This window comes from Pseudomonas sp. B3G-3 (genome assembly GCF_028640915.1).
Lineage (GTDB): Bacteria > Pseudomonadota > Gammaproteobacteria > Pseudomonadales > Pseudomonadaceae > Aquipseudomonas > Aquipseudomonas chlororaphis_I.
The window spans coordinates 1-57671 of sequence record NZ_JAQZAB010000111.1 but is presented as its reverse complement, the minus strand read 5'-3'; the positions used below and the strand labels follow the sequence as shown (position 1 = coordinate 57671).

The following is a 57671-nucleotide window of genomic DNA, read 5'->3' as shown; positions in this document are numbered from 1 at the left end:
GGTAGAGCGCCCAGACAATGAAGATGCCTACCAGTAGCGCGGCAGCAGCAATGATGAACTGGATAACTTGCCTATGATCTCGCCATGTTTGGCCGCTCATCGCCGGGTTGGGGCGCCACCGGCTGGCAATGGCATTCATTTCCTCTGGCGGGATATCCAGGATGACCTTGGAAAGAATCGACTGCAGTTCGACGTCGGTGCGGCGCATCGCAAAGTGGCCGAGCGCTGTGTCGTCGTCAACAATCCCGCTTACCGCCAGCTTGTCTTCGTAGAGCTTCGATATGTAGTAGCGCCCCAGGATCAACCCGATCACGGCCGCATCGGCATTGCCGGCCGCCACTTCCTGCAGAGAGTCCAGTGATGTCGCAGTTTCAACGAGCTTGATCTCGGGGTAATTCTCCGCAATGTCCTTCATGCATGCATGGCCTTTGGCAATAGCCAGACGCCTGCCTTTCAGATCCTTGAGTTGGCCGTAGGCGCGCACGTTCTCGCGGCGGGTGAGCAGCGAATAGGTCGTGGTCACGATGGGGGGAGAGAATCGCAGGATCGCTTCACGCTCCGGCGTTCGGCTGATCACGCTCAAGTCGGCCTTGCCGTCCCTGACCGCATTGACGAGCGATGCGAAATCATCGACACGCTCGACCCTGAAGTGCAGCCCTGTCCTTTGGGTCACAAGATCAAGTATGTCGGCCGCCATCCCATTGAAGTTTCCGTCCTTGTCCACAAAGGACACTGGCGCCTGGTCATCATTGACGGCAAGCGACACGACAGGGTGGTTCGCCATCCAGGCCTGCTCGTCCGGTGTCAACCGCAGCTTCGCCTCGGGGAGGTCATAGCCCCCGCCGACCCACCTGCGGCTCAATGACTCGAGTTTCGCCTTGCCAAAGGCTGTCAGTGCGGTGTTGACGATGTGGATCAGCGTCCGATCCTCTTCTCTCAGAGCGAATGCAAAGCCTCGCGATTCGATCGGCATCAGGCGCTCGATCTTGATGTAGTTGAAGTAGCTGTGGTTGATCAGGTATCGGGCCGACAGCGAGTCGCCAAGGAACAGGTCGGTCCTGTTGAATGCGGTTGATGCCATCGCCTGTCCGCTCGACCGATACTTGACGAAGGTCGCTGCGGGATACTTGGCCGCCAGTGTGTTGTCGTCCAGATAGCCTTCCTTGAAGGCGATCCTCATGCCCGCCAAGTCGTCAGGAAATACCCTACTGTCCTTGGGCCTCCGGTAGATGGCCGGGATGTCCACCGCGTAAGGGGCCGAGAGAGCGATCTTGCTCCCAGCCGTCTTCATGCTCGAAACACCGGCGAGCAGATCGAGTTGGCCCTCCTTCAAGGCATCGACCGCCTGTTCACGACTCGCGTACCGCAGCACACGGACCTTGAGATGAAGTTGGCTGGCCAACAGTGAGGCCACGTCCGCGGTTATGCCCTTGAGGTCCGGGTCTCTCGAAATATCAAAAGGAGGCAAACCTGGCTCGACCACACCTAGGGTTAGGATGTTCTTGCGGCGCAGAAACGCCCATTCGTCCGGGGTCAGGGGGGGCTCGTGTTCTGCTGGGCTAACCGAGCTCAGCAGAGAGAGTTCAACGGGCCCCTGCGTCTCGCTGGACACGCCGGGGGTGGCCGTTGCACGCAGAGAGCACAGAATCAAGAGGGCAAACGAGAAGACGATGCGACGCATTTAGGAAACTCCGCTGTGGAGCCAGCCAGGGGCAAGGCCACGGCATAGTCGTCACCATCAGCAAAGAGTTGGCGATCGCGATGCCTTGTTCAGCACGTAGGTGTTCGCCAGCCGGGCGTCGAAGAACGGGGCTGCGCGTTCGCTCAATCCGACGTCGCTGGAGGTCCGCAGACACAGGGTTGAGGATGGCGATGAATCTTACTTGGAACAATCCGACATTTCGCCGGGAGGCAGCTGGGGGCTATGTGGTTTATTTATGCAAGTTAGCCAAATCTGATCGGAAATCAGATCAGATGCATCCCGAATTCTTGGGGTGCCTATGGATAGGTGGTGTCAGAGTGTTCTGATGTCGTGCGGTAGTGAGCGTCTTTTGCCCGCTCACCCAGCAAAGCGGCATCCTTCGGCAGGCATCACGAAGGAATCAGGCTATGGAGATTCCAAGCAATGCCGGCGAGACCTTCGAGCAATGAGCTTGGAGAACAAGGCAAATCCAGGCAGACCAAGAGTCTATCCTGTGGCCGCAACCCCAGCGATAGCTTGGAAGGCGCATCTATCGGCGATTGAAGATCGCCGTGCTACGCCCAGGAATGGGCGTAGTTGGCGTGAACCGAATTTCTGGAGAGTACGCCCTCAGTCGTAGCTGATGCGCACCACCGTGGACATCACTGCGCTACCCGGCGCGGCTGTGAGTAGAACCCGGCCGCCCTGCTCACCAAAGTGACATCCTCCGGCTGGCATGGTGAAGGGCGCTGATTGCGGTGATTCCACGCATTGTCCGCGCACTCCTGCGGCGAGGTGCGCGGTCGGCAAGGCAACGGCTACGCTGACCCGCGATCTGTCTTGCGGTCGCAGCTCCAGTTCCAGCTGAGAGACCCTCTGTGAAGGCGCTTGAACAATGGGTGAGGAAGTTGCGATGAGTCGCAGCGGTGGGGTAACGATCCTTCCCGTGAACTGAATGAAGCCGGAAGTCACTTGCGAGGCCCCAGCTGCAGAGCAGCAACCTAGCAGGGCGGCAAGTGTCAGGGTGCGACCTATTGATATGCGATGCACAGCCATGGCTACTCCTCGAATCTGAATCGTTCCGTTAGGTGCAGCGGCGAACTCGCCGTCTCCCATCTTGCTAACGGCAGATTCATCTGATTCTTAAGTAACGCTCTCGTCTTGATCTTTAAGAACTATCCACGCAAAGCCGGGATCATTCCGCATTCCCTCTGACTCGGGCCGGCACTAAGCTCAGATCGATGATGTCATCCATACATAAAACCTCCCCTAACAAGGCTCAACTCTTCTGCGCCCAAGCTCAGCAGGTGTTTGCAGCCGCTGCCTCTGCGAGGACTGAGTCCTCGGGGAATTTCAGGCCTCACTTTATGCACGACAGATCGCATGCTGGCGCCACTGGCGCAGGAGTGTCACCCATGTGCTATCGCATCCTCGTTGTCGAGGACCATCCATTAGTACGCGCGAGCACGATGTCCGTGCTGCAAGCCTCAGGCCATCACCAGGTGAAGGGCGCCAAGGACGGGGGAGAGGCGTTGCAACTGCTCGCTGAGCAACCCTATGACCTGGTAGTTAGTGATCTACGCATGCCGGGCATTGACGGTGTACAGTTGATTGAGCGGTTCCCCATTGAGGACCGGACCAGCCCAGCACTTGCCATCGTCAGCGGCGATGCGCAGCCGATTCTATCGGGGGCCTATCAGGCGGCGCGAGCGCGAGGCCTGAAAGTGTTAGGGGCCTACCCCAAGCCGTTCTCGAAAGACGCCGCAGAAGAGCTGCTTCTGGCGCTTGACAGGCGAGCGGCTGTTCCCGCGGCAAAAAAGAATGTTGTTTATGACAATCCGGCCGACATGCTCATCAATGCGCTGGAATGTCAGGACATCCAGGCTTGGTTTCAGCCCAAGTACTCGTTGTCCGAGCGGCGTATTGTGGGCGTAGAAGCCTTGGCGCGCTGGCTGCATCCTCAATTGGGCCTGTTGCTTCCCCACGCGTTCATGCCGGACATGCAGCGTGAAGGGCTTTACGAGAGGCTTCTTTGGGTGATCTTGCGACAGACGATTACAGCCCTGAAGTACTGGAAGTCACTGGGTCATGAAGTCATGGGATCAGTGAACCTTCATACCCGTCTGTTGGATGACGTTACCCTTCCGGAGCGTCTTCACGCATTCGTCACCGAGATGGGAGTGTCGCCCGGAAGCATCTGCTTCGAGTTGACAGAGAACACCACGACTACGGAAGCATGCAGCTATTACAGTGGAGCGTCCCGCCTGCGCATGATGCAGTTCGGCCTGTCGCAAGACGATTTCGGCACAGGTTACAGTTCCTTCTACCGCTTGGTGGCCACACCGTTTACGGAAATGAAGCTCGACCGAAGCCTGGTGCAGAGTTCCGTCAAGCATGAGGCCTTTCGCAAAGCGCTTACCAGTCTGATCCATCTCGGAAAAGAGCTTGGCTTGAACGTGGTCGCCGAAGGTGTGGAGACCCACGAGGAACTGGAGCTGCTGCGTTCGCTCGGCTGCGACATGATTCAAGGGTTCTTGGTTTCTCCTGCGGTCGATCGGGATGCCCTGGGAGAGTTGCTCGTTTCGAAAGACCCCTATCTTCTGTAACTCAGCCCGCGGTTGGAGAGCTTTCCTCAGCTCTCATCGCGGGCGAGGAGATCACGCAGGGCCACTTCCATTTTTTGTAGCAGCGCACAGTATTTCTCTCCCTTAACCCGTAGCTCGGCTGCAGTTCCGTGTCCTGCGCAAACTTCCAGATCGTGGCAGGCGTCCAGCACAATTGCCGCATTGATCATACGGGCCGTCCCCTTGGTGCGATGCGCTAGCGCCGCGATGCCGATCCGGTCCTGCTTGGCTAGCAGAGGCTCCAATGCTGCCAGGTCATCTTGATTGCTCTGAATGATCCCGGCTATCAATCGCTTGACCAATTCCAAATCCCCACCCCCCAACGCCACGATCGACTCTGGGTCGAACAGGGTAGCGTTGGCGTCGCCAATCAAAGGCGTCTGAACGGGCAAGTTGGACGAGGGAGGTGTATTCATGATTCCACGGGTTCCAGATAAGATTGGCCGAAGTTGACCTTCCATTGACCTGGACGGGCCGACTTGTTGTGCAGTTGCAAGAATAACGTGGTTCGAACTTTGGAGATATCCGGCAAATCGCTATAGTGACGATCGGGGCCAAGCCGTGCCCACGCTGCCATCCAAGGAACTGCGACTGATTATGAGGGAAGCCTTCTCTCCAACTGCCGGCCGGCACTTTCATCAATGGCCCACCGCAGGGAGGGCCGGTTTCGCGCTATCTAACGCTGTTTTTCGCCTATGCGCCTTTGCCGTGGTGCTCTGGCTGCTGCTTGCCGCGTGTTCCAGCGTAGCAGCCCCTGCCGACTCCCAATACGTAATGGTGGCCGGTACCAGCTCATCCACACAACCTTGGCTCACGCCCGCAGACCGCCAATGGCTTACCGAGCGCGGGCCGCTCGTCGTGGGGATGATGCCCCCTGGCTATCCGCCCTTGAGCGTCATGAGCGGCGACCGGATCCGCGGGGTAACCGTCGACTACCTGGCGCTCCTGCTGGAGGCGCCGCCTACCGTGCGGATGTTTCCTTCCTGGGAAGCTGCGCTGGATGCGCTGGAGCGGGGCGAGATTGATCTTTTGGGCGGCGGAACTGAACTTGCAGCCACCAATCACAAGCTCCTGTTGAGCCGAGCCTACCTACAGGACCAGCCGGCACTGATAACCCGCCGCGGAGCGCCCTTTGACCGGAAGGCTCCGGTTTCCCGCATCGCGATGGTGACGAGTTATCGCACCAGCGATCAAGTCCGGGCTGTCTACCCCAATAGCAAAATCCTGCGGTACGCCACGCCGAAGTTGGCGGCGGAAGCCGTCAGCCTGGGCGTCGCGGATGCCGCCATTATCGACGCCGTTGCCGCGCACTATGCCATCAACACCTACTACCTGCTGAATCTGCGCATCGAGAATTTTGCACCGCTGGAGGCTGAAGGATTCGGATTTCTGGTTCGCGGCACCGATACAAGACTTCATGCGCTGATCAATCGCACGCTCCCTCAAATCACCGCAACCTATGGTGATGACATCTTGCGCAGTTGGAGCGCAGGCAGACACCTGCGGCTCAGCGATAGCAAGATTGCGTTGACACCTGCGGAGAACCGCTGGCTGTCCTCGCACCCCGTGGTGCCGGTGGTGATAAACGATACGCTCGGTGCGCTTGGCCAGCGCGATACGCTGGGCGGTGCGGTGGGTATCGGGCCGGACTACCTGGACCTGATCGGTCAGCGCAGCGGCCTTCAGTTCAAGTATATCTACGCCAGTAACTATACCCAGGTTGGCAACCTGTTGCGTGAAGGTAAGGCGATGCTAACGCCGATCATGTCTACGGAGACCGAACCGGACGGAAGTGTTGAGCTCTTGCCTCCGTATTTGCCAAGTTCTGTTGTGTTGATGACCCGCGGCGTTCCGAACTTTGGTCATGGCGACACATTTGATGCTTATGACCTGAACGATCTACGTGGTAAGCGCCTTGCATCGCCATCGGGCTACTTCATCAACTCAATCATTGAGCAACAGTATCCGGACATCAAACTGCAGATCTACCCGGACTTCTTGGAGGCCATGCGCAGCGTCGACGAGGGCCGTAGCGACGCATTTGTCGGAAGCGAGTACACCGGCCGATTCATCTCGGCCCAAAGCTTCAACGACCGTATAACAGTTACCGGAGTTCTGTCTGAGTTCGAACGTCCAGTCAGCATCGGAGCTACGGTCAAGGAGCCCTTGCTGATAAGCATCCTTGAAAAAGCACAGTATGCGGTCGCTCCGGAAGAGCTCGCCGATATCATACAAAAGTGGGGGCCCCGTTACCCTGCATCCGGCCTTGATTTCTGGCGAGACCATCGCGCGAACATCCTGCAGCTGATCGCCGCATTCGGCGTGGTGCTGGTGCTCTCGCTGGTCTGGGGCTTCTACCTTTTTCGCCAGGTTCAGCGGGCTCGCCGAGCCGAGAAACAACTGCAAATCGCACGGGAAAAGGCGGAAGCGGCCAATCAGGCGAAGAGCGTCTTCCTGTCGACGATGAGCCACGAGATCCGCACGCCCCTGAACGCCATCATCGGCTTGCAGGAGTTGGTGCTTGAGCGCGCTCAACAAGGAAAAATTGAATCAGGCCTTCTAGGTACCGCCCAAGATGCCGCTCGCGGCCTGCTTCTGTTGCTGGGCAATGTCCTGGATCTTGCTCGAATTGAAAGCGGCCGCGTCGACTCTGCTCCCAAGCCCGTCATGGTTCGCGCAGAGATCGAGGGGATCGTTCCTCTTGTCGTGGGCATGGCCCGCCAGAAAGGCCTGGCGCTTAAGGCGACCCTGGAGGGTGATGTTGACCAGTGGGTTCTCATGGACCGCATGCACTTCCGGCAAGTGCTATTCAATTTGCTGAGCAATGCGATCAAGTTCACCGAGCAAGGCGGGGTGACGCTACGAGCCGTAGCAAATGTGAAAGCGCGGCCAGGCCACCTCCAATTGCGCGTAGAAGTCGTCGATACCGGGATCGGCATTTCCCCACAGGATCAAGTGACGCTCTTTGAGCCGTTCAGCCAGGTTGAATCAGCACAAGAGGCCCAGCCCTTCGGCACCGGGTTGGGCTTGAGCATCAGTCGGCGTCTGGTAGGACTGCTGGGCGGGACGCTGAGTGTGCAAAGTGAGGTCGGTAAAGGAACATGCTTTTGCGTGCTGCTCGAATTGCCACTTTGTGAGGCGCCCAGCCCCACGGACGATGTCGCAGCGCCCGTGCCACGCGTTGCCGCGCCCACGCAGCACCAAGTGGCGTTGTCCATCCTAGCGGTCGACGACAATCTGGCCAACCGGATTACCCTCGAGGCGCAACTCGAGCGGCTGGGCCACCAGGTCACCCTGGCGGTTGATGGTCAGAGCGCATGGGAGCTGTGGCAGGCGGGGACTTTTGACCTTGTCGTCACGGACGGCCAGATGCCGCGAATGAATGGTTATGAGCTCTCCGAGAAGATCCGCGCGGAAGAGGCGAACAGTGGTAGACGCCGTTGCTACATCCTCGGGTGCACGGCAAGCGCCGAGGAAGAGGAGGCTTATCGTGGCATCGATGCGGGAATGGATCGAATCTTGTTCAAGCCGATAACGCTCGAGATTCTGGAGCAGGCACTGCGCGAAATCATGCCATAGCTGATCTGCGGGCAGTCAGCCTGCGTCTGTCCGCAGAATCAGATATATCTCCGGATGACCAAGACACGTCCTCTTGGTCGCGATCTGCATCCGCCATTAGCATGGGCTGTCAAAACCATAAATCGGCCGACAGCGAACGACCTTACTTGAACTGCAATGCCGCCGCCATTCTCCCCAGTCTGCGATCCACCCGACAAGGGCCTTGTCGGTCAGGCACCGTGCGGACTGGCTTGTTACACAGGCCTCGAGCGGTTGGACATATTGGAAGCGCTACCGTTTCGCAAATCCGCGCAGGCTGGCGAGATAGCTCACAACCGACCGCTAAAGATCTCTTACCAGCACCGCTGCAGCTCATCCACGAGTGCTGCAGCCGGAGCCTATTGAAGGCTGGGGAAGTGCTGACGCGTCGGGGTGATAGCCCAGACAACCATTCAGGAGATGTTGGTGAACAGGGAGGGGGGAGAAGTTGGCCAAGGACTACCAGGACCTCAACGTCTATGACGCGGCCAAGAGGCGCATTCGACTCGTGTTCGAACACTTTGAGCGTGTCTGTGTGGCGCTATCTGGCGGCAAGGATAGCTCTATCACCCTCCACCTGGCCCTGGAAGTCGCCCGCGAACTGAAGCGCTTGCCCGTGCATGCCGTGTTCATTGATCTGGAAGGGCAGTATCAAGCGACGATCGACCATGTCACAGAGATGTTTGATCGAGACGACGTGCACCCATGGTGGATTTGCCTGCCCATCAATTTGCGCAATGCATCGAGCCTGCAGGAGCCCTTCTGGTGCTCTTGGGAACCCGGTCGTGAAGCTGACTGGATTCGCCCGCTGCCGAAGCATCCGGCGGTGATCAACGATCCCGACCGCTTCCCGTTCTTTCGCCATCGCATGGAGTTCGAGGAGTTCTTCCCGGCCTTCAATGCCTGGCTCTCGCAAGATAAGTCGACAGCGTTTCTGGTTGGAATCCGCTCGGACGAGTCATTGAACCGCTATCTTGCAGTCAAGAAGAGGGCCAAGCAGAAGAAAAGCGCGTGGACACCGCCAGACACATCCACTCCAATTCAATGGAGCTCTCGGGACGTGCTCCTGGATGATCGATGCGTCACGTTTTTCCCAATCTACGACTGGCGATTTGAAGATATCTGGAAGTACGTTGGCAGCGCCCGGCTGCCTTACAACCGAATCTACGATCTGATGTATCGCGCGGGGCTGCCCTTTTCCCAGATGCGCATCTGCCAGCCGTTTGGCGACGATCAGCGAAAAGGGCTGGACTTGTTCCAGAAGCTCGAGCCCCAGACTTGGGTCCGTGTCGTCCGGCGGGTAGCCGGTGCGAACTATGCCGCGCGCTACTGCCGGCAGCGGTTCCTGGGCTACAGAGGTGGACTCGGCCTGCCGCCATCATTCGACACCTGGCGCGCTTACGCCAAGTTCCTCCTAGAGAGCATGCCCTCACCTTTGCGGGGCATTTACCTTCGACGCATCCAACGGTTTATCAAGTGGTGGGGGGAACATGGCTACCCACTGGAGGTGTGGCCAGACGCCGGCACGCCCGCGCTTGAAAACCGCAAGGCGCAACCCTCCTGGCGCAGGGTAGCCATGGCACTGCTCAAGCAGGACATGGCCCGGTCGCTGTCTTTCAGCACGTCCCAGCGCGACATGAAGGCGCTTGGCATCTGCAACAAGGTGAAGGCATGAATGCTTCTACCCACTACGAGTTCACCGAGATCTGCTCTATGGAGGACGAAGCACGCTTCTTTTCGCTTCTCGGCCGCTTCTTTGCCAGCCCGCATGTGCGCCGTGAATGCGGCGGCTACCCTCTCAACGATAGTCCGTTTCATCGGTGGTTCGTCGCTGTCCATAAGGCCGATTCTCGCGTGGTCGGCTTTGCCAGCATCGAGCATCGGAGCGGCATCCTTATGTGGCGTGAAGCCTACGTACGCGCTGAAGCGCGTGGCCGCGGCGTGTTCAGAACGCTGCGTCAACAGGTGCTGACCTACGTGGATTGCCACCAGTTGACGTGTACGACACGGGTTCCCGACAATTCAGTTCCATTCCTCGAGCCTCACGGTTTTACTCTGCGTGCTACGCGAGGAAAGTGGGCAACGCTCGAAAGGAAGCAAAATGCCCGATAGCCTAGTACAGCGAGCGGCTCTGCTCTTTGAAGAACTCGATTCCCTCCCGCTGCACACGAAGATCGAGGCGATCAACAGAATCCGCCGCAGCCTCCATGGGCACAGCCCCTTTGCTGGCGAGCCGGTCGACTTCGTTGAATGGGTCGAAGGCGAGCAGGTCGAAGGCAACGACTACAACCCCAACTCCGTAGCGCCTCCGGAGTTGAAGCTGCTTGAGCACTCGATTGATGTCGATGGCTTCACTCAGCCTATCGTTTCGCATACCGAAGAGGGGCGCCGTGTGGTGGTGGATGGGTTTCACCGCCAGCGAGTGGGCAAGCGTTCCAAACCCCTCAAGGAGCGGCTTCACGGGTATCTGCCTGTCGTAACCGTCCGCAGCGAGCGAGCAGCGCGTGAGGACCGCATAGCCGCCACGATCAGGCATAACCGTGCCCGCGGCATTCACGGTGTCCAGCCGATGACAGAGGTCGTTGTCACGCTCTTGCGGGCGGGGTGGACTGAAGAAGTCGTCGCACAGCGACTTGGTATGGATGCCGAAGAAGTCCTGCGTTTCAAGCAGGTGGCCGGCCTGCCGGAACTGTTCAAGGATCACCCTTACTCCCGGTCCTGGGAGTGATTTGTACTAGCCATCGGACACGGCGAGAGCATGCGTGCGTTGAACGGCTGGTGTGTTCATATTCATCGTACAGCGCACCATCGACGTAGCCCCAGTCGGAGTTGAGTTCGGCCGCGGCAACCCCTAGGGTAGAAGCCTCCCCACCTTGACCGAGCAGGGGCTCGCCACTGCAACACGGTTTGGTGCGTGGCTAGTCAGGTAACCCCACGATGCCGCTGCGGATCTCAGACCGATCTGATGGATTTGAGGAACGATCCTGTCGAGCTCAGCGACCCTGCCAAATAGAATAGGTGATCACTACCCTTTGCCATATTTCCGGCCAATTGGCGCCAGGAGCCTTCCAAAAAGTGAAGCCCATGTTACGACTCATTATCCTTGCACTGGGGTTACTCGCAGCTCAAAGCAGCTACGCCCTCACGTGTCTTAAGAACGGCAACCAAGACATTGAGGCCGCACAAGTTCCTACCCTTGCGCTGGCATCTACGTTGCCAAAGAACACCATTATCTGGCGTTCGGAACCGCAGACCATCAACATCCAGTGTTGGCACCAAGGAGTAGCTGATGGTGAATACTTAACCCTGTACTTAGCGCCGAATGATCCTACCGGTACGCTGCTGGGGTCAGAGATCGAAGCGGGAATCCGCCTGAACGGCGTAGACTACCGATGGAGCGAGGCTAATAAGAAGATTGTTTTATACAATCTAATCCCACCATGTAAAAACCCGGCAGGATGTTATTCCACGGCCCTTCGGGTTCCTCTGAGTTTTAGCGTTTTCTTGTCCAAAAGGTCAGAGGCAGGCCCAGGCAAGGAGGGGCCAGTGACAGGTGTGCCGGGAGGGGCGTATATGGTGTTCCAAATGTCTGGACATATCACGCCGCCGCCCCCGCCTTATATTCCCGGCGTCAGTTTCGGATATGGCATTATTGGTATGAATGCAATGCGATTCGTCAGCTGCGCTTCGACCGTGGAGGTCTCGCCAAGGGTCATCGACTTTGGCCCGATCAGTTCTTTCGGGGCTCAAACCAACAAAGTTGTGAAAGAGGAGAGCTTCAGCATCACATCGACCAAGAACTGCGACAGTAGTTACGGGCTCACCGGTCGATTTCTCCCTATGAAGGCAAGCATTGGCGCGGACGGGACCACCTTGATTCCTTCCAACAATAATTCGTTGGGAATTCGATTGCTGAAGAAGGAAAATGCCTCAGCGATTCCGCTTGCCCGGGATTTCGAATTGGTCGCGAAAACCGCCAATAGAGTTTCCGTCAAGGACTACACGGCAGAGCTTCGCTGGCTGAGCAATACGGCCAAATTGGGAGATTTTGAAGCCGCTGTGCAATTGGAGGTGTATTACAAATGATCCTCCGGAATGCAATGTAGGAGCACCTTGCGCGGCCCCCTGCACACAAAGCCCGTCTACCGTCCAGCACTGGCCGGTAGATGGCGGCCGGGCCTCTGTGGACTCACAATTCAAGAGGTCAGTGCCCCACGTATAGCAAGGCTCTTGGCCACATGCGCGAGAGCTTTCCATGCCCCCCCGCCTGACCACTCCCGACCCTGAGGGCGGCCACTCCGTCCGTATCCAATCTGAGGCAAGGCGGCGCCCCTTCATCAGCCAGTCAGGTCATCTTGGCTCTCAAACGGTCCGGTAGGCTAGCTGCCTCTCTGCGGAATCGAACCTGCCAGGCTGGTGCCACCGTAGCCATCGAGTGATAGCGGCACTGTTGCCTGGCAGAACTCACGCGTTTCTATTCTGGATTGCTAAACAGCCTGCGCGACCACCGATGTCGATGTCTCCGCGCCTCTGCGAGCCTGCGGCGTAGTGTGCTGCAACGCGTAGCGCCCGGAAACCCGAAAATTGCGCCAGCTCGGGTTGCTGATATGCAGCATGGCTTCTAGGCAATCGGCGCTCAGTACGGGGGACAACAGGTTGCCATATTGCTGCACCTTGTCGAACTGGCGGATCCACCAGTAGTCGCTTGCAATGTCGGCCCCCCCCACCAGAACCTGTAGTCGACTGGTGCGGGCCAGTTCCAGCAGTTGGCAGAACCGAGATTGAAGCAGTGAGGAGTCGGAAACCCCATGCGGGATATTCAGGTGAAGCCCCACCGACCTCACAGCTGCTTGACCGCGCTCCCCAGACGCGTTGGTCAAAGGGAGTAGGGCAACTCGCAGGCGAGGACGGAACTCTTCGAATCGGGCAAATGCATAGGCCCTGTCACACAGTGACTCTGATAGGGGCACCGTGAAGGTGATGTGGCTTGCCGGGTAGTTCATCTGCGGGGCAAGCGCGGGCTCAAGCTCTGACGCGTCGATGTGCAGCCCCCCGTCAACAACGCGTAATCCAAGCTCCTTACACATGTCCTCTGCCGATAGCGGATCGAGACGGCCACCTGCAGGGGTGTAGGGCATTGAGAACGGGATGGAGTTGCCGTGGCGCAGAAAGAGCGCCATGGCACTTTTCAGGATTGATTTCGGAGAGCCAAAAGCATGATGGGCGACTGTGTGGTTTCCCGTGTTCTGGACAACGTACTCCACGACTTCACCATCTGAAGCAAAGGCTGGCTGTAACAGTAGCCCTCGCACCCTTTTGCAAGCAGGGGTCTTCGTTCTAATGTTCAATAACGCGCTAGTTGGATTTTTCATCGTGAGATAACACAAGGTGCATCCCAGACTTCCAATGCCGGTATCTCTCGTTGCCTTGTACGAATCCCGGCAAAGATTGTCGATTCTGAACAGGGAGCGCCGCGGTCTCTATCGGCTAGCCGGAGTGGTGGCGAGGTCACGGCCCCGATAAGTCTGCCGGAACAATTGGAGGAAGGTGGGATTTCGGTCTAAGGGCGGCGGCTTGTTAAAAAAGCACTCTGCCGATACCAAAATCTTCCTATATCAACTGCGTCGAGAATATGGGAACTATCTCTATTTCATTCTCTTTGATCCGATCCGATCAGTCAGAATGACATAACGGCGTACATATGTTTCTACGCCGCAACAGTGTTTCAAAACACGAAGTGGCACTCGAAAAAAAAGCTCAACCCCAGCCTGGGGTCGAGCCAAAACCCGCAGCCCGCCGGCACGGAGAACTGCGAGGATGATTGCGACTTTGGGTCCGGAATTCGTCGTGGCTGAAGTCGGCTATTGAACTAGATTGGGAGGATGCTCAGGCCGTATTTCGCATCTGGAACTGTTGCCAATATAGCCTGGCTATACGAAGTGCGGTCCGTATCGAGGCGGGAACTATTTTTTCTTCAGATTATTCGCAAATAAAGGCGGAATAATCCTAAGAATAAAGATTCGATCTGGACCAAATTGGTTTGGCTACACGTGCACATTAGCCTGTTCGGATTGTCGTCCATAGTAGGTTTTTCCTTGATATATAGGCTTTTCCAGGATCGTACGGCTTGGGAAGGTCATGCCTTGCAAGCGGGTTTGCGGCCAGGTGAATTCCTGCCAAGTTGAGCCGCTGTCTCCTATTGGAAACGCTGCGGCGGGCCGGCCATCTTGTTTGAGCGGTTGAATGCAGTAATGATCTGGCCGCGTTGCGTGCGAATGCACCGGATCTGGCGCGTGCATTGTTGTCATCATTTGCCAGGAAGTGCCTCATTTAAGGGGCCGCAAGAGGGAGAGTTGGTTATGGATAGTTTGAGATTAGTGACGATTGGAGCGCATGCGGAGCGGGCATTCGACCTGATTCAATCAGGCATTACGGAGTGCGGCACTGGAGAAGAACAACGATTGCTGCTGGAATCCATCCTTTGCCAGTGTGCAGCGTTCACTCGCCTGCTGAGCGGAGAGGAGGAGTTCCTGGCGTTGCTGGATCGGATCAGGAACGTCACCAACGACATCGCGTCCGAGCATTGGCCAAAGCAGCTTCACTAGCAAGTGAGGGCAGAAGGTGTGTCCCACCTTCTGCCCTCGTGTCAACGTCCCCTTGGGCTTAGCCGGGTAAGGCGAACACCGCTTCGATCTCGATGTTGACGTCCTCTGAGAACAACCCGGCCACCTTGACCAGGGAGCTGGCTGGATACGAGCCGTCATAGTGCCTGGACAAGACACTGCGCAGTGCCCCGACATCGTCCATGGAGGTTACGAAAATCGTCACCTTGATGAGCTCACGCATGCCAATGCCTTCGGCCTGCGTGACTCGTTGCATCTGCTCGAAGATCGCCTCTGCTTGCCTGGCGATATCCTTGCCCTGGGCCGGGGTGCCGAAGGCTGTCATGCCGGATAAGTACAAGGTGTTGTTGTGGCGCACTGCCACCGAGTACGGGCCTGCTGGCTCGGGCAAGGCGGGATAGTTCGTTCTGGTGATCATTGAGTTTTCTCCGCTGCTGGAGTTGGGGGAACCTGCCGCAAACACGGGCAATGAGCTGGCCGCGCTAGCTATCAAGCAGGCAACTACGAGTGCTTTCATGCGTTGAGATACTCCTTTGAGAAAATTGGGTTTCAGGCAGGTTGCCAGCCCCCACCGAGGGCTCGGTAAATGGCGACGATGCCGCGGTACAGATCCACTTCCGCTTCGGCTTGGGCATCCTCCGCGGCCAGCTGCTCACGCTCTGCATCCAGGAGGACGAGAAAATCCACAACACCTTCGCTGTACTGGATCGATGCCTGCTGTGCCGCACCGCGGCTGGCATCGCTGCGACGCGTCAGCGCCACCAGTCGCTCCTGGCGCCTGGCATAGTCGCTGAAAGCGTTGGCGGTCTCCTCCAGGGCCAACAGCACCTGCTGCTCGTACTGCGCCATGGCGACATCCGACCCGGCTTGCGCAGCGCGCAGGCGAGCCCGCACGCTGCCTAAGTCCAATGCACTCCAGGTGAGCGTTGGGGCGACGCTCCAGGCCTTGGCGGCCGCCGAGCCAAGTTGCGACCCGCGCCCGGCGGTGAATCCCAGAAAGCCACTCAGACTGACCCGTGGAAACAGGTCAGCTGTAGCAACGCCAACCTCGGCCGTACTGGCAGCCAAGCGCCGTTCGGCTGCGCGGATATCGGGCCGCCGGCGCAGCAGGTCCGCGGGATCGCCGATAGGCAGCGCTGTGGCGATTGCCGGCAAAACTTGGGGCGACAGGTCCTCGGTGAGCTCGTCTGGACGCATTCCCAGCAGCACGGCGATTCGATGCCTGGCGCGTGCCGCCTCGGCCTGAAGCCCAGGGATCTGCGACTGCGTGGCCTGGAGGCGGGCCTGCGCCCGCAGCACATCCAGGTCGGTGCCAATTCCGGCTTCCCGGCGCCGCTCGGTCAGATTGAGCGAGCCGCTTTGGTTGCCAAGGTTTGCCTGGGCAATGCGCTCTCTCGACTGCGCGCCGCGAAGCCCGCCGTATGCGTCGACCAGCTCTGCGATCAGACTCACCTGCAACTGTTGAAGATCAGCCTGGGCGGCTTCGCTTCGGGCCTCGCTGGACTCCAACTGATGCCGGATGCGGCCGAACAGGTCCAGTTCCCAATTTGTGTCCAGCCCCAGGTCGTAGCGTTCCTGGTTCACGCGCGCCTCGGTCAGGCCTGGCTGTTGCCCCTTGCCAAGATCGGCACTGGCACGGCTTGTGACGATCGGGAAGCGATCATTTGCGGCGTCGTCGCGTAAGGCGCGCGACACCCTCCACCGGGCAAAAGCTGCCTTGAGGTCTTGGTTCCCCTCCAGTGACCGTATGACAAGCCGGTCCAGCACTGGATCTTCGAACTGCCGCCACCAGAGCACCTCAAAACGCCCCTTGTCGTAGTTTTTCCCATCCTGGGAGGCCATCACGGCGGCTGAAGGCAACACCGGTTGTTTGTAGTGAGGTCCGACCGCGCAGCCTGCCAACATCACTGCGATAAGGGGGATACCTACATTTCGAATGTGGCAGCTCATACCTTCTCCTCCAGCAGGGGCTTGGCCACGGTGGCGCGACGTGTGACACGGTGCTCCACCATCTTGCGCAGCCACACGTAGAAGACCGGAGTCAGCAACAGTCCGAAGACGGTGACTCCGAGCATGCCCGAGAACACCGCTACCCCCATGGCACGGCGCATCTCGGCGCCGGCGCCGCTCGACAACACCAGAGGCACCACACCCATAATGAAAGCGATAGAGGTCATCAGGATCGGGCGCAGGCGCAGGCGGCAGGCCTCAAGCACCGCGCTGGCGCGGTCCAGGCCCTGTTCCTGTCTCTCCCGCGCAAACTCGACCAGCAGGACGGCGTTCTTGCATGCCAGCCCCACAAGCACGATCAAGCTGATCTGGGTGAAGATGTTGTTGTCCCCCCCGGTGAGCAGAACCCCTCCAATGGCCGACAACAAGGTCATCGGAACGATGAGCACAACTGCCAGTGGCAGACTCCAGCTTTCGTACTGCGCAGCCAGTACCAGGAAGGCCAGCAGCACGCACAAAGGGAAGATAAACAACGCTGTGTTGCCCGCGAGGATCTGCTGGTAGGTCAGCTCGGTCCATTCGTAGGCCAGGCCGTTAGGCAACTCCTCCTGCAGCAGCCGTTCGATGGCGGCCTGGGCCTGCCCGGAACTGAACCCGGGGGCAGGACTGCCATTGATCTCGGCAGTCAGGAAGCCGTTGTAGTGCATCACGCGGTCGGGGCCCGCTGACTCCTGAACGCGCACGAACGACGACAGCGGAACCAGCTCGCCGTTCCGATTGCGCACTTTCAACCTGCCGATCTGCTCCGGCGCCATGCGAAACGCCTGTTCGGCCTGGACGGTCACATGGTAGGTCCGCCCAAAACGGTTGAAGTCATTGGCATACATCGAGCCCAGGTACACCTGCAGGGTGTCGAAGATGTCATCGATCGCCACGCCCTGAACCTTCGCTTTGTCCCGATCGATCTGCGCATCGAGTTGCGGTACGTTCACCTGGTAGCCGGAGAACACGCCCGCCAGCTCCGGCAGTGCCCTTGCCTTGTCCACGACAGCTTGTACCTGACGAAACAGCGCTTCGTGTCCCAGGCTGCCTCGGTCCTCGATCTGCACTCTGAATCCGCCGATCGTGCCCAGGCTTTCCACCGGTGGTGGCGGCACCACCATCACAAAGGCCTCCTTGATCTGGCCGTACTTGGCGCCCAGGGCCTGAGCAATGGCCACATCGGACATCGATGCGTCCTTTCGCTCATCGAACGACTTGAGGGGAATGAACATCAGCCCTGCGCTGGCGCTGTTGACGAAGCCGTTGATCGACAGCCCGCTGAAGCTGACCGTATTGGCCACGCCCGGGTGCTCCAGGGCGAGTTCGGACATCCGCAGAATGACCGACTCGGTGCGGTCCAGACTGGCGCCCTCAGGCAGTTGGGCAAAAGCCACCAGGTACTGCTTATCCTGCTGCGGGATGAATCCCGTGGGGGTTCTTTCCAGGCCGAGATAGGCCAGCCCCACCAACCCGACATACAACACCAGAACGATCGAGCTGGCGCGCAGCAAACGGGTGGTCAGAGCAACATACCCGCCGCTGGCCTTCTGAAACAGGCGGTTGAAAGGGCGGAACAGCCATCCGCCGAACAACCGCTCGATCAACGTCGACAACCGGTCCTTGGGTGCACCATGCTCCTGGAGCAGCATCGCAGCCAGCGCCGGCGACAAGGTCAGCGAGTTGAACGCCGAGATCACCGTCGAGATGGCGATGGTGAGCGCAAACTGCCGATAGAACTGTCCCGTGAGGCCGGAGATGAAGGCGGTGGGAATGAAGACGGCGCACAGCACCAGCGCAGTAGCGACAACCGGGCCGGTGACTTCCTTCATGGCCTGGCGTGTCGCCTCGACGGGAGATTTGCCCAGGCCGATGTTGCGCTCGACGTTTTCCACCACCACGATGGCATCGTCCACCACGATTCCGATGGCCAGCACCAGGCCGAACAGCGAAAGCGCGTTAATGGAGAAGCCCAGCATCTGCATGACCGCGAATGTGCCAACCAGGGACACCGGTACTGCTGCAAGCGGGATGATCGACGCGCGCCAGGTCTGCAAGAAAAGGATGACGACGAGTACGACTAGCGCCACCGCCTCCAGCAAGGTGTACACCACAGCGGTAATCGAACTGCGAACGAAAATGGTCGGGTCATAGCCGATCGAGTGCTCGACACCCGGCGGGAAGTCGCGCGCCAGTTCGACCATTCGATGGCGAAGCCGGTCGGACAACTCGATTGCATTGGCGTCGGCGTTCTGGAAGATCTGCAACGCCGCAGAGGGATGTCCGTCCAGATGTGCGCGCAGCGCATATTGGCTTGAGCCCAGTTCAATGCGCGCGATATCGCGCAGTCGGACCACTTCGCCGTGCTTGCCGACATGCACGATAATGCGCTCGAAATCCTCCTCGTCGACCAGTCGCCCCTGGGCGTTGATCAGCAACTGGAACGCGCTGTCGCTCGCATTTGGCGGTGCGCCGAGTGAACCAACCGCGACCTCCCGGTTCTGCTCGCGAATGGCGCGAATCACGTCCGCCGCTACCAGGTTGTAGGACGCCACCTTGTCCGGATCCAGCCACACCCGCATGGCGTAGTCGCCCATACCCAGCAACCGAATGTCGCTGACCCCCTCGATCTTGTACAACTCGTCGATGACGTGAATCGCCATATAGTTGGCAAGATAGGTCGGATCGTACTGGCCACTCGGGGAATACAGGTGAACCACCTGGGCGAGGGCAGGCGAGGTCTTGTCCACCGTCACGCCAAGCCGCTGCACATCAGGTGGAAGCTGGGTGGTCGCCCGGGTCACCCGGCTCTGCACCTGCACCAGCGCTGCATTGAGATCGGTGCCGAGCGCGAAGGTCAGCGTCAGCGTCATCGAACCGTCCGCGGTCGACTGGGAGGCCATGTAGAGCATGTTCTCCACGCCGGTGATCGCTTGCTCCAGGGGCGAAGCGACGGTCTTGCCGAGCACGTCAGGGTTGGCGCCAGGAAACTGTGCCCGCACCACGATGGTGGGGGGAACAACTTCCGGGTACTCGCTGACAGGCAACTGAAACAACGAGACGGCGCCGGCGATCAGGATCAGCAGAGACAGGACAATGGCGAAGATCGGGCGCCGAACGAAGAATTGCGAGAAGTTCATGGCAAGGTTCCTCGTTCTCAGCTGTTCGGCGCAGCACGCGCCGACTCGCTGTCCTGGGCCGATTTGACGACAGGCAGAGGGTCGCTGGCGGTCTTCATCCGTGCCAGGCGCGCGAGCACCTCATCAGTCGCCATGGCCACCTGCTCAGGGACAACCGTGGCGCCAGGCCGGGTATGCTGAAGCCCATTGACCACGATCTGGTCCCCTTCCCTCAGACCATCGCGAATCACGCGCAAGCCCTCTACCTTGGGGCCGAGCTGGACCGCGCGATAGCTCACTACCGCGTCCTCGCCCAGCACCAGGACAAAACGGTTGCCCAGGTCGGTGCCGACAGCTTCGTCTCGAACCAGCGTAGCGGGGTAGGTGTCACTGGCTGGGAGCTGCAGCCGGACGAAGAGTCCAGGCGTGAGCTGGTACGTAGCGTTGTCGATGACGGCGCGCGCGCGCATGGTACCGGTGAGCGGACTGACCTGATTGTCGACGAAATCCAGATGTCCTTCGTACTGGGGCCTTTCATCTGAGCTCAATGCTAGTTGAACCGGAACGCGCGAGGAGTGTGCGGCATCGTCACCGCGCAGACGGCGAAGTTGCTTCACATAGGTGGCTTCATCGATATCAAAGTACGCATACAACTCTTTGGTCTCCACCAACGTCGTCAACAGCGTCGTCCCCTCGTTGACCAGGTTGCCGGCGGTGACCTCAGCGCGGCTGATGCGCCCATCAATGGGCGCGGTAATACGCGTGAAGCTCAGGTTCAGTCGTGCTGCCTTGAGCTGAGCACTGATCGCCGCAACGGCAGACGTGGCTTCCTGATGCGCCGTCTTGCGCGCATCGGCCAGCTCAACCGAGATGGCATTGCTCGCCCGCAGTCGTTCCCCCCGTCCGGCCTCGCTGGCTGCCCGCACCTGGATGGCACGGGCCTGTTGCAGCTGGGCCTCCAAGCGGTCGACCTCTGCCTGGAAGGGCCTGGGGTCGATCTGAAACAGGACGGTGCCTTTCTTCACAAGCGAACCATCCCGGAACAGGACCCGATCGATATGCCCGGATACCCGAGGACGAAGCTCCACTGACTCAGGGGCCTGGAGCCTGCCGGAGAACTCATCCCAGTCGCTGATGGGGTGAACGATCACCTGCGCGACGCTGACGGCGGGCGGTGGCTGTGCTGCTGTCGGGCCGGTATCAGTTGGGCCGCAGCCAACCAACATGCTGGTGGTAGCGATGGCCATAGCGAGTTGAATGCTGGCGGAAATCGAAATACGCATGTCTCACTCCATAAGAAGATGCAGGGTGTACGTCGCGGTTCTTGAAGCGGCTAGAGCGCTTGGGTACGTTTGCTGACATCTCCCAGCGGCAGTTCGGCGAGCCAGCTGTCATGCAGCCACTTCTCGGTCTTGCGCTTGCCTGGGAAGGTGATCCACACAATGTCTCGCTCGAACACCATCGGCTTGGCATCGCCGCCGACGATGACCCAGAACCAGCGGCCATCGGCCAGGTTGCGTGCTTTGATCTTCATGCCGGTGAGAGTGACGATCTCCTCACGCCCATTACGCATCACTTTTAGCGGTTCGTCGTGCGGCTCGATCCAGCTGATTCTCATCTGCTCCAACAGGTCCGGGGCATACTGCTGGAGAAAGTCCCGGGCGATCGCCTCGGAGCGCTCACGTGAGGGCAAAGTCTTGCCCACCAGATCCAACGACATGTTGGCGAAACCCTTCAAAATCCCTGCGTCGGATACCACTGTGCTGAAATGCTCACCGCCCAGGCCGGCGTTACGACCATCGGCTCGCTCATACCGGGAGAGCACTGCGAACTCGCCATCGACAGCCACGGCGCGTTGGAAGGTTTCTTGGTGAGAGGACGGAATAGCGACAACGTTGTTGACGGCCTGATTCATGGTTGAGATCTCCTGGGGCGATTCGATTTCGTTACTGGCGTTGGCTGCGCTCGCTACGAGCGCAACGGCGAGCGCCAGGCCTGCGGTGATACGGGGCGTGGTCATGGAAGACTCCTATGGAGTGATGGGTCACCGGGTTCGGTGGACACTGCAGTGGGCGTGGCCGGCTGCGACGGGGCCTCGCCTTGCACGAACAGCAGCGCAAGGAGCCCAATCAGAATCAGGGTCAAGTGCACGGACTGGATGGCGCCCTGCTTCAGCCAGTAGCCGAACCACAGTCCGCCACAGATGAAGCCAAACCAGAGCAGTAGAAAGCAGGTCAACGCGATGACGGCTCGGTTGCGCGCGAGGTTGAGCAGGGCCAAGCTCTTGCGCCTCCAGGCCCTGGCGTAGCTGAAGGCGGCGTACCAGAGCAGTAGCGAGACCAAGACCTGGATGCCTGCCACGGCGTACAAAACGGCCGCGGCCCATTGGGCTGGCCAGGCGCGCCAACGCAATGCCGATCCCAGGAGCTCTTCCTCTTCCAACAGCACCATGGAAAGGGTGTTGCCGATATGGAAGCGGTTCGTTTCGGGGTCGCACAGGTTGTTCAGCACGGCAATGCTCAACCAAAGTGCAAGGCCGGCCACCACCGCCAGGCGGCTAAAGGAGAACGCGTGAAAGGACATCATGGCGTTCCTCCTTGAGTGGAGGAGGCGGGCCATAGGATGGGCCAGCCCAGTTGCTCGGCGTGCCTGACCAAAGCCGGATCACGCGCAACGACGGTGGGGCTGCCGACGTTCATCAGCAGCGCGAGGTCTGACAGGTGATCCCCGTAGGCGTAACAATTGGCCGCCAACACCCCCAACTGATTCATCAAGCCCAACGCCGCTTCCCACTTGCCTGTTCCGATGGTCTGCGGGGGAATCAACTGGCCCGTGAAGCGTTCGTTGCGTGTTTCCAGCCGATTCGCCAGGACATGGGTGACGTCCAGCTCGGCTGCCAGCGGCGCCAGGAATTGAACTGCCGAGCCCGAAACGAAGGCCACGTCGGTGCCGTTGCGTTGATGCGCTCGAAGTGCTTCCAACGCAGGCTGGATGAAGAACCCGGGGCGCGCCCTTTCCTGCGCGTACCAGTCCTGGACTGCCTCGGCCAGCCGATCAGGCCGGTGATCGCGAAAGTCCTCATAGAACAGGGTGTTGATAGCAGAACGATCGCGGCCTTCAAGAACGTATTGATCGATGCGCTTGGCCGCGGCATTTTCGGCCTTGGCGCCAGACTCCTGGCCCCACAGCTGACGAAAATAGAAGCTCCTGAAACTAAACATGCTCTTGAGGTCGATGAGCGTTTCATCGACGTCAAAGAATGCGATTCTTCGTATTGTCATGTCGATTACTCGAGAGGGCCGCTTGCACGAGGGTGCAATGCGGCCGCGTGGATCAAAGGGGCGAGATTGGCTCAGTCATCACGTGCACATCTGCTCGAGGTGGCATGCGCAGACGCTGACGCAACGAGCTGACGTGTGACGAAATGGCCCGCTCGGCAAGCGTGGCCTCGCGCTTGCCGAGCCGTTCGGCATCCATCACGGAGAACGCCACGTCCACCTCGGTAACGAGTTTCCCGTCCTGCCAGACTTCCATCTGCGCCTGAACCTCGACGCGATCGGCACGCGGTTGTTTTCTATGGAGAAGGCGATAGCGGATCTGTGCCGGTAGCGGAAACGCGAAGGCGGTGTACCGGACGCTCATTTCGTTCAGGACGAAGTAGCGCTTCTGCGGCGCATAGTCGTCCAGATGGAAGCGCTCCGTGACCGCCAGAAACATCTGGCGGCATGCCTCAAGCAGGACCATGCCTTGCACGTGCTGCCCTGTGAGATGGTCGAGCATCAACTCGTTTTCGGCATGGAGTAGCAGGCTGGCGGTATAGACGCCCTCGTCGGTCCGGTCGGGAATCGAGATCAGCACGTTCTTGCGGTGGCGCTTGTGAGAGAGGTCCTCGCTCGCCAGTTCTGCCTCAGACCACATGTGCCAGTGTTCGAATTCACTTCCATAGCCACTGTCTACCGCCAGGCGATACGCATGCTGAATTTCCTTGCGGCCGAGTCCTTGGCCAGCAATGATCCTGCTGCCTTTCAGTTCAATTGCTCCCGGCGTCTTCAGCGCCTGCAAAAGCGTGCTGTAGGAGAGCACGTGTCCATGTCGAGCAAAATCCTCGAACTGATTTGCAACAACTACATAGATTCCCATTACTGGTGTTCCTTTCATTCCACTTCGTCCGGGCCATCGGCAGGTCGCACGGGCTGTTACCGGTTTACTTGGATACAGACCCGCTTCCCCACCCTTGTCCTGCCGTGGAAATTCAGGTCGCTTGATTAGCGTGCACGAAGGTGTGTATCCCCTCGCGCTGCGCTAAAGATCGCGGCGAGAGCGAGCCCCGCCGCGAGAACCAGAAACAGCGACTCCACCGCCCATGCGCGGCTGCTATTGGCGAGCCACGGGCCCAAACTCGCGCCGATGAAAAGCACGAAGGTGTAGAACGACACCGCCAATCCGCGGACTTCAGGCAAAGTGGTTGCCGCGATGCGTGCGATCAGTCCAGGAACGCTGATCGCCACGCCGGCGACGTAGATCACGCTTGCTGCCAGCAGCAGTGCAATGCGACCTTCGCCAGCGCCCGCGCATAGTGCGAGGCCAATCGCGGCGATGCTCAACCCCGCAGTCGCGACCCGATGAGCGCCCCAGCGGCCGATCAACTTGGGGGCCAGCAACGGAGCGAGAAATGCCGGCAAGGCCACGCCCCGGGCCTGCATGCCGCTGAGCCCCTGCGCTTCAAGAGCGGCGCCCAGGTGCATATCCATTCCGATGTAGAACGCGACGAAGGACATGAGCAGTAGCAGCGCAGGCAGGTACACGCGGCGCAGCGCCGGATTTCCCAACAACGTGAAGATCTGCCGATACCCTGCCCACAGCGAGGGTTGTGGGCGTCGAACTTCATTGCTCTCCGGGGCTGCCGACATCCGCAGCGCGGTCAAGGCATAGATGACCACCAACGGGACCAGGGCCCAACTAAAGCCCCAGCGAGCGGCAACGACGCTGCCGTAGATTTGCCCCAGAAGGCCCGCCGAGAGGAATGCCGTACTCATCCAGGCCACGCCCCAGACGCGTTGTTTGGGCGTCCCGCGTTCGGACAGATAGGCCAGAGCCACCGGTGGGAAGGACGCTGCTGCAAAGCCCTGCAATGCCCGGCCTGCAATGAACAATCCCGGCGTGGTCACCCATACCAGCCCCAGAGTGATGATTGCCAGCAACACCAGGCCGCCGACCATCACCGTTCTGCGTCCCAGGCGGTCTGACAGCGGGCCGAACACCATGAATCCGGTCGCATAGGCCATGCCGAAGGCGCCTAGGGCGAGACCGGCGTGCTCCTGCGGCAGCTGATAGGCAGTCGCCAGCATCGGCAGGATGGGGACCGGGATATAAAGAAGTGAAACAACCGCCAGTGCGCAGAAGACCATTTGCATCAGCAAAGTGATCGTGTGCTGCTGAGTCATGTCAGGGGTAGATTTGTGCATTGCTACATATCTCGTTAAACGAATGGGCCAGGTCATCAAGCGCGCCGCAGTCTCCGTGCCGGCGGACTCGATACGACGGAACCTCAGGTGTAATTATTTGTAGGTTGCTGTGTAGCGTGCTACATATGTATCAAAAAACCCGGCTTGTCAGCCGAGTTCGCCTTCAAGACGGATTCGGTGGAGCGCCGGGGCCACCTTCAACATCAGCTTCACCAGGACGTCCCGCTCGTCCTCACTGAAATGGCTCATGAATTTGGCCACCCAGGCATAGTGCTTCGGTAGCACGCGGCTCAGGGTGCTGTCTCCCTCGGGCGTGAGTCGAACAATCCAGTGCCTTCCGTCATGCGGATCTGGATGCTTGGTACACAGACCGGAGGCCTCCATCTGCTTCACCGCACGCGTCATGGTCTGCGAAGCCACGGCCACACCATCGGCCAATGCACCAATGGTGAGTCCGTCCGGATTGCGCTTGAGCAACAGCAGGACGAAGAACGGCGTTTGCGCGAGCCCCTCGCGTGCTAGATTGGTGTTGAAAGCGGACAGCATTTCATCGGTCCCCGATGCCCACACCAGCCAGGTGTAGAGCCCTTCGACGTCAGGGTTGTCGTAGAGCTTGCCGAAACGCGCGAGTGTCTCTCGAGAGGGGAGATCTTTGAGTTCGAACATTATTTATGTACCTATCTTCGTAGCATGCTACACATGTTCGATCCCACTTAGCTAAATGTCAAATTCGGCCCGGAAGCGCGCGCCCTCCATGATCAATCTCGTGCAGGCCCGACGCCAACCCGTGCCGCGCCCGTTGACGGCGTTCAGCGATTTCCTACTGGAACGCTGGCGTGATGCGGCTTGGGATGTCGCCTGACACTTGGGTGCGGTCAACCAGCGCCCCTACCGCACGCGCCGAGCTTTGCAATTTCACCCCATCGGATCGACCGGCCGGAACTCCATGTCGTACGGCGGCAGAATGTCCGAGAGTTCCAGAAGTAGATCCAGACTCGGTGCCTCTACAAGGAAAAAACCACCCAGTCCTTCGTAGGCGGCGGCATACGGTCCTTCAGAGATCACCCTCGCACCACCCGATCTACGCACGGTGGTGGCAGATTCGCCGTTCTCGAGAGCTTCCCCCGCCAGAATTTCGACGCCCCGGGCAGTGCACTCACTATGGAACTGTTCGAACCGTTTCATGAGTGCAGCCTGCTCAGACTCATTCAGCCCGTCCCATGCGGGAACATCGCCGTCTCCGGTCAACAACAACATGTACTTCATGCTTCCTCTCCTCCCTGATCACAGTGGATATGTATGGAGTACACATTCGATTTTCCATCCATAATCTCTACCTGGATATGAGATGGATCTGAAAAACTAGTAGAAAGCGTCCTGCGCACAGAGCGTCTGACAAGCAGATTTGAAAGATGGCGTGGTTCAACGCATTCTCCACAATGTCGTAACCCCAACCCTTTTCGTGCAGCAGGCTAGACGCCGTACGCCGCAAGTCGTGGAGGGTGAAGGCTGGAATCTCCTGCCCTTGCAATGCGACCTTGAGTGCATTGTCCAGAGCGTTGTGTGCGAACGGCTTGATCAGAGAGCCGCATACAGGCAAAACCCATTCGCTGTCGCCCGCCAGTACAAGCAACTCCTTGAAGAGCATTGCGGCCTGCTTCGACAGATAGACGATGTGCGGCCTACCTGCTTTCGAGGGGAAAGACCTTTCCCGAAGAGGCAGCCCCCTCACCGGTAGAACCGCGGAGGGGCCGGGCCCAACACCGACTCAGCCGCTGGGTTCCTTTTGAGGCAGGCCTATTCCTTACACTAGGTGTCAGAGGCTGAACCGTGCGACCAGTGCGTTGAGATCTACAGCCAGTCGTGAAAGCTCGTTGCTAGCCGCACTGGTTTGGTTGGCGCCGGTTGCCGACTGCACGGACAAATCTCGGATGTTTACCAGGTTACGGTCAACTTCGCGCGCCACCTGAGCCTGTTCTTCAGCCGCACTGGCTATCACCAGATTGCGCTCGTTGATTTCACTGATGGCGCTGTTAATGGTGTCCAGGGACGAGCCGGCGCCGCGCGCCATGTGCAGCGTCGATTCTGCATGTTCGGTGCTGTTGCGCATGGACTCCACAGCATGCTCGGTGCCGCTCTGGATGCTGCCGACCATGCGTTCGATTTCGCCAGTTGACTCTTGAGTACGGTAAGCCAGGGCACGAACTTCCTCCGCGACGACAGCGAAACCACGACCGGCGTCACCGGCCCGGGCTGCCTCAATGGCTGCGTTCAGGGCCAGCAGGTTGGTTTGATCGGCTAGGCCGCGGATCACGTCGAGTACCTTGCCGATATCCCGCGACTCATTGGCCAACTCACCGATCAGACCAGCAGCGCCTTGCACGTCACCGGTCAATCGCTCAATGGCTGAGACCGTTTCCTGGACCATGTCCCGGCCATCCCCTGCGGATCGGGTCGCGCTCTGGGAGGCTTGCGAAGTGCTTACGGCATTTCGCGCTACCTCTTCCACCGCACTGGTCATTTCATTTACTGCGGTCGCCGCCTGTTCGATTTCGTAGTTTTGTTGGGTCAGGCCGCGAGCGCTTTCGTCAGTAACGCTATTGAGCTCCTCTGCCGCAGACGCTAGTTGTTGGGCGGAGCCGGTAATACGCTGCAAAGTGTCGCGCAGCTTTTCCTGCATGGTGACCATCGCCCTCAATAGGCGTCCAGCCTCGTCGCTTCCATCCACGATGATCGGCTGAGTCAAATCGCCTTCGGCGATCCCTTCAGCCGCTTGCAACGCGTACCCAATCGGCCGGGTGATACTGCGGGTCAGCAGCCACGCAAATAGCACTGTCAACGTAGTGGACAGCGCCAGCAGTGCTACCACCAGGTTGATCGCCGTACCATACTGCTTGGCGGCGTCATTGTCGGCAGTTGTTGAGTACTGCGTATTGATCTTCACCAACTGGCCCAGCGTGTCGTTGAGCTTTTCGGTACTCTCCATCATCTGTGTGTTCAACAGCGCCTGCATACCCTCGAGCTGATTCTTTCGCGATAGTTCGATCAATTGGTCTTCCAGCTTTCGATGCTGCGTCAGCAGTACCGTGTATTCATTGTAGGTGGCGCGTTCCTCAGGGCTACTGATGAGTGTCTGGTAGACAGTTTGTGTCTCGTCAATCTTCCGATTGCGCTCGCTGATCAAGTCCAGGATCTGCTGTTGTGCCTGAGGGGAGCGATTAAGCAGCAGCCGGTACGCCTGAACGCGTTGCCGCAACGTCAACTGGGTGAAGTCATCGACGTTCTTGATGCTCGGGATAGTGTCCTGGATGATTCTCTCTGTGGCCGATCGGATCTTGCTCATTTGATTCAGGGCAAACACGCCGAGAAGCAACATCAGGCAGCCTATCAAAGCGAATCCAAGGAAAGCTCTTGGGGCGATGTTCATCGTGCGCAAGGACATGGTACCTACCTCGAATGTGCGCTGTTCGCGCTTTGTGGGTGGGGGGTACCTGTCCTATCGCACTAAAAATGAGCTTCTTGATGTTCTGACGGAATATTCAGAAATATCTGATGGTGGTTTGTAGGATTCGCAGATCGAGTGTCTATTGCGCTCTACGATAGATGCATTCCATTGGCGCTTGACCACTACGTGGCGGTTGGGGGAGTGGACGAACGCAGGCGTGTCGCCGCTTCTTCCCTCCAGGTGGAGAGTTCTGCCGCACTCAAAGGAGGCGAGAAGAGATAGCCTTGCCCCCAGGGTACGTTGTGCCGTTGTAGATAGGCCAGTTGCTCCCGAGTCTCGATGCCCTCTGCGGTCAAGGCCATCCCCAGGCGATGCGCAAGAGAAATGAGTGTTTCAAGTATCACGGCGTTCACCGACTCTGTTCCTATTCCTGATACAAAGCTGCGATCGACTTTAAGGAAGTCGGCATCTAATTGCTCCAGATAGGAGAGTGAACTATGTCCGGTACCGAAATCATCCAAAGCCCACAGCGCCCCCAGCGTACGCGACTGAGCAATACGGTGCTGAACTTGCTCACTGTCGGGAAGCATTTCCCGTTCCGTCAACTCCAGAACCAGTTTCGGCGCCGCCGGTCCCATTCTGGTAGTCAGTCGTTCAATGTCCTCCAAGAACTCCGGCATAGCCAAATGGGAGCCACTGATGTTGAGCCCCAGATGGTCCTGGGGTCCGAGCCCCAACTGCGGTAAGTCTGCCACCACGAGATCAAAGATATGACGAGTCAATTCCGCGATCTGCTGTTGGTCCTCCGCCAGAGGGATGAAAATGTCCGGGCGTATCGGGCTTTGGCCAGCCCGAGTCCAGCGCACCAGCGCTTCCAGGCCGCCAAATTCACCAGTATCCAGGCGAACCACAGGTTGGTACACCATATGGAACTCGCCCTGCTGAATGGCGCGACGCATATCTCGTACCAGAGATCCTCGATGCAGTACAAACCAGTACGCCAAATACCCCATGAGCAAGCAGACGAAGGGAATGAACGGGGCGTACAGCCGCCAGAGGTAGCTGCGGTATGCCTCAAGCAGAGAACTGGCGACTGAAACTCGGACTTCGACGGGGAAGCTTGTGGATTTCACAACGGCATCCACGTCGCGATATTCGGGATCTTGAGCCCTAATCGCAGCGGTGCCGTCAGGCAAGGTTCGTTGCGACTCACTGAGCAGAATCTGGACCAGAAACTGACCGTCGTAGGAGGCCGCATTTTTAATGTCCTGCACATATAGGCCATCGATCACGGCCAGTACGCCCTCATCACTCCCAAGGCTTTGTGACACGACGACCGCCGGTCTATTGCGCACCAGATAGGTTCCCGCAACAGGAGTAATACCTAAGCCGGTAGGGAGCGCGGATGGCCCATCAAACGTTTGAGCAAGGGGCCCCGGGCTGAATCCCTCCACTGATGAACAGTAGACAATTCCGTGCTGCATCAGGAACAGAGCGCGAAAGTAGGGACTCAGATTTCTAAGTCGTGCCAGATCGCTAGATACCTGATCGCAGGGCTTGCCGACCATCGAGATAGCTTCCCCCACGTTGGAGAACACGATATGCAGGGTGTTTTCCATCTGCTGGGAGATGGTTGCCGCAGTGACCAACGCTTCCCTGTCCGCACGATCTTGCGCTTGCCACCATATCATCGGAGTCATTAGCGCAAGAGGTGTCAGCATAGCGACCAGCACAATGACCAAGCGCCCAGGTGAAATGCGCCGCTTTTTATTTTTTTTCATGCAATGAACTCTGTGCCTTTAGCCAATAAATCAGGATATTTGCCCGGTTCATGGCAAAAAAATCCCACCGGTATCGAGCAGCTCGGGTCCGTTGAGCAGTTTGCAAAATCCGAGAATGACAAGAAGGCAATCTAGAAATCCAGTTTTTTGACCGCAACTTGATGACCCAGCGAGAGCGCAAGGTCGCAAGAAGATTATTAATGCGGAAGGCCAATTTTTGCAATATCTCCGACACTCAATATGAATAGCGAAATTGCCACAGCTCACCGCAGAAACTTGGACGAGAAGCATGGGCTCAGAAAGTCTATTTTGACCAGTCTGTTTTGTTCTTGCGTCCCTTGGAGTCCATCTAAAATAGCGGCGTGAAGGCGTCAAATTCTGCTATTTCTGTGGGATTCAGGTCCGAATTTTTAGATGAAAGGGCAAGCTCACTATTTTTCGATATTACCCTCAAAGGCATATTTTCAACACCTTAGTGCAACTGGTACCGTGTTATTAGATTGTTCATCTTGGAGCAGATGCAAGGGGCTGCGTGGATGGGGGAGAAGCGCTACAGGAGGGGTCTATATCAAGATTTCAGTAGGGCTACAGCTAGGCCAGCAATCTTAAGCCGTAGCGCCTTTGGCGCGGATTGAATACTTGTTTTTTGAGACAGGGGGATCTCATGAGCGAGCTATCTATAAATGGGCGCAGGGCTCAGCCTAGGCATGGACGGAACGCCGCCAACAATTACTTGGCGAGGGGGTAAAGTTCAAAATATTGGATTCGCGACTGACGGCAATATTGATCTCCCTGATGGCGCTGCAAGAAGAGTATTCTCCGGTGGGGGATCTCATCGGGTGAAAACTCGCTTGTTCGTTCAATGAGCTGACTGATGATTGGAAGAGTCCAAAGAGGACTTGTCCGTGCTCGAAACTCGCGACTCTTAATTACAGAGTTTTTTTCAATGTAGTGACTTGGTTTCGGTATTGCGCCGTGCTGGCGCGTGATTTCAAAAAGTTAATTAATGACTCGAATCTGCATTTCAAATGCGCGTTTCGAATAATGCTGTGCCCGCCAAACCATTCTCACTGATGGCGGCTGTTATCGACTGGAAGTTAGATTAGAGATGAATAAGAGCATTGCGGTAGTTCTGTTGTTCTGCGCCGGCCTGCACGGCACCGCCCAAGCCACCGGCACTCTGGCCGGTCAGGTCGGCGTGCAGATGGTCATCGGTGCCGGCTGCACCATCAGCAGCGGCAGCGTCAGTGGTGGCATCAACCAGTGGGGGACCCTCGACTTCGGCACCCACTCCGACCTCAGTAACTTGGTCGACGCGCAGACCGTCGGCGCCAACGGCAATATCCAGATCAAGTGCAGCACCGGTCTGACCCCGAGCCTGACGGTGAACGCAGGCCTGCATGCTAGCGGTGGCCAGCGCTACATGAAGAACACCGCCACCAGCACTATCGCCTACAACATCTACTCGGACGCCGCGCGTAGCGCGCTGATCCAGGCGAACACACCGGTCGACATCTCTCCAGCCTCCACCGGCAACGCGGTGAGCATCCCCCTGTACGGCCGCGTGGTTCCCACCGGACAAAACACGCCAACGGAGGCGGGGACCTACACCGACACACTGCTAGTCACTATCGCCTGGTGAGGTGCGCTATCAGGTTTCGAAAGCCCCGGAGGGGACTGATGGGCTTGAATCGATGCCTCATCGGAGGATCGCTCTGGCTGCTGAGCTACAACCCGGCAACTGCGCAGACCGCCACGCTCACTTTAAGCGTCACGCTGCTACCCGCCTGTGAGGCGGGCACCGTGGTTGGCGGCAGTGCGATGACCTTCGGCACCCTCGACTTCGGCCAGTACGTCTCCCTGAACAACGCCGTCAGTACCAACAGCCGGCAGGGAGCCGGCTCCATCCGGGTCAAGTGCGTCAATGGTCAGACCTATAACATCAAGCTCGATGGCGGCCTCTACGGTAACGTCGACACGCGGCGGATGGCCAATGTCGCCAACACCGCCATTACCCTGATCTACAACCTGTACAGCGACCGCCCGGGCGGAATCGTCTGGGACAACACCATCGGCGTCGCCGCGACCGGAAACGGCAGCGACCAGTGGTATCCCGTCTACGGCTTGGCGCCAGCGCAAACCACCCCTGTCGCCGGGACCTACCGTGACACCGTCAACGTGACCGTCAGTTGGTGACGCCAATGCCCAACTGGCTCTGCTTCCTGCTCCTGGTTCTGTCACCAGGCGTCACCGCCGGCGCCGACCAGTCGCTGATCAGCCGCGTCTTCCAGGTTCAGGCGGTGGTCGCTAAGGGCTGCTCCTTCGGCACCACCAGCAGCACCTACGACCTTGGCACTCTCAGCTTCGGCACTCTCGGCAACCTGGCGGACCCGGTGAACGTCGCCAGCAGTGCCGGCGCGGGCTCCATCATCCTCACTTGCACCCCAGGGTTGACCGTCTCCATTGCCCTCGATTACGGGATCAACGGCGGCGGCAGCCAGCGCTACCTGAGGCTGGTCAACGGCAGGGAGACCCTGGCCTACCAGTTGTACCAGGACATCACCTATTCCCAGATCTGGGGCAATGGGGCGCTGGCCCGGACCATCGCTAGCTTCCCCGACACCACCCAGATCTACACGGTGTACGCCCGTCTTTTCGCGGTCGCCACACTGCCGTCCGCCGGCGTCTACCGCGACACCGTGACAGTCACTCTTTCGTTTTGATCCGCCATGGAGGAGCACATGCACAGCCCCCTGATCTACCTACACCTCGCGCGTTGGTTCCCGGCGTTCCTGCTCCTGTTCCTTTGCGGCTCTGTGCAGGCCGCCAGCACGGTGCTGATCTGGCCAATCAACCCAATCATCGAGGCCGACCAGCCCGCCACCGCGCTGTGGCTGGAGAATCGTGGCAAGCAGCCGGTGACCCTTCAGGTGCGGGTGCTCGGCTGGTCCCAGGCGGATTTTCGGGACGTCTACCGCAGCCAGCAGGCAGTCGTCCCCAGCCCCCCCTTCGTCAAGGTCGAGGCAGGGAGCCGGCAACTGGTCCGGTTGATCCGACAGGGCGGCCAGCCCGCTGCACCAGAGGACGCCTATCGGGTGCTGATCGACGAGGTCCCGGACGCGGCGGGTCAGGCGACGGAGGCTTCCGGCCTCGCCCTGCAGTTCCGGATGCGCTATTCCGTACCGCTGTTTGTCAGCGCAAAGGGCGTCTGGACTCAGCCACGTTCCGACCTGGATCGCGACCCGGCTGAGGCGAGCCAGCCGAAGCTAACCTGGCGGGTGCAAGAGGAGAGGGGCGTGCACTACCTGCTAGTGCGCAACGACAGCACCGTGCACGCGCGCCTCAGCCACGTACGCTGGGAGGGGAAAGGTCGCCGTCTGGCGCTGCTCGACGGCCTGCTCGGCTACGTGCTCGCCGGACAGCAGATGCGTTGGCCGCTGCCGCCTGGAGTCGCACCCGGCGTGGGTATGACCCTGATACTGCAGTTGGCAGACAACGACACGCCCATCAGCATTCCCGAGTACTGAGGCGGGGCGCCGTCTCTGTGTCCCGCTTTGACTCCCGGCGCCGCCACCGGTGCTCCGCGCTGCTCCTCAGCCTGGCGCTGCTTACCCCTGTCCGGGCGGCGGATTACCTGGCCGGGCTGCCGCCACCGGAGGCCGCTCCGGCCGGCAGCAGCACCCTCTACTACCTGGAGCTGGTGATCAACGGCCGCAATAGCGGCAAGGTGGTGCCTGTCAGCGCCGGCGACGGGCACTACCGACTCGATGCTGCGGCCCTGAGCGAAGCTAGCGTGCGCCTGCCGGGAAATCCCACCGGACAGGTAGCAGTGGACTGTCTGCCCGGGGCGCAGGCTGACTACGACGGCGCCAGCCAGCAACTGCGCCTATGGGTGCCGCCGCAGTGGCTACCGGAACAGCGCTTCGACGATCCCGGACTGGTCTCCCGGACCCCGGCACGCAGCAGTCTGGGCGCACTGTTCAACTACGATTTGTACTACTCGGACCCTGCCGACGACGCTACACCGTGGCTCTCCGCACTGCTTGAGCAACGGTTGTTCGACGGATTCGGCGTGATCTCCAACACCGGTGTCTATACCCACTACTTCGACGATGCCGACAACCTCGACAGCCGCTACCTGCGCTACGACACCTATTGGCAGTACAACGACGAACGCAGCATGCGCAGTTACCAGTTGGGTGACTACGTCAACGGCGCAATGAACTGGACCAACCCGGTACGTATGGGCGGCTTCCGCTACGCTCGTAAATTCGGCGTGCGTCCGGATCTGGTCACTTACCCGCTGCTGCGCTTCGAGGGCCAGGCCGCGGTACCGAGCACGGTCGACCTCTTCATCAACGGCTACAAGGCCAGCAGCAGAGACCTGCAACCCGGTCCCTTCGCCATCAGCAACGTGCCCTACATCAACGGCGCCGGCGAGGCAACGGTGGTGACCACCGACGCCCAAGGTCGGCAGGTGATGACCAGCCTGCCGTTCTACGTTTCCAATACCTTGTTGGCGCAGGGCCTGAGCGACTTCGACCTGTCCATCGGGCGCCTGCGCGACGACTACGGTCTACGCAACTTCTCCTATGCCGATAACGCCGCCAGCGGCCTCTACCGCTACGGCATCAGCGATCGCCTGACCCTTTCCACTCACGCTGAGACCGCCAGCGACCTGCGTCTGTTCGGCGTCGGCGGCGACATTGCCGTGGCCACCTTCGGCACCCTCAGCCTGGCAGCTAGCGGCAGCGAGGGGCAGGGTGACAGCGGTCAACAATACCTGCTCGGCTACTCCTATTACTCACGCCGGTTCGGCCTAAGCCTGCAGCACATCCAGCGCAGCGAAGGTTATGGCGACCTGAGCACCCTGGACGGCGACTACCGGCTGAGCCAGCGCACCGACCAGGCCACCGCCAGCCTAACCTTTGACGAGCAGGGCACCCTTGGGGTCGGTTACTTCGATATCCGTGCCCGCGACGGCAGCCGCGCGCGCCTGGCCAACCTTTCCTATAGCCGTCCGATCGGCAGCCGTAGCAGCTTCTACCTGGCGCTGAACAAGGACCTCGACGGCAGCGGCTACAGCGCGCTGATGCAGTTGGTGCTTCCCTTCGACGTCAACGGCCTGCTCAACGTAGGCGTCACTCGCGATAGCGACGAGCGCTACAGTGAACGGGTAGTCTGGAGCCGCTCAACGCCGAGCCAGGGCGGCGTCGGCTGGAACCTCGGCTACGGCGGCGCCAGCCGCTACCATCAGGCCGACTTGACTTGGCGCATGCAAAGTGTGCAGTTGCAGGGCGGCCTCTACGGCGAGACTGGCAACTACACTCGTTGGGCCGACATCAGCGGTTCATTGGTGTGGATGGACAGCGCGCTGTTCGCCAGTGACCGCATCAACGACGCTTTCATACTGGTCAGCACCAAGGGCTATCCGCAGGTGCCGATCCGCTACGAGAACCAGTTGATGGGCAGCACCGACGATAAGGGTCACCTGCTGGTGCCCTGGGTCGCCGCCTATTACCCGGCAAAGGTCCAGATCGATCCGCTCGATCTGCCGGCCAACGTCAGCACACCGGAAGTCGAACAGCGCGTGGCAGTGCGCCAGGGCAGCGGCGTGCTGCTGGACTTCCCGATCCGCACCGTGGTCGCAGCCAGCATCAGCTTGGTGGACGAACGCGGCGAGCCGCTGCCGCTAGGCAGCCAAGCCGAGGAAACCGGTAGTGGCCTGCGCGCCAGCGTCGGTTGGGACGGCCAAGTCTATTTCGAAGGATTGCAAGCCAACAACCAACTGCACGTGATCCGCCCCGACAGCCGGGCCTGCCGGGCGAATTTCCGCCTGGATACGCGCAAACCCACCGTCACTCAGGTCGGCCCGCTGACCTGCTCGACCTCCACCGGAGATACGCCATGAGCCATCCCCGTCTTTTCGCCGGCGTGCTCGGCCTCGCCATGTTGAACGCCAGCCCATTGCTGTTCGCGGCCTGCACTACCAGTTCCGGCACCGGCAATTTCGGCAGCCTGAGTTCCTTCGCCGTGGTCAGCACCGCGCAGACCATCACCGCTGCCACAGGCTTCAAGTGCGGTGGCAGCCTGCTATCGATCCTCAGCACCAACACTATCGACACGACCATCACCAGCACCGCGAACCCGTTGGGCACCACGCCGAGGCTATACAACGCCGCCAGCGGCACTTACCTGCCCTATAGCATCTGTAAGGACAGCGGCTGCAGCATTGTCTACAACGTCGGCTCAACAGAGCGCTGGAGCAGCACCACCTTCCTGGGCATTCTCGGTCAGTTCAACGGCACTGACGGCAGCCTGCCGCTGTACCTGCGCACCGCCACCGGAGTGTCCCTGCCGGCCGGTACCTATACTGACACCATCGGCTTGAGCTGGGCCTGGCACCTCTGCGCGGCGGGTATCGGCAACATCTGCCTCTATGACGACGGCACCGCCAGCAGCAGCATCAACCTCACTCTCACGGTGCTCAAGGACTGCTATCTCGACAGTGCCCCGGACCTCAGCTTCGGCAGCGCCGCGCTGGTCTCGGCATTCACCGTAGTGAACCAGAGCATCGGCGTGCGTTGCACGCCGAACGCCACCTACACCATAGGCTTCGACAACGGCAACAACTTCAACGGCGGCTGGCGGCACATGCTCAGCGGCGCCAACGCGATCCAATACAACCTCTATAAACCCGGCGACTCGACGGTCTGGACCACCGCCAACACACAGGCGGGCACCGGCAACGGTGCCGCGCAGAACGTGCCGTACCAGGCCATCATCAACCCGGCCCAGGGCAATGTGCCCGCCGGTACCTATAGCGATACCGTACGGGTCATCCTCACCTACTGACTCAAATTGAAGGGGTGTGGCCGATCATCTCGCTACGGTGGACTCGCAGGGTACGTCTGCCGAGTACAGCAGGTACTCGGTCAAGCACAATCTGCACCGTTGTACGTCCGTATCAATGCGTAGCAGTTCCGCCGTGATTATATTGGGATGGCTCAATAGACAACGCGCGTTTGAGCTCCTCAAGTGTGGTCGGCTTGAATATGATGTCGTCCATACCCGCTGCCAGACATTGCTCCACGGTTCCCTCCTCAGCGCTGGCCGTCAAGCCTATGATTCGGCATCTCTGGCGATTGCTTCGAGTCTCCTCATCACGTATTTGCTGGGCTAGTTCAACACCCCCCATTCGCGGCATCTGCCGGTCCGTGATAACAATATCGAAGTGAGTGCCGAGCCATTTTTCAAAAGCCTGCTGACCGTCTTCAGTGATAGTTGCCACATGACCCAACATTTCAAGTTGGGTGCTGATCGTCAGACGATTGAACGAGTTGTCCTCCGCTACAAGTATGGAGAGCTCGCGAGCTTCGCCGGACGTGATCGACAGGTCTGGTAGGAGTTCAACCTTTGCGGTCGGGGGCTGGCAGATAGGTAAATCCAGTTCCACTCTAAAGCGAGACCCTTTGCCTATCTCGCTAAAGAGCTCAATCGTTCCTCCCATTTTTTGTACCAGACGTCGACTGATACTCAGGCCAAGCCCGCTTCCCATCATTTGCCCGGAGGCATGTTGGCCTACCCGCGAAAAGGGCTGGAACAATTTTTCCCTGTCATCGGCAGAAATGCCGATTCCTGTGTCAATGACCTCCAGCTGCAGATGTACTTGCTCCTGCACCCTATGGGCCAACGCACGCACCGTCACACCCCCTGCTTCAGTGAACTTGATCGCGTTGCTCAGCAGATTGAACAGAACTTGCTTGAAATGAAGTGGATCTATCAGTACCCACTCCTCCACATCGCCTTCAATGTCTTGAGTCAGCGAGAGGCCCTTCTGATGAGACATGCCGGCAACGACCTGAATGCTCCTTTCAATCTGATCTCTGATCTGAACTGGCTGGGGAGAGGAATCGATCTTGCCTGATTCAATGCGAGAAAGGTCGAGCACGTTCCCCAGTAGCGAGAGCATTCCTTGGGCAGCTTCTTGAGCGACAGACAAAGACTGAACATCAAGCTTGCCCAGCTTTGCATTCATAAGTACAAGCTCTTGCAGGCCAATAATTGCATTGAGTGGTGTACGAATCTCATGGCTAACTGTTGACAGGAAAATGCTCTTGGCGCGATTCGCAGATTCGGCCCGCTCTTCAGCGGCCTGGGTTCTACGAACTTGACGTCTCAGATAGAAAGACCAGATAAGCGCAATCAGGACAAGGAGAACGAAGGCGCCACCGATCTGGAGGACCTTGGCCTGGTGGTCGCGCCAAAAGTCACTACCGCCCCTGGCGAAGCGTGGTCTCCAAGCGTGTACGATCTCCGCGACCTCTTCGGGTGAGATGGCCAGCTGAGCCTTCTCCAAAATGCTCCGCAGCTCCGGCTGATCCTTCGCGATGCCGATACCGATGGGCGTGGCGACATTCTGCAGAATCCCGGTGACATGCATGCGATTGCCGAAGTACTGAGCAGCTAAGTATCGTCCGGTGTAGTCGCTGCTTAGAAATGCCTCGTTCTGTCCTGAATCAACCGATCGCATGGCATCCAGGAACGTTGGGTATACCTTTAACAGAATCTCCGGATAGTCGCGGTGTATCGTATCAATCAAGAAGTCGCCCTCACCTGTGGCGACCGTCATCCCTTTTAGGTCGGATAGCTTGGTGTAGCGCCTGCCGGCAACGTTGCCGCTGCGGTTTGCTGTCATCACGACGGATGTGCTGCGTAGATACGGCGGCAATATATCCAGCTGTGTCTCGAACGGATTAGCCTGAGACATGACCGGGGTCAAAAGTGCCTTTCCCTGGGCAATCAGTTTTTTCGAGTCCCCGGCACTTCCCGCTCCCAGATACGAGAACTTCAGTCCGCTACGTTGACTGATCAGTTCAAGGTAGTCGCGACCGATTCCGGTCACGCTGCGATCCGCGCCCAGTTCTCCCAACGCGCCAAGAGAGTAGTTGACCGCTACAGGCACTTCCGGGTTGGCTGCTAGCCAGCGCTGCTCAGCGGGCGTCAGCTTTACACGCTCGTCTTCAATCCTCAAATGACGTCCCGCGCTCCAGCTGCGAAGGATGTCCTCTCCGTAGCGCCCAGTGACCGTTGGAAGAGCACGATTGATGATATCTCTCAGCGATTTGTCCCCGGGCCGCAACAGAAAGCGAAATCCATGGCTCTCGATAGGCGTAAAGTTCTCGATATGGAGACTCAACAAATAGTTGGTCTGTATCAGGTAGTGCGACGTCACGGCGTCATTAATCACCGCGTCAACCTCGCCGACTGTCAGCGCCTCCAGTGCTCGTTGTGGGCTGCTGAAAAACTGCACCTTGCTAAAGGGGTAGGCCTCGAGCACATCGGATTCGCTTAGATATCCGTCGCTCATGCCCAGCACGTTGCCTCGCCGCTGGATCTCGATTGGGTGGGTGTCGGACGTCACCAGAACAGGTCTGTCCGGAAGATAGGACTCGCTCAGGATGAAGCCATTCTCCCGGCCCTCTAGCTCACTTCCCTCACCCAGCACATCTATTGCTCCAGATCGCAAGGCGGCCACCGCCTCCGATCGAGATGCGAACGTGTGTATTTCAGGCGGAGTTTCGAAGATGAGGGTCAGATAGTCCGCACTGATACCCTGGTAGCGGTTCGCATACAAAATGGACAGCGGGGGGAAATCCAGGGTCGGAACCCCCATCCTGATCGGCTTTCGCTCTGCCAGCAACTTCCGCTCTGGTTCCCCCAGCCAAGGGCGTTCACCCACCGCCATCCGGCCAGACAGTGTGATGTCGTGAGCTTGGGATGGTGCAATTGAGTTGATGAACAAGAACAGCGTGAAGACGAGGGGAGCAATCGGTCTAACGATGAAGCTGAGTAGTCTCTTGAGGCGCATATCTAATGCCAGAGATAGGATGAGTTAGCATGACCATTTTCCCGTCTCTGATGAGCATGAAGATGGTCGATATCGCGCATTCTATGCGCTCTTTGACGAGAATCAATCGAGGATTGTCGAATGCCTTGCACACACCCTATCCATAATTCTGCATTGATTGAGTGTGTCTGCTGGAGCTTAGACGGCTAAGGAAGCCTCTGCTCAGGGCGCATCCACGGCATCGCTCACACCGGCCTGTGTGCGGATGGTGGCACGTGCGAGTGGTCCAGTGCTGGGGAAGCGTCGACCCTCGGCGCGAAAGCGGCGGACGACCACCGAACGTGAGCATTCGGAGCAGCGCTCCTTTGATGCTCTCGTGGCGACTCCTCACTGGCAGTGGGCTCCTGAGGAGGGGATCTAAGTAGCGGCGTATCGTGAACTTGTCCGCATATCCGCACACATGAGGTTGCTCCCAGGCAGCTCGCAACAAGACAGGAGGGTTCCGCCCCGATGTTCAGATGCCTCCTATGTTGGGTGCAATTGCTTCTCTGCCACACTTGTGAGTACTTGAGGTCACTAGTACTCGATTTGACCACTGGAGCCGGTGACCTCGAAGTGTCGATTTGAAATTCATATGACTATCGAAGGTAGAACCATGCGTACTCTTAATGATTCCGAAATCTCAGCCGTGAGCGGCGCTGGGCTCATCATCAAAGGTGGAATCAACGGCAATAGCGGTCTAGAAGGCATTAATATCGGCCTGCCAGGTAGCGGTGGTAAGAAGGGAGGCGACGGGGTCGGTATTGTAATCAATGGCATCTCGAAAGACGGCAACCCCAACTGGCCGATCAAGAAGACCCCGAACTGGCCGTTCTAAAGATCTGACGGCTTTCCGCAAATCGCCGGCCGGTACTTCTATAAGTACCGGCCTTTTGGCTTCTGTATCGGCAGTACATTCCTGGGGCGTCGGAAGGAGAAATTCGCCTATCGTAACGCCCAGAACTCCAGCCGCCCGAGACTGGCTGCCAGGCGAAGACGTGAGGTCTGCCAACTGCTGAGCGCCATGATGTGCTGGTCCTCGGCGCTGGCGTACACGGTCAATGCGTTCAGCATCTCGACCATGCTGCCCACCCCTGATCGGTAGCGCCCTTGGACTACTTCCAGGCTCTGCCTCGACTGCTCGACCAGTTCGCGGGTGCGGGCCAGGCTTCTTGTCTCTACGCTGAGGGCCTGATAGTTATTCCATACTTCGAGCGAAACCCGCTGCTCGGTATCTGCCAACTCTGCTTCGCTGGCCTCGCGCCGTGCCACCGCATCCCGAATCAAGTAGTTGTGTGCGAATCCCTCGAAGAGTGGGATGCGCAGCTCCAGTCCAATACTGCGACCTTGATCGCGGGTGTTGCCACCAAACGCCTGTGACTGGTCTGCACGGCTACGCGCCATGTTGGCGATGAGCGCAAGGCTCGGCCGACCGCTGGCACGAGCCTCCTCCAGAGACGCATCGGCTGCCTGCAGCCGTGCCTTGGCGCCTAGCATTGCCGGATGGTCACGTCGCGCGATGGCGAGCATCTCGTCGATGGCCTTGACGAAACCTGTGTCGGGCAGCACGTCCAGTTCGCTGTAGAGATGTAGCGGAGTATCCGGCGGCAGCCCCATCCTCAGGGCGATGACACCCAGGGCATTGGTCAGGGCTCCTTCGTCGCGGATCTGGGTCAGGCTCGCCTGGGATAGCGCGGTCTGCGCCTGAAGGCGATCGGCCAGTGCCGCGGCTCCGGCCTTGTATTTGGCGTCGGCGGCTTCGAGGTTCTGCGTGGCCAGGTCCACCACCTGCCGCGAGGCGGTCAGGCGGCGCTGGGCGGCGAGACCATCGAAGTAAGCCTGGGCGGCGAGGGCAAAGGTGTTCTGCAGGGTCGCGTCCTGGCTGGCGTTGGCCGCCAGCAGCAATTGCTGGGCGCCGCGCAGAGCGGCGTTGCGACGGCCGAAGTCGTAGAGCACCCAACTCAGCTCAAGGCTGGCACTGCGCCGTCGGCGCGTGCCGTCGCCCGACATATCGCTCGCGTCCTGGTAGTTCGTGGCGCTGTAGTCTCGGCTGGCATCGAGGCGCCCATCCAGGCGTGGCAGGTAGGCCGCCTGCCTAATTCCTACCTCAGCCGCTTGTGCCTTGGCGTTGGCCCAGGCGAGGCGGGTCTGGGGGTCGTGGCAGAGGATGCGCTCGATGGCTTCCTCCAATCCCAGCTTTGCCGGTAGCGAGCCCCCTCGACAATGCAGGTTGTTCCCGGCCGCCGGCCGCACGGCACGATCGGCGACCAGACGGCCGGTACTGAAGACGTCGGGCTCATACGCCCATGCGTGCGGCGCGACGCAGAACAGGGTGAGCAATAGCACGGGAGGCAGGCGGGACATCAGACTTGTACTCCAGTCGCCCAGCGCTCTGTGCATTCGTCGCGCGCCACCCTTCCCTGATCCAGAACGATCACGCGATCCGCCGAAGTGATGGTCTCCGGACGGTGGGCGATCATGATGCGGGTGATGCGCAGTGCGCGGATGGCAGCATTGACCCGCTGCTCGCAGTGCACGTCGAGATGGCTGGTGGCTTCGTCGAGGAACAGGATCCGTGGCTTCTTGTACAACGCCCGGGCCAGCATCACCCGTTGCTTCTGGCCGCCGGAGAGCACCGTGCCCATGTCGCCGACCAGGGTGTTGTAGCCCATCGGCATGTCCTGGATGTCCTCGTGAATATCGGCCATCTGCGCGCATTGGACCAGCCAAGGCATGTCCGGCTGCGGATCGAAGAAGCTGATGTTCTCGCTGAGCGAACCGGCGAACAGGACATCGTCCTGCAGCACCGTGCCGACCAGCTCGCGCAATCCGTCCAGACCCAACTGCGGGAGTTCCAGGCCGGCCACGCGGATCTGTCCCGCCGTCGGTGGCAGGATGCCGAGCAGGACGTTGAACAGAGTGCTCTTGCCGCAGCCCGAGGGACCGACGATGGCCACCGACTCGCCGGCGCTGATACGAAGGTCGATTCCGTCGAGGACCCAGGGTTCCTGCTCTGAGTAGCGGTAACACAGGCCCTGGATCTCGATGCTCGCCTCGCGCTCGCGAAGGTTCTCCGCAAGCAGGTCGCCATTGCTCACCTCGGTGGCGTGGAGCACGATGTCGGCCAGACGCTCGCCCTGCAACTGCAGCATGCGCAGTTCGAAGAACTTGTCGATCAGGCTGCCGACGCAGCTGTCAAACTGCGACTTATAGGCGTTGAACGCCATCAGGATGCCGACGCTGAGCTGGCCGTCCATCACCATGATCGCGCCGAGCCAGATCACCAGCAGGTTTTCCACGCCGAACAGCAGGCCGTTGAGCTGCTGGTAGAACAGCTGCAGCTTCTGTGTGCGCAGGTCGGCGTTGATCTGTTCCACGAGGAGCCCGAGCCATACCGAGCGGCGCTCATCCTGGCGCTGGAACAGCTTCAGCGAACGGATGCCGCGCACCGTCTCGAGGAAGTGGCTTTGTTGGCGCGCAGCGTGGACGATCTGCTCTTCCGTGGCGTTACGTAGCGGTCGGTACCAGATCCAGCGGCCGAGGGCGTAGAGGCCCATGGCGGCGACGGCGATGGCCGCCAGTGGTGGGCTGTAGACCAGCATCATGGCAAGGGTCGCGATCGTCATTAGGCCGTCCAGCACGGCCGACAGGAAGGCCGCAGTCAGCGTCTGCAGGATGCTGTTCACTGCGCCAAAGCGCGACATAACATCGCCCAGGTGACGTTTCTCGAAGTACTGGGTGGGCAGGCGCAGTAGGTGGCTGAAGACGTTGGCCTGCCACTGCACGCCGAGCAGTGTGCTCATGTGCATCATCACCCAGGCGCGCACCCCACTGACCGCCTGCTGCATCACCAGCAGCAGGCCGAAGCCGATGGCCAGGGTGCTGAGCAGGTCGCGGTCCTCGTTGACGATGACGTTGTCGATGCTCCATTGCAGGAAGAACGGGCTGATCAGCGAGAAGACCTCCAATGCGCCGGCCAGCAGCAGAACCTGGGCCAGCGAGCGGTACAGCCCGGTGACCTTGCCAAGCATGCCCAGCAACCTGATCCGCGGTGGCGCCTGCTGCTTCTCGAAGCCGTTCTCCGGCCACAGCTCCAGGGCCACCCCGGTGAAACTCCGTGACACCTCATCCAGGCCCAGCCGGCGCAAGCCGTGGGCGGGGTCGTGGAGCACGACACCGCGGCCGTCGACCGCCTTCAGCACGACGAAGTGATTGAAGTTCCAGTGCAGCACGCAGGGCAGCTTGAGCTTGCCCAGGTCGGCGAGATCGAGCTTCACCGCGCGGCTACCCAGGCCGAGGCGGTGGGCGGCCTGGATCAACTGCTTGAGAGAGCTGCCCTTGAGCGAGATAGAGAAACGCCGGCGCAGCTCCATCAGTCCGGTGTGATAGCCGTGGTAGCCGGCGATCATCGCCAGGCAGGCCAGGCCGCATTCGGTGGCTTCAGTCTGTAGCACCAGCGGCAGGCGGCGGCCCAGGCGTAGGGCGAGAGCATCGAGAAAGGCCATGGGTCGTTCCTAGAGTTTGCCGGTCAGGCTGTAGAGCGGCTCCAGCACCCACTCGTAGAGGCGCCGGGTGTCCTGGAGGATGTCGGCCTCGAGCAGCATGCCGCTCTGCAGTGCTCGCGGCTGGCCGTAGGCGGTCACCGCCTGGTCGTCCAGCGCCACCCGCAGGCGGTACAGTTGCTCGCCATCCTGGCCCAGCCCCGGCACCCCGCCGACCATGCTCGACAGCTCGGCATAGGAGACGCTGGTGCGGGAGATCGACTGCACCTTGCCGTGGTACTGGCCGAACTTCTGGTACGGGTAGGCCTGGTAGCGGATCAGCACCGCATCTCCCGGACGGATGAACCCGATGGATTTGCTTGGCGCGTAGAGCTCGGCCTGCAGCGGGGTGTTGGCGGGGACGATGCTCAGCAGCGGACGCGAGCTGTCGACGGTCTGCCCGGCCTCGGCGAGCACGGCGGTGGCGATGCCGCTTTCCGGCGCGGTGACCAGCAGTGTGCGCTTGGCCTCGCTTTCCGCCAGGTCCTGCTCCACCGCGCTGAGCTGGCGACGAGTTTGCGCAAGCTGGTTGGCCTGCCGCGCAGAAAGGCCGGCGAGTTCGTTGCGGTGTTCGATCAACTGTTGCTGCAGGGACGTGCGCTCGCGTTCCAGGCCTTGCAGGGTCTGGCGCTGACCAAGGAGTTCGGCCTGGCGCTGCTGGAGCTGGTCCATGGAGATGTAGCCCTTGTCCATCAACCCCTGGTAGCGAGTGGCGGCGTCGCTGGCCAGGGCCAGCAGGCGCTGCTGGCTATCGGTCTGCGCGGCGAGGGTGGCCAACTCGCGCTGCAGGCTGGCGACCTTGCTGGTCAGGCTGTCGCGCTCGTCCTCCTGCAGTTGACGGAGCTTATCCAACTCGTCGCGCAGGGAATCGCGGCGCTGCTCCAACTGGCGGCTGATGCCGGCCTGCACCGGTCCCGTGTCGCCACCGTAGCGCTCGCTGGAGAGGAGTATGAGGCGTTCGCCGAGCGTCACCGTCTGGCCTTCCTCGACAAACTTCTGCAGCACAATGCCTGCCTGCGGCGCGTGCACCTTGACCTGGCCGCTGGCCGGAACCAGCTGGCCGCTGACGGTGCTGCGCTTGGTGTAGCTGCCGAACAGGAAGAAACTCACCACCAGCAGCGCCATCGCCGTGGCCAGTAAGGTGAGGAAGGTGAAGGAGGCCGGGCGGATCAGCACGATCTGGCCCAGGTCTGTGGCGTGCTGGGCGTCGAGGGCTTCCTGGCGGAACAATGGGGTCCCGGTCATCGTCGGTATGTTCCTGTTGCGCATTCGAGACTACATGCGCAATTGCACATATCCGTAACGAGCGATTCGTTGGTTGAGCTCTAACCGCTGAGGTTCTCCAGCTTGGCCCAGTCCCACGCGAGTGACTTGGATGCGGTGGGGCTGGTGCCGAGGCAGGGGCAAGGTCAGGCATTACGCGCGGGACAGCCCCGGCACGTCGTCAACCAGAATTTTTACAGGCATGGCGTTGGCCGTACAGCTACTGGCTGTAGGATGAATTTGAGAATTCGCCGGAATGATCTGGATTCCGGTGCGGAAGTATCTCTATGGGTATCGGCGATCCCCAATGCTCAAGCGGGAGTGCCTACGCTTGCGTACCGGTGAACTCCTGATGTGGGGTGTTGCAGCGCCTTTGCGTCGCTGATCGCCAGCATGCAACTCTGCCCTTCATGGTGCGGCCAGGCGAGGAAGTGCTTGCCCGAGGCCAGATCCGCCAGAGAGATTCCTTGCCGCAATTAGTAAGGCTCTCCCATATCGGATCAGGATCATTCCGCGCAAAAGCAGGATGTTTCCGAATATCCAGGCCGTTGCCTACTGTAATCCAATCCTACTGATCAATTAGAGGCGCCCTTCCTCAAACTCGATGCGGTCAACATGGCAGATGTGCAGTGCTGCGATTTGCCATCCACATCCGGCGGGCGTTTTTTGTATTCATCCTGTGGATTACGAACCTATGAAATTTCTTCCTGTGGGCGCTGCGATTCTAGCCGCTGCGATGGCCCTTTCAGGCTGCAGTACCCGTCCCGCCGCCCTCGCCACCGAAGATGCCGATACCGCGGATAAAAACCAACAGTGCTATCAGGAATTTGCAGCGCTCAAGAGCTTGAATCCAGGCGCCTATGAAACCTATAAGGCGCAGTTGAATGCGATCAACGAAAACAACAATCTCTACAAAGCGAATGCTTCTGCAATTGACGGCAAGGCGGCAGAGGTCATGCAGACCGAAATCGACAGGCTGCTTTCGCTGGTTTGCTTTCGAATCAACAATGCCATTTACATCAACATGATGCAGCGTGCACAAACATTGCAGGACCGGCTATGAGCAAGCCCCTCGGTGCTGTACTGTGCGGTGCGCTCTTGCTATCTGGCGCAAGTGCGTCTTTGGCCGAAACCAGCCTTTTGGACAGGCTGGCGGAGGAATCCATCATAGGTGATGGCTCACCCAGCCCTTCGACTCCAGCCCTCGCTCCGCCACCCGTATCGCCTTCAGCTAAACAACTCGACCAGTTGAAGCGGGAACTGAATGAAGCGCTGGCAAAGAAGCAGGAGGTCGAGGCGGAACTCGCGCTGTTGAACGCGAAACAGCAATCTTCCGGTAGCGGATCTACTGTCAAGGACGCTGGGGCATCAGACAAAGAAAACGCGGGCTTGCGCCAACAGATTGCCGAACTGCAGGCACAGAACAAGCACCTGACTGAGCAAGGACAAGGACAGAGCAAGGCGTTAGCTGATCTCCAGGTGGCCAACCAGCAATTGATGGAGAAGCAGAATCTGCCGCCAGCAGCTCGTGAAAAAAGTGATGCGTCAAGCGCCAAGCGCATCACAATCGACGCCAAGGCATCCAAGGATGTGCTGATCAGCTACGCCCTTGGCGCTTGGTATGGCGACAGCGCACCTCACGAAAGTCGAAAACTCCGCTCCATCGACAGAATGCTTGATGTGCCAGCTTTCGCGCAGGGATTCAACGACAAGCTAACCAACGCGATGCAAGTGCCCCAGGATAAGCTCGCAGCCGAGCTTGCCGGTGTTGAGAAGCAGTTGAACGCCGCAATGCTCTCGAAGAACGAGAAGATAAGCAAAACACTGCTGGCTGAGGCCTTGAAGGAAAAAGGCGCGGTCAAGATGCCGGACGGCACCATATATCGAGTCGTGGATAAGGGAAAGACACCGCTCGTCACAGCGCAGAGCGACATCCTGCTTGAGGTCGAGGAAAAGCTGGGAACTGGGGAAGTGCTTTCGCCCGCAGCGGCAAACGGCAACAAGGTTTCGGAGCTGCCGCCCGCGTTCCAGACCGTGGTTACCCAAATGGGGTTGGGTGGCACTGCCAAATTCCTTGTCCCAGCCAACCTCATTGAGGACTCCGATGGGGTGCCGCCAGGGATGATCGTAGTCATGACGCTTAAGATTGTCGGCATCAAGTAGGAGTGAATGCCGCCTCGCCGAGTTCTTCAACGACTTGCGCGTCCCGCCAGCGACGATGGTGAGGTGGCATACCTACGGCGTTGTTCCTACCGGTGTGTGCTTCAGATGGTGACTGTAGCTCGCGCACCTGATGTTGCACTGTAAACGCATCAATAGTGCTAACTCATGGTAGTTCGTCGGTCTCAGTGGCCAACAGGGGCTATCCTCAGCCGAAGCGGGGCAAGTGTCCAGTCATGGTCAGGTCAGCAGCGGTTTGAACACCTGCGCACCAGGCTGGCAACGATGTAGTTGACCTGGCCCACCTAGCGCATTGCATCCAATGCCCTTGCTGGTGCCTCCAATCCTTTTCTCTCCTGACTCGGCGTATCCCCACCCCGGAGCGTCAAAATTGGCATGCGCAGTGTCGAGGACATCCTATCGCCGCTCGAAGCTGAGGTCGTGGGCTTGATCCTCAAAGGCTACAGCTCGAAAGAGATCTCGGCGATACTCAAGATCAGCGCCGAGACGGTCAAAACCCACAGGAAAAATTCCTACATGAAGCTAGAGGTCTCGACCGTTGCCGAGCAGATCTCGCGGCTTCTCAATGATGGGAAGCTGGCTGCCAAAATACCGCCAACCAGGGAGCACTCTCCACGGACTGCGATCGGCTGAGAGAATGTGCGGATCTGACCGACCCCGTAGGGCAATGCCCTGGCCGGGTAACGTTGCTTTTCCGGCGCAAAGTGGGGCGAACAGCTGAGTCTCTTCGTCATTCGTCCCAAGGCGCGTTTTGCCATTGCGCGACCAGGAAATCGCTAAATGCGATCAAGCGTCGCGGGACCGGTTCGCGACGCGCTCGGACCAAGCTGATTCTTGACGAGACGCCCTCCCATTCGGGTAGGACACGTAACAACTGGCCGCTCCGTAGTTCGTCGTGCACATCCCACGTTTCGCGCAGCGAAATCCCCAGGCCTGCTACACACCATTCACGCAGTACCTCTCCGTTGTCGCTACAGAATGTTCCATTGATGGCCACCGAATTCTCGCGGCGCCCCTTGCGCAGCGGCCATGTGTTCTGGACCAGCCCCGGATAGGCAAACACCAGACAGCTAAGGCGCTCCAGATCTTTCAGTCGTTGGATTGGTTCATGTGCCTCGATGAAGGCTGGCGCGGCAACGAGGATGCGTCGATTGTCTGCTACTCGTCTGGCAAGTAGGCGTGAGTCAGCCAGCTCGCCCATGCGAATCGCTAGATCGAAGTCGCCGCTATACAGATCCTGCACCTGATCGGACAGGCGAAGATCAAAGCCAACGCGAGGGTGCAAGCGACAGAACTTCGTGATCGCCGAGGCTACGTATTTCCGTCCAAATGGCGAGGGTGCAGTCAAGCGTATGTTGCCGCTCAACTCCTGACTTCCACCACGCGCGATTTCCTCCAACTCATCCAGTACAGACAGGGCTACACGCGCACGCTCGGCAATCGCACGCCCTTCATCGGTGATACGCAAGCTGCGCGTGTTTCGCTCGAACAACGTGACCCCTAGCGTGGCCTCAAGCCTGGCAATCTGCTTGCTGACCATCTTCGGGGCAACTTGCAGGCTGCGGGCAGCAGCAGAAAAGCTCTCGCTATCAACCACACGCACAAAGACCTCTAGGTCATCATTGCGCACTTTATTTAGTCCATTTTGGTGTAAGTGTTTGTCGATTTTAGGCACTTCTATGGATAAATCAATTGACAGAAAATGGTTGTTTCCAAGGCTATTCGCAACATTCCGTTCGCACCGTCGACGGACACATACACCTAACAAGGAGTCCATAAATGTCACAACGCATCTTGTTCGTGTTGACCAGCCATGATCGAAAAGGGCCTGCCGGTGCGCCGGCAGCGCCAAGCGGGTTCTACCTCTCAGAAGTCTCGCACCCACACCGCGTCCTTTCTGATGCGGGCTACCGTGTTGACTTTGTCAGTCCGGCGGGCGGCAAAGCCCATGTCGACGGCTTGAACCTTGACGACCCACTCAATGCGGCGTTCTGGAGCGATCCTGTACTTCGCGGAGCGACCGAGTCCACCCTGAGCCCATCATCGGTTGATCCTGAAAAGTATGCAGCCATCTACTATGCCGGCGGGCATGCCACGATGTGGGACTTCCCCGACAATAGAGAAATCGCTTCTATCGCCGCCCTGATCTATGAACGAGGCGGGGTGGTTGCTGCGGTTTGCCATGGGCCGGCGGGTCTGGTGAACATCCGCCTGCCCAATGGTCACTACCTGGTCGACGGAAAGGATGTTTCAGTATTCACCAACGATGAGGAACGTTCCGTCGGCCTGCACGACAAGGTTCCGTTTCTCTTGGCGGACACGTTGGAAAAACGTGGCGCCAAGCACATTCCCGCTCCGAACTTTCAGCCGCAGGTGGTCGTGAGTGAAAGGCTGGTGACAGGGCAGAATCCTGCTTCTGCAGCAGGAGTGGCAGAAGCGATGCTACCGCTGTTGGCCGCAATCTCTACAGAGCGAGCCTGAGCCATGAACGAGCGCATGCCCTTCGTCATCTACGTCTTCGCGTTGTGCGCGTTCGCCCTGGGGTTCACCGAGTTCGTCACCATCGGCCTGGTGTCCACTATCTCCCTCGATCTGCAGACAACTGTCAGCCAGGTAGGGACTGCGGTAACCGCCTATGCCTTGGGTGCAGTGGTCGGCGCCCCCGGTCTGACTGCCTTGGCTTCACGCTGGTCGCGCAAACGCTTGTTGCTGGTGGCTATGGCATTGTTCACTGTCGGGAATGCGGTAGTCAGTCTATCGACCGCGCTGACGCCAATGCTTGTGGCGCGCCTTGCATCGGGCCTGGGCCATGGCGTGTTTCTGGCAGTAGCTTCCAGCGTCGCAACACAATTGGCAGGACGCCACCGTGCTGGCGCGGCCGTAGCCGTCGTTTTTGGGGGACTGACTCTGGCCTTGGCACTGGGTGTTCCACTGGGTACCTACCTCGGTAGTCTGCTGAGTTGGCAGGTGATCTTCATGGCCGTATCAGTCAGTGGTGCGATAGGCTTCCTTGGCTTGTTGTTCCTCATGCCGGATTCCAGCGAGGACCTCTCTCATCAGTCCAATGCCATGGACGGGCTGAAGGCTATGTTTAATCCGAGATTGCTGGCTGGCGCAGGTATCACTGTGATGGCCTATGCCGGGTCATTTGCGCTTTACACCTACATATCACCGCTTCTGCTGCAGGTCACTCATACCAGCGAAGCCACCGCCAGCCTCTTGATGCTCGGCTACGGCGTGATGGCAGCAGTTGGCAACATCTGGGGAGGAAGGTTGGCTGATCGTAAGGGACCGAACCATGCCGTCATGGTAGTCTTGGTCGGATTGGCCGTCGTGCTTGCTGCTATTGGACTGTCGGCCACTTCACTCCTCCCGATGACCGTGTTGACTGGCTTGCTCGGTGCGCTGACATATGCAGCCGTACCTGCACTTCAAGCCCGGGTCATTGCGCTTTCTCACGACCATGCGCCGCAGGCTACTGCAGTAGCCGCCGGCTTGAATATTGCCGGATTCAACGGTGGTATTGCGCTGGGTTCTGTTGTCGGTGGGATTGCGCTGCAGTTGTCCGGGTTGGTCAGTACTGCCTGGGTCGGTGCGCTGGTGGTCGTACTGGGGACTATTTGGATGCTCATGCAGATAGGCGCCGCCAAACCAGATTCGGCATAGTCAGTTATCCGCGACAACTACTTCTAAGTAGGGGTTATTGAGGGGCTGTTCCACGAAAAAGCTCGATGGGTCGATCAGCAGATACCCGTGCAACCTGCGCGACTTGCGTGGACCAGTCACGTTGCAGGTCCAGATGTTGAGCCCATCAGGGTTTTTGCGGTGGATTTGCAGCTTCTCAAACTGCTTCTGTACCCACTGCCAGTCGTTGAGTTGTGCTTCCTTCGCAAGCGCCGCCACGCGCAGGTGCTCCTGGGCATAGCGCTGGAAGATGCCAGGACTGACCAGGTACACCGTATCGGCGACCGTATGCACCAGCGCCTTTGCGTCGTTGATCACCAGCTTGTGGCTTTGCACTGCGTGGATCAGCCAGGCCAGGAAATGCTTGCCTGAGGGCGTTTCGCCCTCTGGTGTGGAGCGGGGTAGAGGTGCGGTTGCTGGCGTCAGCGGTGCGGATGGCGCCGATGCGAGGACCTTCAACTGCGGGATTGGCTCCGATTCCGGCTTCTCGGTGAAATCTGGGGCGGCCACTGAGCTCGTCATTTCGGACATTGCCGATCCTGGGACAGGCGCACTCGGCCTGGCCGGCGCTGCGTCCACCTCGAACATGTTGAGCAAATCGGCGATGGCGTCTCCTGGTGCAGAGAGCGGCACACCCTCTGACTGCAGGGGCGGCGGCGCGGGGGCCGGGCCTGAGCCCTCTTGCTCATTCTCGGCGCCCGTGGCCTCTACAACGACAGTTCCGGTAAATGGCGCCGGACGCTGGGCGGCATCATCCCAGATCAATGCCGGTGCGAGCTTGAGAAAGGTAAATGTGTGCGACCAGCCGTTGTCTGCGGTCACCGTCGCCTTCCAGATTGCCTTGTCCTCCACTGTGGCCTGGGCCATGCCGTGATCCTGCAGGATGGTGAACAACGCGGTGTTGCTGCTGGGAATGCCTTCAATACCTTGCGACAGCAGATGCGCGCGCAGCTTGTCCGACACAGTCTTGCTCACCAGCCATAGCGCCTCATGCGTCAACCAGCCATCCGAGGCCTGGGGCTGGTTCAGCTTGAACTCCTCCTTCAGCAGATAGCGCAGTCCCTCAAGCAGCTTGCGCTGCAGCGCGTGCTTCGGCGCAGCGAGTGCCTTGCTCGGGTCACCGCCCAGGGCCTGGGCCACCGAGGCCTGGTCAGCCTGGACCACCAGTTCGCCGAGCACGCCGGCATGCTCGTACTGGCCTGCCAACACGTACAACAATGAGAACCAGGCCTCTTGATGTTCGCTGAGCCAGTCGAGGATCTTGCCGTCCAGCACCTGGGTGTACAGCAGAGCCGTCGCCGCGCTGTGCACCCGATAGACGCGCCCCTCGCGGTAGCGAAAGCGATAAGGCTGCGCCAGCGGGCCATGCCAGGGTCGCCAGGTACTGCCATCGGCGAGCTCAACCTGCACGTCGACCGCGACCTTTCCCAGATCGTGCAGCAGTGCGGCGTAGGCGGTGGCGGCTGTCCAGACTTCAGCTTGTGCGGCCTGATCCTCCGGTGTGGTGCCAACCGGTAGCAAGCGCGACTGGCGCAGCTTCAGCGCATACGCGACGATCTCCAGACCGTGGTCGAGCATTCCTCCGGGGTATGCATGGTGGTGGCTTTCGGAGGCGGGCAAGTGCTGCACCAGCACCGCATAGCGTTCAAGCGGCTGCCCATACAGCAAGGCGAATTGCGAGCGGGACAGCGAGGTGCGCTGCCAGATGTGCTCCAGCAGCATCTGTCGGCGCTGTGTGCCCAGCAGCGCCAGCGCTGGCTCCGGCCGAGTGAAGCCGCTGGGAGTGGGAGGAGGCGTCGTAGAGGCGAGCGGGGCGGGCCTCTTCTTGAACAGGCTGAACATGCTTGCACCAGTAGCTGCGGCCCGAGGGACCTTTTCCTTTTTTCGTATCTCCCGATATAGCGCAATCCAAAGCGGACTCTCGTTGACAATGCGATTCGACGAGCACCCTCGTTCTGCCCCAGTCATGCATCATTCCGGGTGCCGCGGCGATGAGGATCGGTTAACCTCGTCCTGGAATATTTTCTGAGTATGGCGACATAAGCGATGGGATTTGAACAACTGGCCGAATTACGTGACCGTCTACGGGAGCAAGCTGAAAACTCCAAGCCTGCTGAGCAGAGGCCAGTCCGGCGTTCTAAGCCGAAGGCCGCAGAATCCAAGGCGAAAAAGCGGGCACCTGCTGATCCTGCCATGGAAGCGATCTGGCGCTTGCAAAAGAGCTTCCCTCTAGCCTTCCCGAGAAGCCCAGCGCCTAAGGTTCCGCTCAAGGTGGGTATCTATCAGGATGCCGTCCAGCACCTGGAGCGCCTGGGCATTACCTCCGAGCAATTGAAGCGGGCCATTGCCACTTGGTGCCGAGGAGCCCGCTACTGGTCAAGCTTGGTGGAGAATGCTGCGCGGGTGAATTTGAACGGAGAACCGGTGGGGACTGTCACACCGGAGCAGGCGCAGCGGGCGAATACCCGTCCTACAAGGCGCACACAAGAGCGGCACCAGGCAAAACGACCGCGTCCAGGCTCGAACGATGCAGAGTCATCGGTGGTGAAGTCCTCCACCTCGGCAGAATCGCCCGAAGAATTGAGTTAGCTCACCCTCCCTGCGCAGCACCGGGGCCGACGCGGTGCGGCTCTACCCATTTCAGGTAGGGCCTTTCCCCTTGTCTCTCTTCCCTTGGTCCCTTTAAACCTTTTTTGGGCGTTCCACACGGCAGTAGCTCCAAGGTGATGAGCCGCTTTTGTGCTGTGCAGCGGCGACCTCCCATCACAGCGGTCATCCATATTCCTAAGATGTATCTGAATAAGGTCGCCCTGCTTCGGGACTCATCTGGCCCGCATTCTGATAGGTCTTATGGATCAACAGCCCCATCGATGATGAACTATCAATGGCTGCAAAGACGCCAACCTGTCAGTGAATAGAGCGGCCCCAAAGGCGCATTGAGCGGACCGCATGCAGGTGGCGCAAGCCTTAATACACACTTTGAACTCGTGTGATCTCTAGATTCGTGCGACTCGCCTGTTGTTCCGGGCTGCCCCTTGTCGCGCTGCTGCGCCAGGGACCGCGATGGGAACACCATATGAAAACTACGTCTGTGCGGGTGATCATTGCCGATGATCATGCGGTCATTCGCTTCGGCCTGGCACATGTCTTGAACGATGTTCCAGACGTGCAATTGATGTGCGCGGTGAATGATTCCACCGATCTGATACCAGCACTGCGCACTCATGCTTGTGACGTTCTGGTCACGGACTACTACATGCCGAAAGGACTGTTTGGCGACGGGATGATGCTGATCGCCTACATACGCAAACACTGGCCCAACCTTGGGCTCATCGTGTTCACCATACTGAATGATGGAGAGCAGCTTGACGCGATCCGGCGCGTCGGGGTGCGCGGCATCATTAGCAAGAAGGACGATCCGCAGCACTTACCCGCTGCAATTTTGGCCGTCCAGCGGGGTGAAGAGTACCTGTCTCCGGAAATTGAATCGCTCATTCGAACACGACACTTGAATGCTCCTTCGACTCACCAAGCGTGAACAGGCACTGGGCTTGGTGGTACGTGCTCAGCACCACCACCAAGCCATCTAGCTCGGAGCCCATACGAAGCAACGCCTGCGCAATTCTGGCGTAGGCCATCCGTGTGCACCCAACGCTACCCATTCCCCTACTTGCTGTGTCGAAGGCACCGCATGCCGAAGCTCGACTGTCCCATGCCCTATCGCGCCGCTGATACCAACAATTGCGTCAGACGCTGCCTGGGTGGAACGGGGGGGGGCAATAATGCTGCTTGGCCGTCAGCCCTTACTCCTGGCGTCCCGATGAGCAACTTGAAGAAGAGTAAGAGGACCTGATAACGAACCATGAGTGAATTCTCCATTGCAATCAACCTGGCGCTGGCCATGCTGCTGGGCGGCGCGGTCGGCGTCGAACGTCAGTGGCGCCAGAACTATGCGGGGGTTGTGACCCACGCGCTTGTCTCCCTTGGGGCGGCGGCCTATACGTCGCTACCCACATTGCTACACGCCGGGGCGGACATGCGCCTGGGCAGTCAGGTGGTTACAGGCATCGGCTTCCTGGGCGCCGGCCTGATCATGCGCAATGGGCTCAACATCCAGGGCTTGAGTGCAGCAGCCACTATCTGGGCCACCGGAGCAGTGGGAGTCCTGATGGGCTACGGCTTCTTGGCCGAAGCCAGCACGGTGACAGGCTTGATCCTGGTCACCAACCTGTTATTGCGCCAGGGGGCCAAGCTGGTGGACCGCCATGTCCCCGAGGCTGAGCCAGAAGAGCGCTATTACAACATCTCGCTGACCTGTGCCTCTTCGGACGAAGCGATGATGCGGGCCGAATTGCTGAATGCTCTGGGAGCGCACGATCTGCGGCTTCGTGGAGTCGAGAGCCGGCAAAGCGATGGCGGACGTTCGGAAGTGCACACGGTCGTCTACTCCACACAGCAGGAGGACGAGCGGGTTGAAAAGGTGGTCGGAAGCTTGAGTCTGCGGCCGCAGACTTACTCTGCACGCTGGACTTCTGATGCCGGAAACACTTGAGGGGCCACAACGGTGTCCTCCAGCTCATTACACATACCTGTCGAAAGCCAGGTTGTTCTCGCAGCGCATCTTGGCAGTCACAGCGGCACTTGCATTCTGCGACCGCTGTTGGCTTGTCTGCTCGCTGCGTTATTGCTATCGTCGATATATGACCAACTATTGCTTCACCTCGACTACCACCACCACGACCGCTAAAAGCGGAGCGTGCGAGGTGTCGTGAGCCAATAGCAGAACGAACTTCAAAGGCCCGCCAGCGATGGACAGGGCCTTTTTTTGTGCTTCTGCGTCGCTGGCTCACACGTAAGGAGATGCACCCATGTACGCCCTGTTGATCCTCGACATCCAAGTCGGACTTGTTCACGGCCCCGAGAAGCCATGGCGCTGCACAGAACTGTTGGAAACAGTGAATGCCTTGATGGAAAAGGCGCGCAGCGCTGGCGCTCCGATTTTTCTCGCACGCCACATCGGGCCTGCAGGATCTCCAATCGAACCAGGCAGCCCGCTGACGCTGATTGCGCAGGAACTGAAGCTTCAGGGAGGAGAGGTTATCTTCGAAAAGCGCAGGCCCAGCGCCTTCGAAATGACCGGCCTGGCTGACAATCTGCGCTCTTGCGGCGCTACCGGTGTGGTAATCACTGGCATGAAGACTCAATACTGTGTCGACAGCACCTGCCGTGTTGCACGTGATCTGGGCTTCGATGCGGTACTTATCGCCGACGGCCATACCTGCTCAGATACGCCAGTGATGACGGCTAAGGAGATCGTTGCTCATCACAATGCAACTCTTGACGGGCCGTTCTGCAAAGTGGTCCGGGCCGAGGAGTGGAGCTTCTAACGCAGCCTGAACCTACGGGAATGCGCATGCGCTGCTGTGTACACATGGCACCGTGTGACACTCCCGCACTTTAAATGGAGCGTGAAGCGGCCGCTGAGCATCAAAGATGCGAACATCGTCGCGGCGGCTATGCCTCTCAAAGCACCTGGCCAAAGCGCTCCCGCTACTGTTCCACCAGTGCGCATCTGATGAGCCAGCTCTCTTCACCCTACCAATTCGGGCCCATGACTGGCGCAGCTTCTCCTGCACTCAGTCGGCTGACGTCCGTACGTACACTGCTTGATCAGCCTTCCTTTGGCTTGCGCCATCGTCAGAAGCTTCGGTGGCGACGATCGCGTGGATCCAGGTGACCTTGCGGTAGGGGATGGCGACCTCGACCAACTGGATGTACTCAGCCTTTGT

General features: G+C 59.3%; 45 protein-coding genes and 2 pseudogenes (1 of these 47 running past the window's edge). 23 read left to right on the top strand and 24 right to left on the bottom strand.

The genetic code is table 11. The features are described from left to right. Nucleotides 1-1681: the beginning of a transporter substrate-binding domain-containing protein gene (locus PVZ80_RS19090; RefSeq protein WP_273829702.1), read on the bottom strand. The gene continues 2096 nt to the left of window position 1, outside the view; only the first 1681 of its 3777 coding nucleotides appear in the window; its start codon is at nt 1679-1681; its stop codon lies off the left edge, out of view. A 1415-nt stretch (nt 1682-3096) separates the two neighbouring features. Here PVZ80_RS19090 and PVZ80_RS19085 point away from each other — a divergent pair. Then, nucleotides 3097-4287 carry an EAL domain-containing response regulator gene (locus PVZ80_RS19085; RefSeq protein ID WP_273829703.1) on the top strand — a complete coding sequence of 397 codons (1191 nt, stop codon included), beginning with the start codon at nt 3097-3099 and terminating at the stop codon, nt 4285-4287. A 26-nt stretch (nt 4288-4313) separates the two neighbouring features. Here the strand turns inward: PVZ80_RS19085 and PVZ80_RS19080 are convergent, their stop codons facing one another. Next, nucleotides 4314-4721 carry an Hpt domain-containing protein gene (locus PVZ80_RS19080; protein WP_273829704.1) on the bottom strand — a complete coding sequence of 136 codons (408 nt, stop codon included), beginning with the start codon at nt 4719-4721 and terminating at the stop codon, nt 4314-4316. Between the two features lie 181 nt (nt 4722-4902). Here PVZ80_RS19080 and PVZ80_RS19075 point away from each other — a divergent pair, with 181 nt between their 5' ends. The 5 genes from PVZ80_RS19075 (at nt 4903) to PVZ80_RS19055 (ending at nt 11988) form a co-directional block, all read left to right on the top strand. Next, nucleotides 4903-7884 carry an ATP-binding protein gene (locus PVZ80_RS19075; RefSeq protein WP_273864386.1) on the top strand — a complete coding sequence of 994 codons (2982 nt, stop codon included), beginning with the start codon at nt 4903-4905 and terminating at the stop codon, nt 7882-7884. Between the two features lie 466 nt (nt 7885-8350). Beyond that, nucleotides 8351-9577: a DUF3440 domain-containing protein gene (locus tag PVZ80_RS19070; RefSeq protein ID WP_273864385.1), complete on the top strand. Its 1227-nt coding sequence runs from the start codon at nt 8351-8353 to the stop codon at nt 9575-9577. Further along, nucleotides 9574-10014, top strand: coding sequence for a GNAT family N-acetyltransferase (locus tag PVZ80_RS19065; protein WP_273829707.1), 441 nt, complete (start codon nt 9574-9576; stop codon nt 10012-10014). The genes PVZ80_RS19070 and PVZ80_RS19065 overlap by 4 nt, the downstream gene beginning before the upstream one ends. Next, on the top strand, nt 10004-10630 hold the full coding sequence (locus tag PVZ80_RS19060; RefSeq protein ID WP_273829708.1) for an IbrB-like domain-containing protein: 627 nt from the start codon (nt 10004-10006) through the stop codon (nt 10628-10630). Before PVZ80_RS19065 ends, PVZ80_RS19060 begins: the two co-directional genes overlap by 11 nt. 356 nt (nt 10631-10986) lie before the next feature. Next, nucleotides 10987-11988 carry a fimbrial protein gene (locus tag PVZ80_RS19055; protein ID WP_273829709.1) on the top strand — a complete coding sequence of 334 codons (1002 nt, stop codon included), beginning with the start codon at nt 10987-10989 and terminating at the stop codon, nt 11986-11988. Nucleotides 11989-12389: 401 nt separating this feature from the next. Here the strand turns inward: PVZ80_RS19055 and PVZ80_RS19050 are convergent, their stop codons facing one another. Further along, on the bottom strand, nt 12390-13166 hold the full coding sequence (locus tag PVZ80_RS19050) for a hypothetical protein (RefSeq protein WP_273864384.1): 777 nt from the start codon (nt 13164-13166) through the stop codon (nt 12390-12392). A gap of 1095 nt (nt 13167-14261) precedes the next feature. Here PVZ80_RS19050 and PVZ80_RS19045 point away from each other — a divergent pair. Then, complete coding sequence (locus PVZ80_RS19045) at nt 14262-14507, top strand: hypothetical protein (protein ID WP_273829711.1); 246 nt, start codon at nt 14262-14264, stop codon at nt 14505-14507. 58 nt (nt 14508-14565) lie between these two features. Here PVZ80_RS19045 and PVZ80_RS19040 read toward each other — a convergent pair whose 3' ends face one another. From PVZ80_RS19040 to PVZ80_RS18975, 15 genes and pseudogenes are all read right to left on the bottom strand, one after another. Then, the gene (locus PVZ80_RS19040; protein WP_273864383.1) at nt 14566-15042 is read right to left on the bottom strand and encodes a RidA family protein; all 477 of its coding nucleotides are present in this window, start codon (nt 15040-15042) and stop codon (nt 14566-14568) included. A gap of 32 nt (nt 15043-15074) precedes the next feature. After that, complete coding sequence (locus tag PVZ80_RS19035) at nt 15075-16475, bottom strand: efflux transporter outer membrane subunit (protein WP_273864382.1); 1401 nt, start codon at nt 16473-16475, stop codon at nt 15075-15077. Then, complete coding sequence (locus PVZ80_RS19030) at nt 16472-19654, bottom strand: efflux RND transporter permease subunit (protein ID WP_273864381.1); 3183 nt, start codon at nt 19652-19654, stop codon at nt 16472-16474. The genes PVZ80_RS19035 and PVZ80_RS19030 overlap by 4 nt, the downstream gene beginning before the upstream one ends. 17 nt (nt 19655-19671) lie before the next feature. Beyond that, entirely contained in the window at nt 19672-20916 is a 1245-nt protein-coding gene (locus PVZ80_RS19025; RefSeq protein ID WP_435307281.1) for an efflux RND transporter periplasmic adaptor subunit, read from the bottom strand. 50 nt (nt 20917-20966) lie between these two features. Then, on the bottom strand, nt 20967-21653 hold the full coding sequence (locus PVZ80_RS19020; protein ID WP_273864380.1) for a hypothetical protein: 687 nt from the start codon (nt 21651-21653) through the stop codon (nt 20967-20969). After that, nucleotides 21650-22219, bottom strand: a complete 570-nt coding sequence (locus PVZ80_RS19015; protein ID WP_273864379.1) for a DUF2165 family protein — start codon at nt 22217-22219, stop codon at nt 21650-21652. Before PVZ80_RS19015 ends, PVZ80_RS19020 begins: the two co-directional genes overlap by 4 nt. Then, on the bottom strand, nt 22216-22914 hold the full coding sequence (locus PVZ80_RS19010; RefSeq protein ID WP_273864378.1) for an HAD family hydrolase: 699 nt from the start codon (nt 22912-22914) through the stop codon (nt 22216-22218). Before PVZ80_RS19010 ends, PVZ80_RS19015 begins: the two co-directional genes overlap by 4 nt. A gap of 52 nt (nt 22915-22966) precedes the next feature. Next, entirely contained in the window at nt 22967-23773 is an 807-nt protein-coding gene (locus PVZ80_RS19005) for an AfsA-related hotdog domain-containing protein (protein WP_273864377.1), read from the bottom strand. Nucleotides 23774-23898: 125 nt separating this feature from the next. Beyond that, on the bottom strand, nt 23899-25098 hold the full coding sequence (locus tag PVZ80_RS19000) for an MFS transporter (protein WP_273829719.1): 1200 nt from the start codon (nt 25096-25098) through the stop codon (nt 23899-23901). 147 nt (nt 25099-25245) lie between these two features. Next, on the bottom strand, nt 25246-25764 hold the full coding sequence (locus PVZ80_RS18995) for a MarR family winged helix-turn-helix transcriptional regulator (protein WP_273864376.1): 519 nt from the start codon (nt 25762-25764) through the stop codon (nt 25246-25248). Nucleotides 25765-26013: 249 nt separating this feature from the next. Further along, on the bottom strand, nt 26014-26364 hold the full coding sequence (locus PVZ80_RS18990) for a YciI family protein (protein ID WP_273864375.1): 351 nt from the start codon (nt 26362-26364) through the stop codon (nt 26014-26016). Between the two features lie 67 nt (nt 26365-26431). Then, nucleotides 26432-26830: a tyrosine-type recombinase/integrase gene (locus PVZ80_RS18985; RefSeq protein ID WP_273864374.1), complete on the bottom strand. Its 399-nt coding sequence runs from the start codon at nt 26828-26830 to the stop codon at nt 26432-26434. Between the two features lie 84 nt (nt 26831-26914). Then, nucleotides 26915-28000: pseudogene (locus PVZ80_RS18980) on the bottom strand (methyl-accepting chemotaxis protein); the annotation flags it as partial. 45 nt (nt 28001-28045) lie between these two features. Further along, nucleotides 28046-28474 (bottom strand): annotated as a pseudogene (locus PVZ80_RS34060) (MCP four helix bundle domain-containing protein); the annotation flags it as partial. A 251-nt stretch (nt 28475-28725) separates the two neighbouring features. Beyond that, a complete protein-coding gene (locus tag PVZ80_RS18975) occupies nt 28726-30324 on the bottom strand; it encodes an EAL domain-containing protein (protein ID WP_273864372.1) in 1599 nt (532 codons plus the stop codon). A gap of 1108 nt (nt 30325-31432) precedes the next feature. On the opposite strand from PVZ80_RS18975, the gene PVZ80_RS18970 reads away from it, so the two are divergent. From PVZ80_RS18970 to PVZ80_RS18945, 6 genes are read left to right on the top strand one after another with little or no spacing between them, the layout of a single operon-like run. Beyond that, nucleotides 31433-31966: a Csu type fimbrial protein gene (locus tag PVZ80_RS18970; protein ID WP_273829725.1), complete on the top strand. Its 534-nt coding sequence runs from the start codon at nt 31433-31435 to the stop codon at nt 31964-31966. 38 nt (nt 31967-32004) lie between these two features. Next, on the top strand, nt 32005-32520 hold the full coding sequence (locus PVZ80_RS18965; RefSeq protein ID WP_273829726.1) for a Csu type fimbrial protein: 516 nt from the start codon (nt 32005-32007) through the stop codon (nt 32518-32520). Nucleotides 32521-32525: 5 nt separating this feature from the next. After that, a complete protein-coding gene (locus PVZ80_RS18960) occupies nt 32526-33047 on the top strand; it encodes a Csu type fimbrial protein (RefSeq protein WP_273864371.1) in 522 nt (173 codons plus the stop codon). Nucleotides 33048-33065: 18 nt separating this feature from the next. Beyond that, nucleotides 33066-33851: a fimbrial biogenesis chaperone gene (locus PVZ80_RS18955; protein WP_273864370.1), complete on the top strand. Its 786-nt coding sequence runs from the start codon at nt 33066-33068 to the stop codon at nt 33849-33851. A gap of 17 nt (nt 33852-33868) precedes the next feature. Next, nucleotides 33869-36235, top strand: coding sequence for a fimbria/pilus outer membrane usher protein (locus tag PVZ80_RS18950; protein ID WP_273864369.1), 2367 nt, complete (start codon nt 33869-33871; stop codon nt 36233-36235). Continuing rightward, nucleotides 36232-37179 carry a Csu type fimbrial protein gene (locus PVZ80_RS18945; protein WP_273864368.1) on the top strand — a complete coding sequence of 316 codons (948 nt, stop codon included), beginning with the start codon at nt 36232-36234 and terminating at the stop codon, nt 37177-37179. Before PVZ80_RS18950 ends, PVZ80_RS18945 begins: the two co-directional genes overlap by 4 nt. Before the next feature lie 112 nt (nt 37180-37291). On the opposite strand, the gene PVZ80_RS18940 is transcribed toward PVZ80_RS18945, so the two are convergent. After that, nucleotides 37292-40195, bottom strand: coding sequence for an ATP-binding protein (locus PVZ80_RS18940; protein ID WP_273864367.1), 2904 nt, complete (start codon nt 40193-40195; stop codon nt 37292-37294). A 634-nt stretch (nt 40196-40829) separates the two neighbouring features. Between PVZ80_RS18940 and PVZ80_RS18935 the strand changes: the two genes are divergently transcribed. Further along, nucleotides 40830-41051, top strand: a complete 222-nt coding sequence (locus PVZ80_RS18935; RefSeq protein WP_273829733.1) for a hypothetical protein — start codon at nt 40830-40832, stop codon at nt 41049-41051. A gap of 107 nt (nt 41052-41158) precedes the next feature. Here the strand turns inward: PVZ80_RS18935 and PVZ80_RS18930 are convergent, their stop codons facing one another. The 3 genes from PVZ80_RS18930 to PVZ80_RS18920 are packed head-to-tail and all read right to left on the bottom strand — an operon-like array spanning nt 41159 to nt 45984. After that, nucleotides 41159-42577, bottom strand: coding sequence for a TolC family protein (locus PVZ80_RS18930; protein ID WP_273864366.1), 1419 nt, complete (start codon nt 42575-42577; stop codon nt 41159-41161). After that, on the bottom strand, nt 42577-44718 hold the full coding sequence (locus PVZ80_RS18925; protein WP_273864365.1) for a peptidase domain-containing ABC transporter: 2142 nt from the start codon (nt 44716-44718) through the stop codon (nt 42577-42579). Before PVZ80_RS18925 ends, PVZ80_RS18930 begins: the two co-directional genes overlap by 1 nt. Nucleotides 44719-44727: 9 nt before the next feature. Continuing rightward, nucleotides 44728-45984, bottom strand: a complete 1257-nt coding sequence (locus tag PVZ80_RS18920) for an HlyD family secretion protein (RefSeq protein WP_273864427.1) — start codon at nt 45982-45984, stop codon at nt 44728-44730. 727 nt (nt 45985-46711) lie between these two features. Here PVZ80_RS18920 and PVZ80_RS18915 point away from each other — a divergent pair. From PVZ80_RS18915 to PVZ80_RS18905, 3 genes are all read left to right on the top strand, one after another. Beyond that, the gene (locus PVZ80_RS18915) at nt 46712-47080 is read left to right on the top strand and encodes a hypothetical protein (protein ID WP_273829736.1); all 369 of its coding nucleotides are present in this window, start codon (nt 46712-46714) and stop codon (nt 47078-47080) included. Then, nucleotides 47077-48180 (top strand): FKBP-type peptidyl-prolyl cis-trans isomerase, encoded by a 1104-nt coding sequence (locus tag PVZ80_RS18910; protein WP_273864364.1) that lies wholly within the window; start codon nt 47077-47079, stop codon nt 48178-48180. The genes PVZ80_RS18915 and PVZ80_RS18910 overlap by 4 nt, the downstream gene beginning before the upstream one ends. Before the next feature lie 393 nt (nt 48181-48573). After that, entirely contained in the window at nt 48574-48831 is a 258-nt protein-coding gene (locus PVZ80_RS18905; RefSeq protein WP_273864363.1) for a response regulator transcription factor, read from the top strand. A gap of 97 nt (nt 48832-48928) precedes the next feature. On the opposite strand, the gene PVZ80_RS18900 is transcribed toward PVZ80_RS18905, so the two are convergent. After that, nucleotides 48929-49828 carry a LysR family transcriptional regulator gene (locus tag PVZ80_RS18900; protein WP_273864362.1) on the bottom strand — a complete coding sequence of 300 codons (900 nt, stop codon included), beginning with the start codon at nt 49826-49828 and terminating at the stop codon, nt 48929-48931. 149 nt (nt 49829-49977) lie between these two features. On the opposite strand from PVZ80_RS18900, the gene PVZ80_RS18895 reads away from it, so the two are divergent. After that, nucleotides 49978-50679: a type 1 glutamine amidotransferase domain-containing protein gene (locus PVZ80_RS18895; protein WP_273864361.1), complete on the top strand. Its 702-nt coding sequence runs from the start codon at nt 49978-49980 to the stop codon at nt 50677-50679. Between the two features lie 3 nt (nt 50680-50682). After that, nucleotides 50683-51864 (top strand): MFS transporter, encoded by a 1182-nt coding sequence (locus PVZ80_RS18890; protein WP_273864360.1) that lies wholly within the window; start codon nt 50683-50685, stop codon nt 51862-51864. On the opposite strand, the gene mobH is transcribed toward PVZ80_RS18890, so the two are convergent. After that, nucleotides 51865-53724 (bottom strand): MobH family relaxase, encoded by a 1860-nt coding sequence (mobH, locus tag PVZ80_RS18885; protein ID WP_273864359.1) that lies wholly within the window; start codon nt 53722-53724, stop codon nt 51865-51867. A gap of 204 nt (nt 53725-53928) precedes the next feature. On the opposite strand from mobH, the gene PVZ80_RS18880 reads away from it, so the two are divergent. The 4 genes from PVZ80_RS18880 to PVZ80_RS18865 all read left to right on the top strand — a co-directional run bounded on the left by PVZ80_RS18880 (nt 53929) and on the right by PVZ80_RS18865 (nt 57269). Further along, nucleotides 53929-54471 (top strand): ProQ/FinO family protein, encoded by a 543-nt coding sequence (locus PVZ80_RS18880; protein WP_273864358.1) that lies wholly within the window; start codon nt 53929-53931, stop codon nt 54469-54471. A 487-nt stretch (nt 54472-54958) separates the two neighbouring features. Continuing rightward, on the top strand, nt 54959-55420 hold the full coding sequence (locus tag PVZ80_RS18875) for a response regulator (RefSeq protein WP_273864357.1): 462 nt from the start codon (nt 54959-54961) through the stop codon (nt 55418-55420). Nucleotides 55421-55744: 324 nt separating this feature from the next. Beyond that, nucleotides 55745-56434 carry an MgtC/SapB family protein gene (locus PVZ80_RS18870; protein WP_273829741.1) on the top strand — a complete coding sequence of 230 codons (690 nt, stop codon included), beginning with the start codon at nt 55745-55747 and terminating at the stop codon, nt 56432-56434. 316 nt (nt 56435-56750) lie between these two features. Then, nucleotides 56751-57269: a cysteine hydrolase family protein gene (locus PVZ80_RS18865; protein ID WP_273864356.1), complete on the top strand. Its 519-nt coding sequence runs from the start codon at nt 56751-56753 to the stop codon at nt 57267-57269. Nucleotides 57270-57671: the final 402 nt, after the last annotated feature.

Bases quoted from the DNA above. Each gene is read 5' to 3' on its own strand.
- PVZ80_RS18975 (WP_273864372.1), bottom strand. From the start codon at position 30,324: ATGAAAAAAAATAAAAAGCGGCGCATTTCACCTGGGCGCTTGGTCATT.
- PVZ80_RS19035 (WP_273864382.1), bottom strand. From the start codon at position 16,475: ATGAGCTGCCACATTCGAAATGTAGGTATCCCCCTTATCGCAGTGATG.
- PVZ80_RS18970 (WP_273829725.1), top strand. From the start codon at position 31,433: ATGAATAAGAGCATTGCGGTAGTTCTGTTGTTCTGCGCCGGCCTGCAC.
- PVZ80_RS18865 (WP_273864356.1), top strand. From the start codon at position 56,751: ATGTACGCCCTGTTGATCCTCGACATCCAAGTCGGACTTGTTCACGGC.
- PVZ80_RS19025 (WP_435307281.1), bottom strand. From the start codon at position 20,916: ATGCGTATTTCGATTTCCGCCAGCATTCAACTCGCTATGGCCATCGCT.
- PVZ80_RS19005 (WP_273864377.1), bottom strand. From the start codon at position 23,773: ATGGGAATCTATGTAGTTGTTGCAAATCAGTTCGAGGATTTTGCTCGA.
- PVZ80_RS19065 (WP_273829707.1), top strand. From the start codon at position 9,574: ATGAATGCTTCTACCCACTACGAGTTCACCGAGATCTGCTCTATGGAG.
- PVZ80_RS18930 (WP_273864366.1), bottom strand. From the start codon at position 42,577: ATGTCCCGCCTGCCTCCCGTGCTATTGCTCACCCTGTTCTGCGTCGCG.
- PVZ80_RS18955 (WP_273864370.1), top strand. From the start codon at position 33,066: ATGCACAGCCCCCTGATCTACCTACACCTCGCGCGTTGGTTCCCGGCG.
- PVZ80_RS19040 (WP_273864383.1), bottom strand. From the start codon at position 15,042: ATGAAAGCACTCGTAGTTGCCTGCTTGATAGCTAGCGCGGCCAGCTCA.
- PVZ80_RS19020 (WP_273864380.1), bottom strand. From the start codon at position 21,653: ATGACCACGCCCCGTATCACCGCAGGCCTGGCGCTCGCCGTTGCGCTC.
- PVZ80_RS18910 (WP_273864364.1), top strand. From the start codon at position 47,077: ATGAGCAAGCCCCTCGGTGCTGTACTGTGCGGTGCGCTCTTGCTATCT.
- PVZ80_RS18905 (WP_273864363.1), top strand. From the start codon at position 48,574: ATGCGCAGTGTCGAGGACATCCTATCGCCGCTCGAAGCTGAGGTCGTG.
- PVZ80_RS19045 (WP_273829711.1), top strand. From the start codon at position 14,262: ATGGATAGTTTGAGATTAGTGACGATTGGAGCGCATGCGGAGCGGGCA.
- PVZ80_RS18890 (WP_273864360.1), top strand. From the start codon at position 50,683: ATGAACGAGCGCATGCCCTTCGTCATCTACGTCTTCGCGTTGTGCGCG.
- PVZ80_RS19010 (WP_273864378.1), bottom strand. From the start codon at position 22,914: ATGACAATACGAAGAATCGCATTCTTTGACGTCGATGAAACGCTCATC.
- PVZ80_RS18960 (WP_273864371.1), top strand. From the start codon at position 32,526: ATGCCCAACTGGCTCTGCTTCCTGCTCCTGGTTCTGTCACCAGGCGTC.
- PVZ80_RS18875 (WP_273864357.1), top strand. From the start codon at position 54,959: ATGAAAACTACGTCTGTGCGGGTGATCATTGCCGATGATCATGCGGTC.
- PVZ80_RS18880 (WP_273864358.1), top strand. From the start codon at position 53,929: ATGGGATTTGAACAACTGGCCGAATTACGTGACCGTCTACGGGAGCAA.
- PVZ80_RS18915 (WP_273829736.1), top strand. From the start codon at position 46,712: ATGAAATTTCTTCCTGTGGGCGCTGCGATTCTAGCCGCTGCGATGGCC.
- PVZ80_RS18870 (WP_273829741.1), top strand. From the start codon at position 55,745: ATGAGTGAATTCTCCATTGCAATCAACCTGGCGCTGGCCATGCTGCTG.
- PVZ80_RS18945 (WP_273864368.1), top strand. From the start codon at position 36,232: ATGAGCCATCCCCGTCTTTTCGCCGGCGTGCTCGGCCTCGCCATGTTG.
- mobH (WP_273864359.1), bottom strand. From the start codon at position 53,724: ATGTTCAGCCTGTTCAAGAAGAGGCCCGCCCCGCTCGCCTCTACGACG.
- PVZ80_RS19000 (WP_273829719.1), bottom strand. From the start codon at position 25,098: ATGCACAAATCTACCCCTGACATGACTCAGCAGCACACGATCACTTTG.
- PVZ80_RS19055 (WP_273829709.1), top strand. From the start codon at position 10,987: ATGTTACGACTCATTATCCTTGCACTGGGGTTACTCGCAGCTCAAAGC.
- PVZ80_RS18935 (WP_273829733.1), top strand. From the start codon at position 40,830: ATGCGTACTCTTAATGATTCCGAAATCTCAGCCGTGAGCGGCGCTGGG.
- PVZ80_RS19060 (WP_273829708.1), top strand. From the start codon at position 10,004: ATGCCCGATAGCCTAGTACAGCGAGCGGCTCTGCTCTTTGAAGAACTC.
- PVZ80_RS19080 (WP_273829704.1), bottom strand. From the start codon at position 4,721: ATGAATACACCTCCCTCGTCCAACTTGCCCGTTCAGACGCCTTTGATT.
- PVZ80_RS19085 (WP_273829703.1), top strand. From the start codon at position 3,097: ATGTGCTATCGCATCCTCGTTGTCGAGGACCATCCATTAGTACGCGCG.
- PVZ80_RS18940 (WP_273864367.1), bottom strand. From the start codon at position 40,195: ATGCGCCTCAAGAGACTACTCAGCTTCATCGTTAGACCGATTGCTCCC.
- PVZ80_RS18895 (WP_273864361.1), top strand. From the start codon at position 49,978: ATGTCACAACGCATCTTGTTCGTGTTGACCAGCCATGATCGAAAAGGG.
- PVZ80_RS18925 (WP_273864365.1), bottom strand. From the start codon at position 44,718: ATGGCCTTTCTCGATGCTCTCGCCCTACGCCTGGGCCGCCGCCTGCCG.
- PVZ80_RS18990 (WP_273864375.1), bottom strand. From the start codon at position 26,364: ATGAAGTACATGTTGTTGTTGACCGGAGACGGCGATGTTCCCGCATGG.
- PVZ80_RS19015 (WP_273864379.1), bottom strand. From the start codon at position 22,219: ATGATGTCCTTTCACGCGTTCTCCTTTAGCCGCCTGGCGGTGGTGGCC.
- PVZ80_RS19030 (WP_273864381.1), bottom strand. From the start codon at position 19,654: ATGAACTTCTCGCAATTCTTCGTTCGGCGCCCGATCTTCGCCATTGTC.
- PVZ80_RS18965 (WP_273829726.1), top strand. From the start codon at position 32,005: ATGGGCTTGAATCGATGCCTCATCGGAGGATCGCTCTGGCTGCTGAGC.
- PVZ80_RS18995 (WP_273864376.1), bottom strand. From the start codon at position 25,764: ATGTTCGAACTCAAAGATCTCCCCTCTCGAGAGACACTCGCGCGTTTC.
- PVZ80_RS19075 (WP_273864386.1), top strand. From the start codon at position 4,903: ATGAGGGAAGCCTTCTCTCCAACTGCCGGCCGGCACTTTCATCAATGG.